Annotated in this window: 41 protein-coding genes, 1 tRNA gene and 1 other annotated feature (1 of these 43 only partly in view); of the genes, 6 read left to right on the top strand and 36 right to left on the bottom strand. The window is 34.7% G+C overall.

Features of this window, described 5'->3' with window-relative positions; all coding sequences use genetic code 11:
* The 6 genes from ACWG0P_RS07425 to ACWG0P_RS07450 all read right to left on the bottom strand — a co-directional run.
* A protein-coding gene (locus ACWG0P_RS07425; RefSeq protein WP_455801183.1) for a nicotinate phosphoribosyltransferase crosses the window boundary here: on the bottom strand, positions 1 to 998 show its 5' portion. Its footprint begins 481 nt before the window's first position; the window shows 998 of its 1479 coding nt (coding positions 1-998); the start codon lies at positions 996 to 998; its stop codon lies beyond the left edge, outside the window.
* Complete coding sequence (locus ACWG0P_RS07430; RefSeq protein ID WP_455801184.1) at positions 998 to 1627, bottom strand: cysteine hydrolase family protein; 630 nt, start codon at positions 1625 to 1627, stop codon at positions 998 to 1000. The genes ACWG0P_RS07425 and ACWG0P_RS07430 overlap by 1 nt, the downstream gene beginning before the upstream one ends.
* A 90-nt stretch (positions 1628 to 1717) precedes the next feature.
* Positions 1718 to 2284, bottom strand: coding sequence for a DUF3267 domain-containing protein (locus ACWG0P_RS07435; RefSeq protein WP_455801185.1), 567 nt, complete (start codon positions 2282 to 2284; stop codon positions 1718 to 1720).
* A gap of 52 nt (positions 2285 to 2336) precedes the next feature.
* On the bottom strand, positions 2337 to 2810 hold the full coding sequence (locus ACWG0P_RS07440; protein ID WP_455801186.1) for an LURP-one-related/scramblase family protein: 474 nt from the start codon (positions 2808 to 2810) through the stop codon (positions 2337 to 2339).
* Positions 2811 to 2851: 41 nt separating this feature from the next.
* A complete protein-coding gene (feoB, locus tag ACWG0P_RS07445) occupies positions 2852 to 4948 on the bottom strand; it encodes a ferrous iron transport protein B (RefSeq protein WP_455801187.1) in 2097 nt (698 codons plus the stop codon).
* Positions 4945 to 5169 (bottom strand): FeoA family protein, encoded by a 225-nt coding sequence (locus ACWG0P_RS07450; protein WP_455801188.1) that lies wholly within the window; start codon positions 5167 to 5169, stop codon positions 4945 to 4947. The genes feoB and ACWG0P_RS07450 overlap by 4 nt, the downstream gene beginning before the upstream one ends.
* A gap of 231 nt (positions 5170 to 5400) precedes the next feature.
* Here ACWG0P_RS07450 and gdhA point away from each other — a divergent pair, with 231 nt between their 5' ends.
* Positions 5401 to 6732, top strand: a complete 1332-nt coding sequence (gdhA, locus tag ACWG0P_RS07455; protein ID WP_455801189.1) for an NADP-specific glutamate dehydrogenase — start codon at positions 5401 to 5403, stop codon at positions 6730 to 6732.
* Positions 6733 to 6875: 143 nt separating this feature from the next.
* Here the strand turns inward: gdhA and gmk are convergent, their stop codons facing one another.
* A complete protein-coding gene (gene gmk, locus ACWG0P_RS07460) occupies positions 6876 to 7454 on the bottom strand; it encodes a guanylate kinase (protein ID WP_455791994.1) in 579 nt (192 codons plus the stop codon).
* Between the two features lie 116 nt (positions 7455 to 7570).
* Between gmk and ACWG0P_RS07465 the strand changes: the two genes are divergently transcribed.
* A complete protein-coding gene (locus tag ACWG0P_RS07465; RefSeq protein WP_455801190.1) occupies positions 7571 to 9223 on the top strand; it encodes an Rqc2 family fibronectin-binding protein in 1653 nt (550 codons plus the stop codon).
* Between the two features lie 18 nt (positions 9224 to 9241).
* Here ACWG0P_RS07465 and yiaK read toward each other — a convergent pair whose 3' ends face one another.
* From yiaK to ACWG0P_RS07515, 10 genes are all read right to left on the bottom strand, one after another.
* Positions 9242 to 10243 (bottom strand): 3-dehydro-L-gulonate 2-dehydrogenase, encoded by a 1002-nt coding sequence (gene yiaK / locus ACWG0P_RS07470; RefSeq protein ID WP_455801191.1) that lies wholly within the window; start codon positions 10241 to 10243, stop codon positions 9242 to 9244.
* A 126-nt stretch (positions 10244 to 10369) separates the two neighbouring features.
* A complete protein-coding gene (gene asnA, locus ACWG0P_RS07475) occupies positions 10370 to 11386 on the bottom strand; it encodes an aspartate--ammonia ligase (protein WP_455791988.1) in 1017 nt (338 codons plus the stop codon).
* A 126-nt stretch (positions 11387 to 11512) separates the two neighbouring features.
* Positions 11513 to 11974 carry a GNAT family N-acetyltransferase gene (locus ACWG0P_RS07480; protein WP_455801192.1) on the bottom strand — a complete coding sequence of 154 codons (462 nt, stop codon included), beginning with the start codon at positions 11972 to 11974 and terminating at the stop codon, positions 11513 to 11515.
* Positions 11975 to 12049: 75 nt separating this feature from the next.
* The gene (locus ACWG0P_RS07485) at positions 12050 to 12358 is read right to left on the bottom strand and encodes a (Fe-S)-binding protein (RefSeq protein ID WP_455801216.1); all 309 of its coding nucleotides are present in this window, start codon (positions 12356 to 12358) and stop codon (positions 12050 to 12052) included.
* Between the two features lie 23 nt (positions 12359 to 12381).
* Positions 12382 to 12552 carry a hypothetical protein gene (locus ACWG0P_RS07490; protein WP_455793306.1) on the bottom strand — a complete coding sequence of 57 codons (171 nt, stop codon included), beginning with the start codon at positions 12550 to 12552 and terminating at the stop codon, positions 12382 to 12384.
* 1 nt (position 12553) lies between these two features.
* Complete coding sequence (locus ACWG0P_RS07495; RefSeq protein ID WP_455793307.1) at positions 12554 to 13135, bottom strand: electron transport complex protein RnfA; 582 nt, start codon at positions 13133 to 13135, stop codon at positions 12554 to 12556.
* A 3-nt stretch (positions 13136 to 13138) separates the two neighbouring features.
* Positions 13139 to 13798 carry an electron transport complex subunit RsxE gene (gene rsxE, locus ACWG0P_RS07500; RefSeq protein ID WP_455801193.1) on the bottom strand — a complete coding sequence of 220 codons (660 nt, stop codon included), beginning with the start codon at positions 13796 to 13798 and terminating at the stop codon, positions 13139 to 13141.
* Positions 13799 to 13812: 14 nt separating this feature from the next.
* Positions 13813 to 14322, bottom strand: coding sequence for an FMN-binding protein (locus ACWG0P_RS07505; RefSeq protein WP_455801194.1), 510 nt, complete (start codon positions 14320 to 14322; stop codon positions 13813 to 13815).
* An 11-nt stretch (positions 14323 to 14333) separates the two neighbouring features.
* A complete protein-coding gene (locus ACWG0P_RS07510) occupies positions 14334 to 15842 on the bottom strand; it encodes an RnfABCDGE type electron transport complex subunit D (RefSeq protein WP_455801195.1) in 1509 nt (502 codons plus the stop codon).
* A 12-nt stretch (positions 15843 to 15854) separates the two neighbouring features.
* Positions 15855 to 17147 (bottom strand): RnfABCDGE type electron transport complex subunit C, encoded by a 1293-nt coding sequence (locus ACWG0P_RS07515; protein WP_455801196.1) that lies wholly within the window; start codon positions 17145 to 17147, stop codon positions 15855 to 15857.
* A 258-nt stretch (positions 17148 to 17405) separates the two neighbouring features.
* On the opposite strand from ACWG0P_RS07515, the gene ACWG0P_RS07520 reads away from it, so the two are divergent.
* Positions 17406 to 18518 (top strand): FAD:protein FMN transferase, encoded by a 1113-nt coding sequence (locus tag ACWG0P_RS07520; protein ID WP_455801197.1) that lies wholly within the window; start codon positions 17406 to 17408, stop codon positions 18516 to 18518.
* Between the two features lie 208 nt (positions 18519 to 18726).
* Here ACWG0P_RS07520 and ACWG0P_RS07525 read toward each other — a convergent pair whose 3' ends face one another.
* From ACWG0P_RS07525 to ACWG0P_RS07560, 8 genes are all read right to left on the bottom strand, one after another.
* On the bottom strand, positions 18727 to 18921 hold the full coding sequence (locus tag ACWG0P_RS07525) for a hypothetical protein (protein ID WP_455801198.1): 195 nt from the start codon (positions 18919 to 18921) through the stop codon (positions 18727 to 18729).
* 313 nt (positions 18922 to 19234) lie between these two features.
* Positions 19235 to 21409: an EAL domain-containing protein gene (locus ACWG0P_RS07530; RefSeq protein WP_455801199.1), complete on the bottom strand. Its 2175-nt coding sequence runs from the start codon at positions 21407 to 21409 to the stop codon at positions 19235 to 19237.
* Between the two features lie 150 nt (positions 21410 to 21559).
* Positions 21560 to 22006 (bottom strand): GNAT family N-acetyltransferase, encoded by a 447-nt coding sequence (locus tag ACWG0P_RS07535; protein ID WP_455801200.1) that lies wholly within the window; start codon positions 22004 to 22006, stop codon positions 21560 to 21562.
* 12 nt (positions 22007 to 22018) lie between these two features.
* On the bottom strand, positions 22019 to 23005 hold the full coding sequence (locus ACWG0P_RS07540; protein ID WP_455801201.1) for a DUF952 domain-containing protein: 987 nt from the start codon (positions 23003 to 23005) through the stop codon (positions 22019 to 22021).
* A 51-nt stretch (positions 23006 to 23056) separates the two neighbouring features.
* Positions 23057 to 24121, bottom strand: coding sequence for a branched-chain amino acid aminotransferase (locus ACWG0P_RS07545; RefSeq protein ID WP_455801202.1), 1065 nt, complete (start codon positions 24119 to 24121; stop codon positions 23057 to 23059).
* 141 nt (positions 24122 to 24262) lie between these two features.
* Positions 24263 to 26887, bottom strand: coding sequence for a valine--tRNA ligase (locus tag ACWG0P_RS07550; RefSeq protein ID WP_455801203.1), 2625 nt, complete (start codon positions 26885 to 26887; stop codon positions 24263 to 24265).
* Between the two features lie 2 nt (positions 26888 to 26889).
* Positions 26890 to 27441, bottom strand: a complete 552-nt coding sequence (locus tag ACWG0P_RS07555) for a GNAT family N-acetyltransferase (protein ID WP_455801204.1) — start codon at positions 27439 to 27441, stop codon at positions 26890 to 26892.
* Positions 27442 to 27472: 31 nt separating this feature from the next.
* Positions 27473 to 27680 (bottom strand) — a binding site (T-box leader).
* Between the two features lie 44 nt (positions 27681 to 27724).
* Positions 27725 to 28357: a LysM peptidoglycan-binding domain-containing protein gene (locus ACWG0P_RS07560; RefSeq protein ID WP_455801205.1), complete on the bottom strand. Its 633-nt coding sequence runs from the start codon at positions 28355 to 28357 to the stop codon at positions 27725 to 27727.
* A 124-nt stretch (positions 28358 to 28481) separates the two neighbouring features.
* Here ACWG0P_RS07560 and ACWG0P_RS07565 point away from each other — a divergent pair, with 124 nt between their 5' ends.
* The gene (locus ACWG0P_RS07565) at positions 28482 to 29108 is read left to right on the top strand and encodes a hypothetical protein (RefSeq protein ID WP_455792760.1); all 627 of its coding nucleotides are present in this window, start codon (positions 28482 to 28484) and stop codon (positions 29106 to 29108) included.
* Positions 29109 to 29167: 59 nt separating this feature from the next.
* On the opposite strand, the gene ACWG0P_RS07570 is transcribed toward ACWG0P_RS07565, so the two are convergent.
* The 9 genes from ACWG0P_RS07570 to hpf form a co-directional block, all read right to left on the bottom strand.
* Complete coding sequence (locus ACWG0P_RS07570) at positions 29168 to 29569, bottom strand: hypothetical protein (RefSeq protein WP_455801206.1); 402 nt, start codon at positions 29567 to 29569, stop codon at positions 29168 to 29170.
* 152 nt (positions 29570 to 29721) lie between these two features.
* On the bottom strand, positions 29722 to 30312 hold the full coding sequence (yihA, locus tag ACWG0P_RS07575) for a ribosome biogenesis GTP-binding protein YihA/YsxC (RefSeq protein ID WP_455801207.1): 591 nt from the start codon (positions 30310 to 30312) through the stop codon (positions 29722 to 29724).
* Positions 30313 to 32631 carry an endopeptidase La gene (gene lon, locus ACWG0P_RS07580; protein ID WP_455801208.1) on the bottom strand — a complete coding sequence of 773 codons (2319 nt, stop codon included), beginning with the start codon at positions 32629 to 32631 and terminating at the stop codon, positions 30313 to 30315.
* A gap of 290 nt (positions 32632 to 32921) precedes the next feature.
* Positions 32922 to 34199 (bottom strand): trigger factor, encoded by a 1278-nt coding sequence (gene tig, locus ACWG0P_RS07585; RefSeq protein WP_455801209.1) that lies wholly within the window; start codon positions 34197 to 34199, stop codon positions 32922 to 32924.
* A gap of 43 nt (positions 34200 to 34242) precedes the next feature.
* Complete coding sequence (locus ACWG0P_RS07590) at positions 34243 to 35031, bottom strand: DUF3196 family protein (RefSeq protein WP_455801217.1); 789 nt, start codon at positions 35029 to 35031, stop codon at positions 34243 to 34245.
* A gap of 383 nt (positions 35032 to 35414) precedes the next feature.
* Positions 35415 to 35834, bottom strand: a complete 420-nt coding sequence (locus ACWG0P_RS07595) for a hypothetical protein (RefSeq protein ID WP_455801210.1) — start codon at positions 35832 to 35834, stop codon at positions 35415 to 35417.
* A 203-nt stretch (positions 35835 to 36037) separates the two neighbouring features.
* Positions 36038 to 36114, bottom strand: a tRNA-Arg gene (locus ACWG0P_RS07600).
* A 121-nt stretch (positions 36115 to 36235) separates the two neighbouring features.
* Entirely contained in the window at positions 36236 to 36721 is a 486-nt protein-coding gene (locus tag ACWG0P_RS07605; protein ID WP_455801211.1) for a hypothetical protein, read from the bottom strand.
* 77 nt (positions 36722 to 36798) lie between these two features.
* Positions 36799 to 37332, bottom strand: coding sequence for a ribosome hibernation-promoting factor, HPF/YfiA family (hpf, locus tag ACWG0P_RS07610; protein WP_455801212.1), 534 nt, complete (start codon positions 37330 to 37332; stop codon positions 36799 to 36801).
* Positions 37333 to 37501: 169 nt separating this feature from the next.
* Between hpf and ACWG0P_RS07615 the strand changes: the two genes are divergently transcribed.
* Positions 37502 to 37912 (top strand): DUF1893 domain-containing protein, encoded by a 411-nt coding sequence (locus tag ACWG0P_RS07615; protein WP_455792781.1) that lies wholly within the window; start codon positions 37502 to 37504, stop codon positions 37910 to 37912.
* 169 nt (positions 37913 to 38081) lie between these two features.
* Here the strand turns inward: ACWG0P_RS07615 and ACWG0P_RS07620 are convergent, their stop codons facing one another.
* Together ACWG0P_RS07620 and ACWG0P_RS07625 are read right to left on the bottom strand one after the other, a co-directional pair.
* Positions 38082 to 39791, bottom strand: coding sequence for a histidine kinase dimerization/phospho-acceptor domain-containing protein (locus ACWG0P_RS07620; RefSeq protein WP_455801213.1), 1710 nt, complete (start codon positions 39789 to 39791; stop codon positions 38082 to 38084).
* 145 nt (positions 39792 to 39936) lie between these two features.
* Complete coding sequence (locus ACWG0P_RS07625; protein WP_455801214.1) at positions 39937 to 40629, bottom strand: response regulator transcription factor; 693 nt, start codon at positions 40627 to 40629, stop codon at positions 39937 to 39939.
* Between the two features lie 222 nt (positions 40630 to 40851).
* Here ACWG0P_RS07625 and ACWG0P_RS07630 point away from each other — a divergent pair.
* On the top strand, positions 40852 to 41910 hold a 1059-nt coding region (locus ACWG0P_RS07630; protein ID WP_455801215.1), incomplete at its 3' end, for an IS91 family transposase.

The following is a 41910-nucleotide window of genomic DNA, read 5'->3' on the forward strand; positions in this document are numbered from 1 at the left end:
GATTTACTACATACTAGATTTTCTCCTACGCCCATACTATTGATTTGAGCACCTTGTGAAATCAAAGATTGAATCAAATATTCATCTAAACTATTTGATACAACGATATTACAATCTTGCATTCCTGCTTGATCTAATGCTTTACGAATTTTCTTTGACAAGTATGCCATATCTCCACTATCGATTCGTACTCCTTGTAAACGATGTCCATTTGGTTCTAAGTATTCTTTCGCTACACGTATTGCATTTACAAGACCACTCTTCAACGTATTATACGTATCTAGCAACACTGTGCAACTATCTGGGTATGTTTTTGCATAAGCTAAGAAAGCATCATATTCATTATCGAATGATTGTACAAAAGAATGTGCCATGGTACCTAATACTGGCATATCAAATTTTTCACCTGCATAGGTTGTTGCGGTTCCTGCTACGCCACCAATATAGGCTGCTCTAGCACCATAATTTGCCGCATCAAAATTATGTGCACGACGTGCTCCAAACTCCATAATGGCTCTACCGTCTGCAGCCTTCACGATTCTACGTGCTTTTGTCGCAATCAATGTTTGATGATTGATACACAACAACATCGCGGTTTCTAATAACTGCGCATCAATAATTTTCGCTTTTACACGAATCAATGGTTCATATGGAAATACAGGTGTTCCCTCTTTCACCGCATATACATCACCCGTAAAAATAAAATGACGCAGGTACTCTAAAAATTCCTCAGAAAATTTATTTAGCGAACGAAGATACGCAATATCTTCATCATTAAAATGCAATTTTTGAATATATCCAATCACTTCTTCTAAACCAGCAAATACCGCAAATCCACCTTCATCTGGATTTTTACGATAAAACAAATCAAACGTCACTATTTTATCAATATTTCCGGAATTGAAATAACATTGACTCATAGTGAGTTCATAGAAATCCATAACTAAACTTAAATTACGCTCATCACGAAAGTCGAACTTTTCATCATAATTCTTCATTATGCATCCCTTCTTTCTATATGAGAAACAACTTTAATTCCATTACTTGCCATATTCGCAATACTAAATTCATTATTCATAATCGCATCATGAACCCCATCGATATGGTAGGTATCCACACAATCAATCGGAATGATAATACGTTTTTCTTCTTCGTTATGCTCATTCAACCAAGAATTTAAACATAGAGAAAATTGTAAAATACAAATATCACTACAGCATCCTGTAATTACGATATCTTGATAATCAAAAATTCTTGTTTCTAAGAATTCTTGAAAATCTGGACACGTAAAAGTATTCGTACTATTTTTACTCATCCCTTCATAAACATAAGGTTGTAGTTCTTCAATCACTTCACTTTCTGAAGTACCACTGATGCAATGCGTTGGATAAGAAATAAATTCTCTTGTCTTTTCAGGATGTGAATCTTTGATAAAGATTACACGGTGTTCATTTTCACGAATGATATCAATAATAGGTTCACATATATCACCTATTTTTTCATCATGAAGTGCTCCCTCTTTTACAAACCCATTGACCATATCCACAACAAAAATAATGGGTTTATGAAGTTCTTCCATCATCATTACCGGATAAGATTCTATAAAATTCTTATGTACTCTAGCCATTTGAATTCTCCTTTTGTTTATTTATACTTATCTATTATAGCTTTTTTTTCATCCTTTTTAAACAAAAAGTAACGATTTTCTCGTTACTCTTTACTTATAAAATTGCATATAGCCACATTCTTCAGGTAAATCCATCAAAATACCTTCAAGGTTACATATGATTTTGTAAACCACCATCAAATCCCCTCCAGCACCAATGACATTCAAGATAGCAAAGAACAACAACACTACACTTGCTTCCATAATAGCAACCACGAAAAAGCCAATACCCAAAACTAGAAATGGCATAAGTCCACCTAACAAATAAACCTTCCAGTGCAGTGGTTCTAGACAAGAACAATACGGTGTTAGATATTTCCACATAACTCCAAATTGAATAGATTTCCATTTCCTCTTACAAAAGAAGCCCCATGTTAATCCATGAAGTGCTTCATGTACAACCAACAATATCAAATCTGCACAAATGAAATACAAAAACGGAGTTAATGGATCATCGATATTGAAATGAAATTCAATACCATCCTGCACTGCCATATACATCCCAACCATCAAGATTGTAGCTACGATTCCTATAAAGATTGCTACGACATTTGCTTTTATGATTCCGATGCATACTTTTCTACTTTGATATCCTTCTTCTTCCATTTTTTGTTGCATACGCTCAAAATTTGCTTTGCGCTCAATAAGTGCTTTTTTCCCCATTTTCATATTACGTATTTTGTGAACATTTTGCTGCATCAATTGACAATACAATCATTAAACAACGCAAAATGTCTTCCTCCTCTTTGATATCTAACACATACGTATCTGCAAAGTGAAAGATTTCTTGCGTTACAAACATAATGTGTCCACGTGTTGGACTACTTACTTCATAATCCCACTCCCACATATTCCCATTCACTTCCCAATCGTTGCATGTGAGATGAAACTTAGGACGTAGAAACGTCAGCTCTTTTTGAATCATACCAACTTCTACTCCATGTTCAATTAAATGAAACTTCGGAAGCCATGTCATCACATGTTCACTAACTTCTCCCACCTCTTCACCATCTGGTGTATAAATAAGCAGTTTATGTCCCCATGCTAATTTACCTTTTACTATGAACATAACCTCATCATGTTCATTATAAATATCATAACTGTCCAGCCAACTAAACACTCTTTGTTTAAATAATAATTTCATATCCCGATTGTTCCTCCCATTTCTAATATGCTAGCATTATATCATACTAGTACTAAAGAAAATAGTTGGAAGATAACAAATGAGGTAATGTATGGTAGAAGAATCATTGTGATGATCGATAGACACATCAGCTTCCATCCATACTCATGATAAAGCGCTTGTAACGTCATTACACAAGGAATACTTAATAAGACATACACCATAAAACTAAAGGCTCTAAGCTTTGCTAAGGGATCACTCCACAGTGATTGATATATCTTTGGTTGTGTTTCTTTTTTCTCTTCTTCCACAAGGAAAGGCAAGGTGCTTTCTTTAAGTGCATCTACACTATGATGAACGATATCTTGTAGATCTTGTATAGGCTCAATCTTTGTGGATTTTTCATCTGTATGATTTAGCACTTGTTCAAAATAGCCTACAATCGTTTCTTTTGCGATAATTCCCCCTGGTAAAGAAGCAACACTTTCCCATCGAGTTCCAAATCCGAGTGGTTCAAAAATAGGTTGTACAAATTTACTCGCTTGCGCAATATAACTATCATTGATATTCCCTGTTGGAAAATACGTAAGTCCCCATAGTACAATCATTGCCCATAATACAATGCCTGTTGCCTTATGTATATAGGCTTTTACTTCTTCTCTTACTTTATGAAATACTACTTTCAAGGAAGGCATACGATACGGAGGTAATTCTTGTACATACATTGCATCATCTTTCATAAAGGTCGTTTTTGAAAATAACAACGCAAACAACAATGCCATAAAGATACCAATCCCATATACGCTCAATATCATAAGCCCTGCTTGATTTGCGAAGAATGCAGAGGCAAATAATACATAGACAGGCAAACGTGCTCCACAAGACATAAAAGGGATTAAGATGGCGGTTAATCTTTTTTGTTTTTGATTATCTAAGGTTCTTGTCGCATAAATAGCAGGTACATTACATCCAAAGCCCAACAATAATGCCACAAAACTTTTACCACTCAAATGAAAGGTTCGCATCAATCGATCTAACAAAAAAGAAATACGTGCCATATATCCACTTTCTTCTAACTCTGACATCATAAAATATAAAAGAGCCATCACAGGCACAAATACAAGAACACCCCCAACTCCCGCCAATACCCCATCCACCATAAGATGCTGAAACACTTCAGGAGCCCACTTCAAAGCAAAACTTACATAACGAAATCCTACATCATTTATTACGTAGTCTATCATATCATTAAACGGTGCACTCATTTTAAACACAACGTATAAGACAACAGAAAAGATAAGAAAGAAAAAAGGAAGACCAAAGAAACGATGCAATAATATCTGGTCTAGTCTACGGGTCATTTCATAACGAGCATCAGGATTCATATCCACATAAGCCATTAGGGAATCAATGGTATGATACCGATGTAGTGCAATACGCTCAGATGTAAGATCAGATTTAAGTTTCGACAAGTGTTCCATATTCATATGCCAGCTGCTAAGTTGTCTTGTATAAGTTTTATTATCTTGTAAATAGTTCCACGTCAAATGATGGAGTTGAGATGTATCTACTTGGGTATATAAGGGGATGTGTTGTTCTATATAATTGTATACTTGTACATAGATTGTTTCATCTTCTTCTGCCAGTAAAGGGTGATAAAACACTTCCTTTTGCACATTGCGAATAATGGCATTTTTCACAATGGTATACGCAGCTTTATCAAAAGCACTATAGGGAAGTATTTCAATTTGTAAACGACGTGATAGTTTTTGAATATCTAATGCAATATGGAACTTTTCTACTTCATCCATAAAATTAAAGATCATAAGCATAGGGATTTGCAATTCCCTTAAAAACAGCGATAGCAAAAGATTGCTAGAAAGACTTGTCGCATCTAAAATGTTCACAATCAAATCTACTTTTTCATTACGTAAGAAAGATGATGTAATATCTTCCTCATTCGCACTTTCTTCTAGACTATGCGTACCAGGTAAATCTATGAGGTGATATTCATTCCCTTCCCAAGTAACTAGTGCTTCTTTTTTTTCCACGGTTACGCCTGGCCAATTCCCTACTTTAAAATCTGCATTGGATAATGCATTGATCCAAGCGCTCTTCCCTACATTTGGATTACCAACAAATGCAACTGTATACTTCATACGATTTCCTCCACTTGTATCTTATGAGTGTCCTCATTACGCAAGACAATGTAGATATGATTCACACGATAGATAACTGGATCATGAAAAGGAGCACTTTGTAGCTTTTCTATTACACAACCTGGATATATTCCTAAATAGTACATTCGCTTTCTTTTGTCTTCTTCCAAATGTACATAGCAAACACGAACTTTCTGTTGTGACTTTATTTCATTTAACATCATACGATCACCTATCCACATTTTACAGATACACAAAGAAAAACATCGTCGTAATAATACGATAAGAAATCGTTCTTTTTCTCTAGAAGAGGCATATATATGAACATGAAAATGATTGTTCTTACATTTATTTTCATAACATTTTCATAAAATATGAAAAAAATTGATTTTTTTGTTTTCATTTTGAATAATTGCGTTTATAATATATATGGCTAATAGGAGGAAAATTATATGGCTAAATTAGATTATGTTAAAGAAGCTGTCGTAAAACGCAACCCGAATGACAAAGAGTTCATCCAGGCCGTTGATGAAGTTATGCTTTCTCTAGAGAAAGTGGCAGAAAGGCATCCAGAATATATCGAAAAAGGTGTGTTTGAAAGAATTGTTGAACCAGAACGCCAAATTATCTTCCGTGTACCCTGGGTAGATGACAATGGAAAATTGCAGGTGAATCGCGGATATCGTGTGGAATTCAACTCAGCGATTGGACCATATAAAGGTGGTCTTCGTTTTCATCCAAGTGTCACTATCAGTATTATTAAATTCTTAGGTTTTGAACAAATATTTAAAAATTCATTAACTGGTCTTGCCATGGGAGGCGGAAAAGGTGGTAGTGATTTCGACCCTAAAGGTAAAAGTGATGCTGAAGTAATGAGATTCTGTCAAAGTTTCATGACAGAGTTATGCAAATATATTGGACCTAATACCGATGTACCAGCAGGTGATATTGGTGTAGGTGGACGTGAAATTGGATATATGTTTGGTCAATACAAACGTATCCGTAATGAATTTACTGGTGTATTAACTGGTAAAGGATTAAACTGGGGTGGTTCTTTAGCTAGAACACAAGCTACTGGTTATGGACTATGCTATTTCACAAATGCTATGTTGAAGAGCAAACAAACTTCTTTCGAAGGAAAGAAAGTTGTTATTAGTGGTAGTGGAAACGTTGCAATCTACGCTGCAGAAAAAACTATGCAATTGGGTGGTAAAGTAATTGCAATGAGTGATTCTAGTGGATATATCGTAGATGAAAACGGTATTAACCTTGATGTAATGAAAGAAATCAAGGAAGTAAAACGTGGACGTATCAATGAATACTGTGAACAAGTTCCAGGTTCCCAATTCCATCCAGCAGAAAGCATTTGGAATACTCCTTGTAATATTGCCCTTCCTTGTGCTACACAAAATGAATTGAGTGGAGAAGATGCAAAAACACTTGTGAAGAATGGTGTAATCGCTGTTTGTGAAGGTGCAAACATGCCAACAACTCCAGAAGCAATAGAAGTGTTACAAGCAAATAACATCTTATATGCTCCAGGTAAAGCTAGCAATGCAGGTGGTGTTGCGACTTCTGGACTTGAAATGTCTCAAAACTCTTTACGTTTAGCTTGGACATTTGAAGAAGTAGATGCGAAATTAAAAGATATCATGGAAAATATCTTTAAGACCGTAGATGAAACTGCGAAGGAATATGGTATGCCAGATAATTATATGGCTGGTGCTAATATTGCAGGATTCATTAAAGTTGCGGATTCTATGATCGATCAAGGGATTGTATAAACCCTTTATCAAACATAATGAAAACGAGGATGACTTATCTTATGATAAGCATCCTTTTTTTCTTACTAAAAGAAAAAATCACTTCTTCATAAACAACGAATTCGTTATGTACGCAAAGTGATTATATACTTCCTATTCTTTTTTTATACAGCTTCATCCGTTTCCATATGACGCTTAATAATAGAACTGATCAAATCTGCCGCAAGTTGCGGATCATCGTTACAAACGATATATTTATAATTGTTCATCATTTTCATTTCTTTGTCCGCTTTTGCTAAACGTTGTTGAACAACTTCTTCAGGTTCACTTCTTCTTCCACGAATTCTACTTTCAAGTTCTTCCATGCTTGGTGGAATGATAAAGATACTCACTGCTTCAGGACATTTTTCACGTACCTGAGTAGCTCCTTGTACTTCAATCTCTAACAAGACATTCTTTCCTTCATTGCGTAATTTTTCTACCTGAGACATTGGCGTACCATAATAGTTCCCGACAAACTCAGCCCATTCCAATAATTCACCTTTCGTGATTGCATCTTCAAACTTCTCTTTTGTAGTAAAGATGTAATCTACCCCATCTCTTTCTCCTGCGCGAGGTGATCTTGTGGTCATGGAAATAGAATATGCCAATTTTAATGATTCATCTTTGATAAAATACTCTCTTACAGTTCCCTTGCCAACTCCACTAGGACCACTGATAATGATCAATAAACCTTTTTTCATAAGAACACCTCTCTTTTCTATTATATTTATTTTACTAGTGAAAATATGGGTTGTCAAACAACTTTTTCATGTTTCTAAAAACAAGTGTGTTATAATAGGAACATTGAGGTGAGAAAATGGCATTAGATGGTTTACTCTTATACCAATTAAACAAAGAAATTAACACTTCCATTCCAGCAAAATTATTAAAGATTCAACAGATTTCAGATACTGAATTGTTGTTTCAACTACGTACTGCAAATGGAAACAAGAAACTGATGATTTCTTTACATAGTGTATATAATCGTATCAACTTGACAAATGAATCTTATACCACTCTGGAAACTCCAGGGAATTTTGTAATGTTACTTAGAAAGCAAATAGATGGTGGTATTATTCGTTCTATGCAACAAATCGGATATGATCGTATTTTGCATATGATCATAGAAGCACGTAATGAAATGGGGGATATTCATGAGAAGCATTTGTATATTGAACTTATGGGAAAATATGCCAACGTGATACTTGTGGATGAAGATGGAAGAATTGTAGATGCACTAAAACGAATTCCTCCATTTGAAAACAACAAACGTACGATTCACCCTGGAGCTGTATTTCAATTGCCACAGCCACATAGTGGAAAACAAGACCCTTTCCATTATACAAGCATTGATTTAAATGAATCTTTCACAAAACAATTCCATGGATTCTCTCCTTTATTATCAAAAGAGATGCAATATCGTATACAACATGGAGAAATCTTTGATGATGTGATGAAACATATCGATGAATCAACACAACTTTACATAAGTGATGTTGAGGATACTATGTATTTTCACAGCATTCCCTTAACACATTTAGAAAAAGAAACAAGAGCCTACCCTCTTATGAAAGGAATGGATATCTTGTTTTATCACAAAGAAGAAAAAGTACGAATCAAACAACAAAGTGGTGATTTATTTAAAGCGGTTCGTAAAGAACTTCATAAAAATAAGTCGAAGTTACCAAAGTTGAATCAATCCTTAGAAGAAGCAATGGATTGTGATAAATATCGAGAATATGGGGATTTATTATTTGCCTATATGCATACGATTGAAAAGGCTTCTAGTATTGTACTTCCTTCTTTTGAAACAGGAGAAGATATTAAAATTCCAATTGATGTTCGTTATGATATCAAATACAATGCGAATCGTTATTATCAAAAGTATCATAAATCCAAACGTGCACAAAGTATCCTAGAGGAACAAATTGAATTATGTCTACAGGAAATTGAATACTTTGAATCTATGGAGCTTCAGTTAGAACAAGCCAGTGTACAAGATGCAATGGAAATACGTGAAGAACTTGCGAAGCAACGCTATATTAAAGCAATTACTAGTAAGATACGTAAAAAGAGGAAACAAGAACTCCCTCATTATGAAACATTCCAATTTGAGGATATGAAAGTATATGTTGGTAAAAATAACTTACAAAATGATTATGTTACTTGGAAAATCGGTCGTAAAAATGATACCTGGTTACATGTGAAGGATTTACATGGCAGTCATGTGATTATCACTTGTGAAGACCCTGATGAAGCATTGTTGCGTAATGCGGCAACGTTAGCCGTGTGGTATTCCCAAGGCAGACAATCCTCAAGTGTTCCTGTTAATTATTGCCTTGTAAAGCAATTAAAAAAGATACCTGGCAACAAAGGTAGCTTAGTATCTCTTTCAAATTATAAAACGATTTATATTGATCCAGACGCGTCAACGATTCAAAAGCTCATTGATGAACATCTCGTACAGTAAGACTCTTTGAGTCTTTTTTTATAGCTTTTGTAGCTTTTTCCAAACTTCATCTAGGATTGGTATTCCCTGTTCTTCATTATCTCTTCGTGTACATAATTCCAATTCCCCGGGATAGTAAATGCGATCAAAGCCTTCCGCAACTTCTTTGTTTGCGATATCTTCAAGAATTTTATCCGCAATTGCATCTATTTCTTGTGCACTGCTTGCTTTCATTGGATCTATCGCAATCATAATTTGTGATAGACCAACTTCTTTTCCAAAACCACCGATATCCGATACGCTATTGGCGGCAGTTAGCATCGTTCCAATGACATCCAACAACACAGAAATTCCACTCCCCTTCCAATATCCCATTGGAAGTACACGTTTACTTTCATATACCGCACCTGCATCTTGTGTTATATTTCCTTGTTTATCATATCCACCAGGTACTGGTAATGGTGTATTCTTCATTCGATATTCTTCTAATTTTCCATAGGAAAATTGGGAAACCGCACAATCTACAACCACATGTGCTCCATTGCTTCTAGGAGCCGCAAAGACAAAGGGATTATTTCCTATACAAGCATCTTTTCCTCCCCAAATAGGCATATTTGGTTTGGTATTAGACCAACAAATACCAATACATCCAGCATCCGCTGCTTGCCAACCATACGTTCCTCCACGCATCCAGTGATTATTATTCCCTAAGGCAACTAAGCCTATACCATGTTCCTTTGCAAGTTCACATGCTCTACTCATTGCCAGACGAGCATTTAATAAACCAAGTCCTCGATGTCCATCCCAACGCTCCCATGCCCCTAATTGCATTTCACACGTCGCAAGTGCCGTTGGATCAATCTCTTTTGAATCAAGAAGTCCCATGACCTTTGGGAAACGATTACACCCATGGCTATAAATTCCATCTAGACTATTTTGTGTAAATACTTCCGCAGCCTCTCCAGCATAGAACTCATCAAATCCTCGTTTCATTAAATTCTTCTTGAAAATCTCCTTTAACTCCTCTCGTTGTATTCTCATATACATCCTCCTCTTTTCTATACTTTCATTATAGTCCTCCCCTTTTTTAACACAATGGCTTCCAACACAAAAGTTCTTCTTCTCGCTTGTTCCAAAGGACATAAAAAAAGAAGCGCATATACGCTTCTATAATAAGATGATATGATGTTTCTCACATTCCTCAACCATATCGTCTCCCCATTGGGAAACTTGTACTTCTCCGATATGTGCTTTATTCAATAGAATCAAACAAATACGAGATTGCCCGATTCCACCTCCCATAGTAAGAGGCAATTCATTATTTAACAACATCTTATGGAACGCATAATGTCTACGTTCTTCACACCCTGCTTTTTTCAATTGTTCCTCTAAGGCTTTCGCATCTACACGAATCCCCATAGAACTGATTTCAACAACTGTATCCAATACAGGATAATACAATAAAATATCTCCATTTAAAGACCAATCATCATAATCAGGTGCACGACCATCGTGCTTGATACCACTTTTTAAGGTATCCCCGATCTGCATTAAGAATACTGTTTTATGTTCTTTTACAATTTCGTATTCTCTTTGTTTTGGTGTAAGATCTGGATATTTATCTTCCAATTCTTGTGCCGTGATAAAGAATACATCTTCATGAATAAATGGTTCTAAGTTCTCATAAATAATATCGAGTTCTTTTTCTGTTTCTTTTAAAGCTTTCATAATATTACGAACCGTCATTTTTAAGAAATCAACCGTTCGATTCTTCTCATCAATAATCTTTTCCCAGTCCCACTGGTCAACATAACAAGAATGTAAATTGTCTAAATCTTCATCGCGACGAATCGCATTCATATCCGTATATATACCTTTTCCAACATTTAAGTTGTAACGTTTTAAAGCCATTCGTTTCCATTTTGCGAGTGAATGGACGATTTGATAATCGCCATTACCGATCTCTTTAATATCAAATGAAACTGGACGTTCAATACCATTTAAATCATCATTGAGTCCACTTTCCTTACTTACATACAGAGGTGCAGATATACGCATTAGATTCAAATGATGCGCCAATCTTCTTTCAAATAAATCTTTCACATATTTAATGGCAACTTCTGTTGATATAATATCCAGTTTATTCTCATAATACTTTGGAATCATCAAGTCTTTTACAGCCATAGGAACCCCTCCTTTGTCATAATGGTTATATTATACATGATTTACCATATAAAATATATCCCTTTTTTCAAAATTTTTCAATTTTCTTTCAATTACTATCATTTTATGATGTAACACCCTCAATTATTATTTATATTTACGAAAAATATAATAATCTTCTATACTTTCTCTTTGAAATCCATTGTGTATAAGTACCTGATAAGAAGGCCCGTTCTTCTTCTCAACACGTGCAAATATACATAGAATAGACAGGCATTTAAAAGCCTCTATACAAAGTTGTCGTACCCCTTCTTGCATAATGCCTTGATTCCAATAATTCACATCCAACCAGTACGATAATTCTCCACATTCACTACTCTTTTTTTCACACTCCAAAAATCCACATACCACACCATCACACTCCAACGCACGAAATAGAAAACGTGTAGGATCTGCACATTGATAAAACTGAATTGTCGACATTGCGTGCAAAAAAGTATCTGGATATAAATAACGCCAAATTCTCTTTCTTAAATAATATGGATGCATCGACATTTGATACAATGCGAGTGCATCTTCCTCTTGCCAAGTTCTAACTTTAATTTGCATATCATCACCTACTTTACATAGTATGATGTATCCCTTCATCGGTTATACAAAAGAAAAGACTGTGATTTCCACAGTCTAAGCTTTTACTTCTACGCATACCCCATCAGGTCCTGGTGTTGAATTCAAATACTCTGCGATTGCAGCTTTTTGTTCAGGTTTACATGGTTTACATGTACCCACAACTTTTACTTCACCGTTCACTAATGCTTCCGCAAGTCCAGAACAACCTGCATATCCACAACCACCACAGTTGTAGTTTGGTAACATACTGCTTACTTTTTCAACACGCTCATCTACTTCTACACTTAAGAATCGATCCGCAATTCCAAGTCCTAGACCTAAAATTGCCCCTAAGACAAGCATCATTAAGATTGCCACAACAATTGTCATATGATGATACCCCTTTCCTATTGTTCATGAGCAGGGTTATTACAACAGGATGTATCGTGACATCCTTTACACTCTGCTTTTAAATTCTCGCACCCTTTAGGTAATGGCGTTTTATGATTCAAGTGATATACGAATGCATAAGCTGCCCCAAGAATCCCTAAATAGATGACTGGCATGATATAGTCCATGTTATACTAGACCCATCAATCCGCTGAAAGCCAATGCCATAATAGCCGCAACAATCAGCGCAATTGGATTACCTTTCCATGAAAGTGGTGTATCACAGGCATCTAATCTCTCACGTATTGTAGAGAAAATATAAAGTACTAATGTAAATCCAACAGGAATTGCGATAGAATACGTAATCATTTCCACAAAGTTATACCCTGCTGTAATGTTATTTAACGTTACGTTTAATACAACACAGTTTGTAGTAATTAATGGTAAGTACACACCCAACGCTTTATATAGTGAAGGACTTGTTTTCTTGATAATCATTTCTACCAACTGTACCAAAGCCGCAATGACTAGAATAAAGGTAATCAAATCCATGTATTCTAATTTCAATGGTTTTAATACCCCATAGTATAAACCATAGGTCGCAATGGATGCCGCAACAATAACGAAGGTTACTGCAGCTCCCATTCCAATGGCAGAACTACTCTTTTTGGATACTCCCATAAATGGACACATCCCAAGGAATTGATTTAAGACAACGTTATTGATGAAGACAAAGGTAATCAACATAACAAATAAATTTGACCAATTCATAGATTAATTCGCCTCCTTTTCTTGTTTCTTAGCTTTGTTTGACTGGTAGCTTTTAAAAGCCGCAAGCCCAGCTGCTAAGCAGGCAAATGTACAGAATGCCCCAAACGGTTGTGAAAACATAGAGATTGTGAAATCTTCAGGAATCACACGGAAGGAGAACAATGTCTGTGCCGCATCAAATGGATTTTCAAAAGAGATAATCCCTGTAGCTAATACTTGACGAATCAAAGACATAATGATGATGGAAACCGTATACCCAAGCCCCATTCCTAATCCATCAAGTGCGGAATCAAAGATTCCATTTTTACTAGCAAATGCTTCTGCACGGCCTAAGATAATACAGTTTACAACAATCAATGGGATAAACACACCCAATGCACTATCTAAACTAGGCGCATATGCTTTAATCAACATCTGAATTACTTTTACTAACGTTGCGATAATGACAATGTACACTGGAATACGAATTTCACTAGGTGTAATATTTCGTACCAATGAAATTAACACATTGGATAAAATCAAAACAATAATAACCGCAACTCCCATACCAATGGCATTGTTTAATGTCGTAGTAATGGCTAGGGTTGAACATAAACCTAAATACAGTGAGAACACAGGATTTTCACGGAGGAAACCTGCAGTAAAATTTTCTTTACGATTCATTTTTCCATCCCCTCCTATTTCAAATTCTCTGCCTGATATTTGGCAGCTTCTACAATACCTTCAAGAACTGGTTTACTAGAAACCGTTGCCCCTGTAATAACATCGTTTAGTATATCTCCATTCATAGCGTTCTTATCTTTCAAAGAAGTTCGAAAAGGCTCTTCAGTGACTTTTGTACCTAAGCCTTTTGTATCTCCATTGCTAATGGCTACATAATCATCTACGCTTCCATCACTCTTTAACGCAACTAGAAAGCTAGTACCATCTTTATATCCAGATACTTTCATCTTGAAAATATAACCTTTGCCTTCAACTTTGAATATTTTTTCAATTGTTTTACTAACATCTTTTTCTACTAGTTCAAAAGTTCCATCTGGATAAATTACTTTTAATGTATCTTTCTCAGCTGCCAATTCATTTGCCGCAATAACAGGTGCTGTCATATTATTCGCAAATCCAAGAGCAGCTCCCGCAAGGGCCGCAATCAGAGCTAAGAAAACAGTCAAATGTATAATCTTTTTCATGTTCTTACCTCCTAATATCCAAGTGCTTTACGAACTTCTTCTACTGCACGTACACATGACTTAGAAGAAATCGTAGCTTCACTTACTGCATCGTTCTTTTCAACTTTTATATCTTTTTTAAGATTCATTCCTTTGAATTGTCCTAAGAATGATTCATTATCAATCTTATCTCCCTTATATGGAGTATCGTTAATTTCTGTTGGTGTTAGCGATTCTACCGTTGCTGTTTCTACATTTACAATGATCTCGAATTTGTTGTAGATGGTAGGATCTTCAAAAGAGGCGTATCCTTGAGATGAAATTTTAAAGGTTGTTGTTCCATCTCCATTATCCACTTTTTCATCAACCTTAGCTTCAAACTTATTCACATCTTCATCACTTGTAGAAATGAACACTTTTGGATCTGGTTGTTTTGCTTCAATTGCACTTGCTGCTAATAATACACTACCTAATCCTACTACAAAAACAGTAGTAAAGATAATTGTTGCTTTCTTACGCAATGCAAGTTGTTTTCCATCCAATGCTTTTTCAATCATCGGAGATAACATGTTCATCATAAGGATAGAATATAGACATCCTTCTGGTAAATTTGCTTTTACACGAATCAATACTGTGATGATTGCAGCTCCTAATGCAAAGATACAACGCCCTTGTGCACTCGTAGGTGAAGTTACTGGATCAGTCAACATAAATACAGCTCCAAACACAACACCGCCGCTTAATACATGAAGAAGTGGATACCATAGGACACCCGGTAAGCTACCATAATCTCCCACACCTCTAAACAATGCAATTCCTGCGGTTAATACAAAGATGCTTCCTAAATAAATAACAGGTACTCTCCAATCAATGACTTTACGAATGGATAAGTAAACTCCAACGATAAGAATGATGAGTGCGCTGGTTTCACCAACAGCTCCTGGGTACCAACCCATAAACAATTTACCAAAACCACCAACCTCTTCCATCATCTTCGTAATCATAGTAGGATCGGTTACTAACCAATTGAATTCATTCGCAATCAATGTTGTTGGAGTTACAGATGTAATGACATCGGTAGTCGCTCCCATGAATGTCGCAAATATAATAGCTCTACCAACCGCTGCTGGGTTAAAGATATTATTTCCAAAACCACCAAACAACAGCTTCGCAAAAAAGATAGAGAAGAACGTTGCTACAATTAAGGCAAATGGGCGGATGCTGATTGGTGTCATCAATGTTAAAATGATTGCAGTAATCCAACCAAAACTTCCATTTAAAAATCCTTTGATATATGCGAAATCAAACTTTGCATCCTTCTTCATAAAGAATGCCCATCCAATTTCAGTAACCAATGCTGTCGCAATGGAAACCACCATCAACTTAACTGCTTGTAGTGCATATTCCATAGAATATGCTTGATAATAATACACTAATGAAAATGCAAATACGACTAATAATCCAAACATCAACTCACGCATAATATGTTGCGTACTTAACTTCGCTCGTAGGTTTGGAGAAACATTAAATATATATTTCATATTCTTCCCTCCCTACTTCTTCGCCGCCATCAATTGACGTTTTGCTTTTCTTACATTTTCGGTTACATCTAAACGTGAAGGACATACATACGTACATAACCCACATTCGATACAATCCATTGCGCATAAGCGTTCCATAGAACTCTTATCCCCAATCTTAACTGCTTGTGCAATACGAACAGGTTGTAAACCTGCTGGACAATGATCAGAACACATTCCACAACGAAGACAAGCAATGCTTTGAAATGGTTTGTTTTCCAATATCGTAAGAGCATTCATATTACGATCAATTACAAACTGATCATTTACGATTGTTTTTCCCATCATAGGTCCACCTGCAATGATTTTTACTTCCTCAGCAGTATATCCACCACATGCAGCTACAACATCACATGCACGAACACCTACTGGAACACAAACATTGCTAGGCTCTTTGATTCCATTACCAGAAACTGTAATCGTACGTGATACAATCGCATCTCCATACAACAATGCCTCACCAAAAGCAATTGCAGTCTCTGCATTATTTACAACAGCTCCCACTTCTCCTGGTAGCTTATCGTATTCTTTATGTAACAATTCACGAACAAGAACTCGTTCCCATCCCATAGGGTATACATCAGGAACACCCTTAGCCTCAACTCCATCACTATCCTCAAACACAGAGTTTACAAATGAAATCAGATCTGGATGTGTTTTCTTGATACCAATGACTACACGCTTTGCCATAGCCATCTTCTTCATAGCTAAAATACCCGTTTTTAATTCTTTAGAGCGTTGTTGTATAGTTGTATAATCTGCCGTAATAAATGGTTCACATTCTACCGCATTAATAACTAACATATCCACATCTTTCGCAAACTTATATTTGATATAAGATGGGAATCCAGCTCCTCCTAATCCAATGATACCTGCATTCATCATGAAATCAATCAATGTTTCACGATCTGCTTGTTCATAATCCAACGGAGAAAAAGCTTGTACTTTCTCATACTTTTCATCATTCTCAATCACGAGATGATCCACTGGTTTTAACGAAGCATGCATAATTTTCTGAACCCCTTTTACAGTTCCAGAAACACTCGCGTAAATAGGTACTATATTACGTTCATTACATTGTGCAACCTTTGTGCCAATACAAACACGGTCACCTTCCTTAACAAGCATGTCAAGATTTGTAACAGCTCCACAGATCAAAGGAATATAAACTTCTTTTCCAGCTTTTACTTCCTTTACTTCTCCATGAGCAGTCAGATCTTTATAGCCATGTATATGCTGGCGCATAGGACCTTTAAACAATGACATTTCGCTCACCTTACCTTTCCTAAATAATCCCATATGTGACAGACAGTTTTCGAGATCACATACTGATTTCATTATAGCATTTTCACCATACGATAAAAAGAATTATTTCGTATTTTCTTTGGTTTTTATTCTTATATCATTTACCTGTAACCCATGTATTATACAAATATCCAATTGTTACCACCGCTTTTTCATCACATGGTGCAAACATGTTTAAAAAATATGAAATAATGGTATAATAACAACGGTGATAAATACATGAAGAAAATATGGATGCTACTTTGTATAGGATTATTACTTCCTATAAGTGGCTGTAGTACTGCACTTAAAAAATATTCAATGACCGCAACAGATTTAGGTTTTGATACTGTCGTTTCTTTTATTGCATATACGGAAAACGAAGCAACCTTCAACACCTATAAAGATATTGTGCAACAAGAGTTTAAACGTTATGATCATCTCTTTGATAAATATAACGATTATGAGAATATAAACAACATAAAAACGATCAATGATCAAGCAGGTATAAGTCCTGTAAAGGTAGACAAAGAAATCATCGATTTCCTTGCCTTAAATAAAACGTACGCTTCTTTAACCAATCAACAATTTGATATAACGATGGGTTCAGTATTGAATATCTGGCACGATGCTCGTGAAGAAGGTTTACTCGCAAACAAAAACAATACACCAAGTACCATACCTGATATCAACGTCCTTCAAGACGCAAAGAAACATACTGGTTGGGATCATATCAAAGTAGATACAAAAAATAGTACTGTCTATATTGATGACAAAGATGTTTCCTTAGATGTTGGTGGTTCTGCCAAAGGATATGCAGTAGAAAAAATCGCACAAGAACTTGAAAAAAAGGGATGTAAAAATGCTATCTTGAATGGTGGAGGTAATATTCGTTTAATTGGAAATAAACCTGAAAGTGATGGTTGGTCAGTAGGTGTACAAATACCAAATTTAAAAGAATACTCTAGTGATTCTTTGGTATCTGTTCTTATAGATGAATCCATGTCCTTTGTAACAAGTGGAGATTATCAGCGTTATTATATGTATGGTGATCAAATCATGCATCATATTATAGACCCAAGCACGCTTATGCCCGCAAGACATTGCCGTTCCGTGACTGTAATTACAGAAGATAGTGGTATCGCGGATATCTTGTCTACAACGTTATATACCCTTTCTCATAAAGATGGATTACAGTTGATTAAAAACCTAAAAGAAAAAGAAGGCATCGAAGTAAATGCCATCTGGGTTTATGATGAAAAACAACCAAAAGAGGATGGGACTACTTCTATAGAAAACAATGGATATGAAATCGTAGTTACTGATGGTATAAAAAATCAAATCAAAAAATAAGGATTCAGCCACACAAACAAAAAGAGTCGAGCGACCGATGTCATTTAGCTAAGAAACGAAAAATCACAGATATTAGTAAACGAATACTAAACACTGTGATTTTTTATTATAAAGACTATTGTATAAAATAAACTGTTTCGTTTTGGACATGATAAAAACTCCTATTAAAGGATGATATTTTTGAAAATAAGAGGTATAATATACATGTTTAAGAGAAACGATAATTAAAGGAAATAAAGCGCTGAGTTTTAACTTTTCTAGGGTTTTTACGCTCAGTTCTTATTGGTAATACTTCTTTAGATATCATTTCCTCAAGATTAGGTGGAACCTCACCTTTTCTTTTTGCCATTTCACGTATAAAATGAATTGCTCTTGCCCAAACTTCTTTTGAATAGTTGGACATAAACAAATCCTCCTATTTCTTTATTCCATACTTTTGATTTACAGAAAAATAAAATTGTCGTTGCCATGTGAATACAACCTCCTTTTACTTTCCTAACGAAGCGCTGAGCGCAGCGAGGCGCTAGATTTTCAATGTTTTGTCAATACATATATTGAAAATAAAAAAAGAGGGTCAAATTTTAATTGACTCCTCTAGTTTATAATTAAATGACATTGGTCGAGCGACTCTTTTTTAGTTCATTTAAAATGAATGACAATTATATTCTTTATTTACATTATGCTTATAGAACACAACTAGCTTTTAAAATGCGATTTTAATTATGTGAATTTTCATGCATGTTTAACTTTCTTTCCAATTCCACTTCCTTTGTAACATTTTGAACTAAACCAACTGCCTTTATTGGTATTCCATTCTTGTCACGAATAGAAATTAACGTGATACGATTCCATAACGTTCGATTGTTTGACATGTTTGCCTTTATCACACAACTTGCTCTCTCTTCACCACGATAAATTGCATTGTACATTTCGCGGAAATCATCTTCATAACCTGGGCAAACAGTGTTTTGTTCTATGAATCCTTCAGGAGCATTAGCAACTTCCGCATTCAATCCAAAATCATCTTTTGTTTGTAAACTATAGCATGCTATCCTTGTTTTTACATCAAGTACAAATATGGTATCATTGGTTGCTTCCATGGCAATACGAAACAATTCTTCAGAAAGTTGCAATTCCTGTAATGTTTGCATTTCACTTGTAACATCCGTAATAGATGCATAATACACTTCACTATTGTTAATATCGGAAAAGAAAAACAAATGAATTTTTATCCAAATCGAACCTTTTTCTTCATGTTCTCTTCGTACCGTTGTTGTATAACCATCTACTGCATTTTCTTTTGATTTGATGAACAAATTCAAGAAGGCTTCACGATCCTCTGGATGTATAACAGACAAAATATCACTGTGATGGTTTTTAATAGTTCCCATCATTTGATGATACTTCTCATTTGCTTTCATAAATTGTACACACCCATCTTCATAGGTATACAAAACTACTGCTCCAAGTATGTTTGCGAGCAACAATTCTGAAATACTATCCTCGTGCAATAAATCTTTAAACGTTAAGATCTCTTCGTTTTTATTTACCATATCAATATCATGATAGTCTGCGATTCCTTCTTTTTGTATCAAGGATTCAAAGTCATTTAATGGCATCGGCTTATAATAATAAAATCCTTGTGCATACGTACACCCAATTCCTAATAAAAAATCAACTTGTTGTCGGGTCTCAACACCTTCTGCAATAACCTTCAAATTCAACCATCTCGCCATATGAACAACCGACTCCAAGATATCTTTACTCTTCTTATCTTGATTATCGAGGAACCTCATATCCAATTTTAATACATCAACACTGATATCCTTTAACATATTAAGGGAAGAATAACCACTACCAAAATCATCCATTAATACGGTAAAACCATGCCGCATCAATCGATCTACAACAAAAATGATTTCCTCACTCCGTGCACTATAAGCGCTTTCCGTAATCTCTAACTCGATCCAAGATGGCTCTATTCCAAATTCATTCACAAGTTCTTGGAAAAAGCCTACCACATCCATCCCAATGATATCGATGCGCGATATATTTACAGATATAGGTAATAATTCATGCCCTTCCTGCATCCGTTTGGCGATCCATCGCACAGTTTCTCTCCAAACAAATTGGTCTAATTTCTTAATAAATCCATTTCTTTCAAATAGATTTATGAATACATTTGGCGCAATAAGACCCTTCACTGGATGATTCCATCGCACCAATGCTTCAGCACCTGTAATTTTACCAGTATACATATTACACTTTGGTTGAAAATAAATCTCAAATTCATGATGGTCTAATGATGATTCGACACCATTTAAAAGTTCTTGTTCTTCAACGAGATCATTGCGCATATTATCGTTGTAATATGCAACATGGTTACTATAATTCCCTTTGATGGATTTTGCTGCCATATCCGCACGATCACACATTCGATTCATCGCTATATCTTCATGTACTTCATAAATTCCAATAGCTGGTATAATATCCATATCAATTGGAGCTTCCTTACAAATACGTTGTATTTTATCTACTGCAATTTCGCCACCTTCTGATATCGGAAGCAAAAGCATAAAATTATCTGCCGTAATTCGTGAAATACAACAACACTCAAAAGGAAACATCGCAAGAAGTCTTTTCGCAACATAGGATAATAATGCATCCCCACTCTGCGTTCCAAAATAGTCATTAACCAATTTAAAATGTTCAATATCAAATGCTATTACTTGAAAAACTTCCTTTGGATTTTGCTCAATAAGCTCCTTTGCTCTAAGGAAAAAAGTATTTTTATTGTAAAGTCCAGTTAACAAATCAAAACTGCGATAATAATCTATTTTTTTCAATAGTTCTTGGTTTTCAATTTTTAATTGTTCCAATGTTTTTTCCATAGATTTCTCCATTCCATACATCGATATAAGCTCATATGTTATTCTATTCCTATATTATCACACACTTAACTTCTATCATCAACTTTTTTAGAAATTATCTTACCATCATATACCTTAATACAAGAATACAGCGTTAGCTCTTGTCCATTCTCAAGCATTTGTATCTATACGAACAAGCTCTATAAGTTGTTTGTTTCGATAAGTAATATCACGACGAGCTTCGAATTCAAGACTTTCCCAAAACCGATTCCCTTCCTCATTCTTCGAGAATACCAACATGGCCACTTTATGGATACCTTCTTGTTTTAAAGCAATCATAGCCGCATCTACAAGAGCCCTCCCAATCCCTTGTTTACGTTTCTTCACATCCACTGCAGTATGATGAATAAACCCTCTTCTACCATCATGCCCACTTAAAATCACACCAAGCAAACGTCCCTCTTCTCGTGCCACAAAACATGTGCTTGGGTTTCGTGTTAAATATTTGTTGATTCCCTCTTTGGAATCATCTTTATCATTTAAACCCATACCAGGCGTATTCCGCCATAACTCATATACTTCTTCATAGTCTTCCAATCTCATCACTTGTATTTTCATGTACATTTCCCTTTACTTATCAAATAGCTTTACACGACCGAATGTTTCAATGGTATCTTCTTTCACAACAACACCACCATCATCATATATCGCATATATTTTACACTGTTTCTCTTGTATCACTTTTTTCATATATTCATGTTGTACGTCTGTTTCTTCATAATGCACTTCAATGTCAAAGCCATCTACCATAAGTAAACCTTCTTCATAAGAAAAACTTGGATAATCAACATCTGGTGTTATATGGTACTCACGTAGTTGTATCATCGCTCCTGCACTATATCCTATCATTACGCCTTGATAACGAGCTAATGTTTCCTGTAAATCAAATTCATGGATACGCTTCATCATCAAATCTGGTGCACCACCTGTAAAAAATACAACACTACTATTTACAATCTTATTCTTCGCACTTTCATGACTATCTTCAAAATAATTCACCCACACGACCTGTTCCTCAGCTATCCCATAACGTTTCCAAACATCCGTATTCGCCTTATACCATACACCATTATCTTTAGCATATTGCGTATTCCAATCATCTATCGTAGTTGTATCATCCCAAAAACTAAAGGCAACGACGCATACCCTATCATTTCCATGAATATGTTTGTTAAGTGCACCAAAACACCAATCTTCATCCACACAGCTGGTATTCATCAATATATGTACACATGCTTTTCTATCCCATATGCCATCTTTGTATAGAAACGGCTGTACTTCTATAATACTGTCCATATTTAAGGGTCCATATATATGAGGATACAAAATACCTTCGCCATTATCTTCCCATTTTATAGGAGCTTGTACCAACTCCGTATCAATGCATAATAAAACCTTCTCTGTTTCATCTTTCATAAAGAAGGGTGCTACTTCATAAAAACTATTCCATGTTGAGCAATGAAGAAACCCTTCTTTTTTTATACATTGTTCCCCATAATAAGTTTTATCTTTTACTTCTTCATATTCACTTTTCAACATACAATGTAATATTTCCATATGCTTTCCTCCTTTTAAGAAAAGAGCCAGCATAGCTGACTCTTTCACATATTATTTAACTTCGCGTGTCCAACCAAAAGTATCTTCTACATCACCCCATTGTATACCAGTTAATGTATCATATAATTTTTGTGTTAACGTACCTGTTTTAAAATCATTGATAATGGTGATTTCTCCTTTGTAGTTCAATTCCCCAACTGGAGAGATTACAGCTGCAGTTCCTGTACCAAACGCTTCTTCTAAGGTACCATTTCTTCCTGCTTCCATCAAATCATCAATTGCTAAGTGACGCTCTTCAACTTCATAACCCCAAGAAGAGAGAATTTGTAGAATAGAATCACGTGTTACCCCTGGCAATACAGTTCCATCACATGGTGCAGTAATGATTTTACCATCGATTTTAAACATAACATTCATTGTACCAACTTCTTCTACATATTTACGTTCAACACCATCTAACCAAAGTACCTGTGTATAACCAAGCTTTTCTGCTTTCACTTGTGCGGCAATACTTGCGGCATAATTTCCACCACATTTCGTAAAACCTGTACCACCTTTTGTTGCACGAACGTATTCATCTTCAACATAAATTTTAATTGGATTAACACCTTCTGGATAATACGCTCCTACTGGTGATAATAAAATGATAAATTTATATGAATTGCTAGGATGCACCCCAACTGCAGCCTCACTCGCAAACATAAATGGTCGAATATACAAAGAAGTACCTTCAGCAGTAGGAATCCAATCTTGTTCATAAGCAACAATTTTTTCAACTGCTTCTACAAACATATCTTCTGGTAATTCTGCCATACATAAACGACGATTAGAATTGATCATACGACGTCCATTCATTTCAGGACGGAATAATAAGATACGTCCATCTTTTGTTCTATAAGCTTTCAATCCCTCAAAGGTTTCTTGTGCATAATGCAATACTAACGTTGCCGGGTCCATACAAATTGGCGCATATGGTTCAATCTTCGCATTGTGCCATCCCTTTTCTGTCGTCCAATCGATTGTGAACATATGATCTGTAAAGTATTTACCAAATCCTAAATTATTCTGATCTGGCTTTTCTTTCAATGTTTTAGCCTTGATGTATTCTATTTCCATAATAATCTCCCTTCTATATATTGTTTTAAGCCTACACCCAAATGCGTTATAAGTCAAGGTGTTTTCATAATTTTACATAGTTTCTTTCATAAAATGATACATATTTCATAAATATATATACAACCTACTATAGTGTCGTATTTAAGCTTTCTTCTTCATGTCTTCCAATTGTTTTTCAACAATCGTATACTGTGATTTATAGCCTTCTAATTTTTCCTTTTCTGCATTTACTTTAGCTTCTGGAGCCTTATTGGTAAAGTTAGGGTTCGCAAGCATTCCCTCTCCACGTTTAATTTCCCCTTGAAGTTTCAAAAGTTCTTTTGTAAGTTTTTCAATTTCTTCTTCAACGTTGATAATCGAAGCCAAAGGAACAGATAGTGTGCCATTTAAGATAGAACGAACCATCATTTCTTCTTCTCGATCTTCGCTTACCCAACTAGCATGACACATCTTTTGTAAGATGGCATTGATTTTTGTGTCGCTTGGCAATATATCTCCATGTTCATTTTTAATGATAACATCAATATCAAAGCTTGGTTTTAAGTTATAATCCGCTTTGATACTACGAACAGCTTCAATCATCGTAATCAACTGTTTGATAGAAGTCATTTCTTCATCACTCAAATCCACAGGAATGCTAGTTGGCCAGCAATCCAAATTAATGCTTTCCATCTCATGTGGAATTGCTTGATAAATCTCTTCACTTACAAATGGCATGAAAGGATGTAACATACGCAAGATTCCGCTTAACACACTAACCAATGTTGACTTACTTGCCATCTGTGTAACAACATCATCACTCATAAGACCAGCTTTACTTAATTCGATATACCAGCTACAGAAATCATCCCATACAAAACTGTATAATTCATTTCCAACAAGAGCATATTCATATTTATCCATGTTCGCACTAACACTTGCTAATACTTCATTGAAACGACGTAAGATCCATTTATCAATCATGGATACATTTGATAAATCAATATCTTTTACATCCATATCATTTCCACACTGCATAAGAACAAAACGAGATGCATTCCAAATTTTATTGATAAAGTTTGCACTTGATTCTACTTTCTCTTCAGAGAAACGTAAATCTTGTCCTGGTGTTGAGTTTGTTGTTAGGAAGAAACGTAATGCATCAACTCCATAATGTTCAATAACATCCATTGGATCTACACCATTCCCCAATGACTTACTCATTTTTCTACCTTGTGGATCACGAACAAGCCCATGTATTAAAACATCCTTGAATGGACGGTTCTTCATACAATAACGTGTCTGAAATGCCATACGTGCTACCCAGAAGAAAATGATATCATACCCAGTCACTAATACATCATTAGGAAAATAACGTTCTAAGTCAGGTGTTTTTTCTGGCCAACCTAAAGTAGAAAAAGGCCATAATGCACTAGAGAACCAAGTATCTAATACATCTTCATCTTGGATCCATTGATCCTTATCTTTTGGATCATCCAACCCTACATAGATTTCACCGCTCTCTTTATGATACCAAGCAGGAATACGATGCCCCCACCATAATTGACGTGAAATACACCAATCTTCAATATTCTCTAACCATTGTTGGAATGTCTTTTCAAAACGCTTAGGATAAAAATTGATACGTTGTTCTTCATCTTCTTGATGTTCTAATACATCTTGTGCCAATGGTTTCATCTTAACAAACCATTGTTTTGATAAATATGGTTCTACAATAACACCCGTTCTTTCAGAGTGCCCTACTTGATGCATATGTGTATCAATATGATCTACTACACCATCTTTTTCAAAGTCAGCGACCAATGCTTTACGACATGCGAAACGATCCATTCCTTCATATTTATGTGCCATTTCATTCATCGTACCATCTGGATGCATACAAATTGGCATTGGTAAATTATATTTCTTCGCTAAGGCAAAGTCATTTGGATCATGTGCTGGTGTACATTTCATGACAGCAGTACCAAAACTCATATCGATATAATCATCTGCCATGATAGGAAGTTCTTCTTGATTTGCTGGATTGATAACATGCATGCCAATGATATCTGTGTAACGTTCATCATCTGGATGTACAAAGATTGCCTGATCGGCAAACATCGTTTCAGGACGTGTTGTCGCAATTACCAATTCTTTTCCATTTTCTACAATTTTATATTTGAAGTAATACATCGCACCTTCGATTTCCTTGTGCAATACTTCGATATTGGATAACGCTGTCTTTGCCTGGGGATCCCAGTTAATAATACGTTCTCCTTGATAGATCAATCCATCGTTATATAAGTCCACAAACACTTTACGTACAGCGTTAGATAACCCATCATCCAACGTAAAACGCTCTCTAGTGTAATCTAAAGAAAGTCCCATCTTTGCCCACTGTGTACGAATGGTAGAAGCATATTCTTCTTTCCACTCCCAAGCACGTTCTAAGAATTTTTCACGTCCTATATCATAACGTGAAATACCTTCTCCCTTTAAACGCTCATCTACTTTTGCTTGTGTCGCAATACCTGCATGATCCATACCAGGAAGCCATAATGTATCACACCCTTGTAAACGTTTATAACGAGCTACAATATCTTGTAACGTTGTATCCCATGCATGTCCCAAATGAAGCTTTCCAGTTACATTTGGTGGAGGTATTACAATACAGAATGGATCTTTTGATGTATCCCCTGCTGTAAAATAGCCTTTCTCTAACCATGTCTTATAATGTTCTTGTTCTACTTGATTGTGATCATATTTTTGATTTAATTCTTTTCTCATCGTTATTCTCCTTTCAAATCATCTTTTAATATAGCCGCTAAGACCATATCATGATACTGTTTATCACTTAATTTCGCATACTGTCGAAGGATTCCTTCTTTTTGAAACCCACACGCCTTTAAGACATGTTCACTTCCCATATTGTCGACTTCATATTTCGCTTCTAATCGACGTACCCCTATATGCTCAAAGGCAACGTTTACTAGTTCCTTTAAGGCTTCTTTCATAATCCCCTTGTGCCAATACGCAGGATGCAGTGCATATCCAATTTCACCAATATCATCTTCTATCGTATGGACTCGTAAAGTCCCGATGACCTTTTCCTGTTCCTTCCATACCATAACCCATGCTTGTGGTATACACATCCTTTGATAAGGAAGATATCTTGTTTTGATTAGTTGTAATGTAACATCTACATCTTCGTGACATGGAAAGCTTAGATATTTTGTGACTTCTGGCGATTTATAAACTTCATACAAATCACAAGCATCCCCTTCTTCCACAGGACGAAGTAGAAGACGACTCGTTTCTACTACTGGCATATCTAAACGCATACGATCCCTCCTCAAACAAAAAAAGCATCCTACAAAGGACGCTTTACGTGGTACCACCTTATTTTACATATTATGTTATATGCCTCATTACCGTTAACGCCGGATCTGCGTATATTCCTACTTATGTTCAGAATATCAACTCCAAGACTACCTTCTACATATGTGCCTACTTTCTTTCACCAAACGAAAGCTCTCTTTGAAAACTACATATGTGTACTCCTTCTTTTCATAGTTTTTACTTTATCATTATAAACAAAAGAAGCACAAGTTTCAACAGGAACTTTTAAAAAGGCAATACAACCAAAGATTTTCCTACGACATCTTTGTTTCGATTAGCACTTCGCAAGTCCTCTTCACTTACATCATAACGCTTCGCGATACTTGCATAACTATCCTCGGGTTTTGCGACTACCATACGATAGGATGTATATGTTGTATCACTCTCTTCAAAGAGATCTTCAAATTCATCCACAACCATTCCGACTTCTTCTGGTTGCGTTACCATTTCTTCATCTTGTTCCTCTATAACAGGTTCTATAACTGGCAAAGGTACACTCTTACTTACTTCTTTATAATCTTCACTCGCCTCTTCTTTTAATCCTAAAATATTCATATTCACTGCTAGTGTTATACCATCTTCCACAACATCCGCATAATAATCTTTCACATGTAGAGCAAACGGTTCACTTGATAGTTTATAAGCAGGTGCTAACACATCCATATCCAATACTTCTTGAAATGTTTGTACATCCCCATCATCCAAACGCATGCTTCCACGAACAAACAATGGACCAGTTGCACGAACACTTCCATCTTCTTCTTTTTGATACATTAAGGCTGATTTCACTTCTAATTGATTCACTTCTTGTATTTTCTCTGCGAATAATAATTTCTTTTCAATCTTCATCGTTTTCATATGCAGGACCCTCCTATCAGTATGTATGTTGATATGGAAGAAATTATGCCATGGAATCGTACGCATATATCTACAGTTTCCAATAAAAATATGATAGAATAGATACAAGAAAAGAGGTAATCCTATGATTTTAATTGAAAGAACTAGTGTAATGAATTTTGAAAACGCAATCCGTGGCGCTCGTAACCCAATGAATAGCTGGCATCGCATGGATTCAACGTATGATGATAAAGGGAATTTCGTAATGGGACCAAATGACTTAGATTTGGCACAACGTTTAGCAAAAGCAGGAAGTGACCACCGTAAGTTTATTCGTCAAATTTTTGTATCGGTAGATTTCACTGCCCCTTTATATTGGTGGAAAGAATATGATACATACAAAGTGGCTACAGTCGCAAACTCAACATCAACGATGCATAAAATTGCCAGTAAGCCATTTGATATCAATGATTTCTCTCATGACCATATGAATGAAAAAGCATTAGATTCCCTAAAGGCAACCATTCAAGTACTAGAAGAATTACGTTTGGAATACTTAGAAACCAAAGATAAAACAATTTGGTATTCTATGATTCAATTATTGCCAAACAATTATCATCAACTTCGTACATGTTCTTTAAACTATGAAACATTAATGAACATTTACTATGCAAGAAGAGCTCATAAGTTAGATGAATGGCATGATGTATGTGCATGGATTGAATCTTTACCATATGCAAAAGAATTGATTCTTGCAGTGGAACATAAATAACAATATACAAAAAACGTCCTCTCCTAAGATTGGACGTTTTCTTATCCGCAAATATTCTTCTATAAAGATTGTTTATTTTTTGCGGCCCCATAATAATAATATACAGGAATAATATATGCACATATTTCTTTGATAACATTCTGAAGGTTGAAATCAGAATAAAAACTATTTGAGATAGCTACAAAAATAAGTACAAGACCAAAGAACATACATACTTTATAAGCTTTAGGTTTATTTGCTAATACAATTCCTGTAATACCCGCAACAATACAAAGACCAGCTTGTAACCAAGCAAGTGCCAATTGTACAAATGTAAATCCATCTGGATTTGAACCAAAGATTTGTATAGATGACCCCTTATTTAAACTTGTAATATAAACTAATAAAGCTACCAAAATGATTCCTAATACAAGTTCAAGTACCCCAGTGATTTTTAAATAATTCTTTCCTTTTGCTTCCATTTTCATTTCTCCTTTTTCTTAGCATATCATAATTTTTGTAATCTTTGCTTTTTTTGAAAAAATATTTTAAAAAGATAAACTATCGTTTTCTTATAGATATTCAAATGAAACAAACGATTAGCTGAACAAAAAAAACGTATCTTTCGATACGCTTAGGATTCAAAGATAGGAATTAAATAATCCCATACAGCTTCCATTCCTTCTTTTTTCTCTGCTGAGAAAGGAAAGAGTGGTTCATCGTAAGATAGTTTTAAAGTATCTTTGATGATTGCTAATTGATGTTTTAGTTTTGTTGATGGTACTTTATCTGTCTTTGTCGCAACTACAGCAATTGGGATTTCATAATAACGAGCAAATTCTAACATTGTCTTATCATCATCTGTTGGTTTATGTCTAGCATCGACTAACATGACCAATCCTTTTTTTTGTGTTCGACCAGAGAAATAATCCTCCATCATTTGACCAAATTTAATCAGTTGATTTTTTGATATGTTGGCATACCCATACCCTGGGACATCCACAAACATATATTTATCATCTAAATTAAAGAAGTTTAATAAACGTGTTTTACCTGGAGTGTTTCCTACATAGGCAAGCTTCTTACGTGTGCACATAGCATTGATAAAGCTACTTTTCCCTACATTGGAACGTCCTGCTAGAACGATTTCAGGTAAATCAGTTTCTGGCCAGAACTTCTTTTCTGGCGCAGAAACCACTAATTCAGCTTTCTGAAAGGTTATCATTTATTTTACCAAAGCCGCATCCAGCACTTGAGAAATACGGTCGACTGGAATGAACTTAACACTTTCTTTTACTGCAGCTGGGATATCATCTAAATCTTTCACATTTGCTTTTGGAATAACGATGGTCGAAATACCACAACGATGTGCTGCCATAGATTTTTCTCTTAAACCACCAATTGGAAGTACGTGTCCTCGTAATGTTACTTCACCTGTCATTGCTAAATCCGCTTTTACAGGAACATTACTTAAAGAGGAAATCAAGGCAGTCGTAAGAGTTACACCCGCACTTGGTCCATCTTTTGGAACCGCACCTTCTGGTACGTGAATATGAACATCACTCTTTTCAAAAATATCAGAGCTAATTTTATATTTATTCGCATTTGCTCGAACATAATCATACGCAATAGATGCGGATTCTTTCATCACATCACCCAATTGACCAGTGATCACCAATTTCCCCTTACCTTCAAAATGATTAACCTCAATCTGTAGAATATCTCCACCAAAAGAAGTATAGGCAAGTCCAGTAACTGTTCCAACTTGATCTTTTGTTTCACGTTTTCCATAATCCACTTTTTCATTACCAAGCCATTCTTTGATTAATTTCTTAGTTACTTTGATGGAACGTTTTTTATCTTTCAAGATTGCTAGAACACTCTTACGACAAATTGTCGCAATTACACGTTCTAACTGACGTACACCACTCTCTCTTGTATAATAACGTACAAGATAAGTAATCATATCATCTTCCAATTTCATTTGTGATGGTTTTAAACCATTCTCAATCAATTGTTTACTTACAAGATGACGTTTCGCTATTTCAATCTTTTCTAGTTCTGTATAAGAAGATAACTCAATAATTTCTAAACGATCACGCAATGCATTTGGAATGTTTTCCAAGTAATTTGCTGTCGCAATAAAAAGTACTTTACTTAAATCGTAGTTTTCTTCAATATAGTGATCAGAGAAGAAAGAGTTTTGTTCAGGGTCTAACACTTCTAGCATAGCACTTGCTGGATCCCCTTTATAATCACTTGCCATCTTATCGATTTCATCGATTAAGAAGACAGGATTGATAGTACCAGCTTTTTTCATTGCTTGAATGAATCGTCCTGGCATACTTCCTAGATAAGTTCTACGATGTCCTCGTATTTCAGATTCATCTTTTACTCCACCTAAAGATATTTTCACAAATTCACGTTGCAATGCTCTTGCCACAGATTTTGCAAGAGATGTCTTACCAACTCCTGGAGGACCAACAAGACAAATAATTGGCGCTTTTAAAGAATTCGTCATTTGCTTTACAGCTAAATACTCTAAAATACGTTCTTTTACTTTTTCTAATCCATAATGATCTGCGTCAAGTGTATCACTTGCCTTTGTTAAATCATCATTGTCTTTGGATTCTTGCCACCAAGGCAAATCCATTAACCAATCGATATACGTTTTGATAACACCAGTTTCACCACTTGCTGCTGGTAACATTTCATAACGTGATAATTCATCACGAACTTTTTCTTTGATATTTTCTGGATAAGGATTTTCTTCAAGACGTTTGCGAATTGCTTCTACGTCTTGATCACCATCTGGTACATCTCCTAATTCTTCTTTAATCGCTCGCATTTTCTCACGTAAGTAATACTCTTTTTGACTTTCTTCAATACGCGTTTTTACTTTATCGTTAATCTTATTTTCGATTTCAGATAATTCTTTTTCACTTTCAATTTCTTGAAGGATTAAGAATAAACGATCATTAACACCTAATGTTTCAAGTAATTCTTGGCGTTTTTCTAATGTAAAAGGAAACAACTGAGATATCTGATCTGCAAGTTGTGGCGCAGATACCCCTTTTGCTAATTCATTGATCATTTCTTTTGGAATTGCTTGAGAAACAGCTTCAATTTCTTCAAATTGCTTAGCAATTTTACGAACTAATGCAATTTCCTCCATACCATCCTGTGCAATATTTTTACGAACTACAAAGGATGTACTCATCATCGTATCATCATTGGTAACCGTTTGAATTTCAACTCTTTGAATTCCTCTAAACTTTACACGTAAATAACCTTCCATACGACGTACATGCTTAATTTGGCATAAAGTACCAAATGCATATAAATCATTTATATTCGGTTCTTCTAGTGCAAGATCTTTTTGCGCAACCAAAACAACTTGGCTTTGCTCATTCTCTTGTGCTTCTTCGATAGCACGAATCGATTTATCTCTTCCTACATCAATAATGACTTCCTGATCTGGAAATACAATAACACCACGTGTACATACCAATGGAAGTGTAGGGATCAACTCTTGTTCACTCATCTTCATTACTCCTTTCTAAGTTACAGTGTCTATCATAGCTTACACTGCATATCACAAACTCATAACTTATTATATTACTTTCAAATAGATTGTCACATAGAACATATGGAGAATCCACTCATATGCTTAGAAAATAGATGCGCACTAGCACTCTTCCTCTATGTCTGCTAATAGTATATGATATTCTATTAGCACTGTCAACTATTTAGTGCTAATTTCACATGTTTCCACACTTTTAAAACAGCATCAGAAACAGGAAAGAAAAAAGACGCGTAAGGCGTCTTTCAAGATTACTTACCAGCTGATTCTTTGATCAAATCTAATGCTTTACGAATACGTAAATCATAAGAAATAGCATCACCAGAAATAAGTTCTTTTACTTTTTCTAATGGCATGTTGTAAGTGTTCGCAACAGTTTCTAATTCTTTTTCAATATCAACTTCACTTACTTCAATTTTTTCTTCAGCAGCGATTGCCTCTAATACAAGACGTACTTTTACTTTTCCAAAAGCGTCTTTCTTCATTTCTTCACGGATACCTTCTACAGTGTTTCCAGTGATTTGTAAGAATTGTTCCATTCCAAATCCTTGTGATTGTAAACGTTGTTCGAAATCACGAACTAAGTTATCTGTTTCATCCTCGATCATAACATCAGGAATTTCAACTTCACTAGCTTCTGTAACAGCAGTTAAAATATCATTTTCAAACTTCTGCGTAGCTTCACGTTCTTTTGATTCTTCTAAGTTTTTCTTAGCATATTCTTTATATGCATCGACTGTTTCAACACCTTCAATTTTCGCCTGTTTGATCAATTCATCATTGATTTCAGGTAATACTTTAGATTTGATTTCTTTTACAGTTACTTTGAACACAACTGGTTGACCAGCAAGTTCTGCAGCTTGGTATTCTTCTGGGAAAGTTACGTTAAGATCTTTTGTATCTCCACTCTTCATACCAAGTACTTGTTCTTCAAAACCAGGAATGAAGGAACCACTTCCGATTACCAATGGATAGTCTTCACCTTTTCCGCCTTCGAAAGGTACTTCATCTTTGAATCCTTCAAAATCGATAACAGCAGTATCTCCGTTTTCAACTTTACCTTCTTCTTTTACTACTAAATCCGCAAAGCGTTCAGCTAAACGTTCAACATCTGCAGTTACATCCGCATCATCAACTTTAACTTCGTCTTTCTTAATATCTAAACCTTTGAATTTTCCAAGTTTAACTTCTGGTTTTACCGCAACGATAAATTTGAAAGTAACTTTGTCTTCATCGATACTTTCTACATCCAAAGAAGGACGAGAAACTACCCATAAGTCATGTTCTTTAATAGCTGCAGATAATGCTTCTCCCGCTACTTCATCGATTGCTTCCATTAATACACTCTGTGTACTAATTTGTTTTTTTACTAATGCAGCTGGTGCTTGACCTGGACGGAATCCTGGCAAGTTCACTTTTTTCGCCATTTTGTTGTAAGTTTTCTTTTGTGCTGCTTTCCAAGCTTCACCTTCGACACTTGTTGTTAATTCTCCTGTTGATTTTTCTTTTAATTCCCATGTTGAACTCATTGTCCATACCTCCTACTATATTTACGACAACTCATTTACTTCTTTATAAGATATCATACGTACTTAATAATAATTCATAACCCTCATATTGTGCAAGTTCTTTTTCTTCACTGAATGCTTTCCATGCATCAAATTCTTCATGAGCAAAGAATACGTAACGAGCAATCGCACAGGCTAGAGCCTCTTTTTCATCTTCATCAATATTGAAAGGTAAACGCATATAAGCTTCCTTTACAAGCGTTTCTACACACATAATGGTGAAGGTTGGATTGTCGTTTTCAAACCATTCGCGTAAGATATTGATCGCAGCACTAACTCCTTCTGCCTCCATTGGCATTTCAATGGCACAAGGAGAGAATGTTACATCCATACCTTCTACTTTACTCGTGAATTCATCCGTAATGTTTTGTTCCATCATTGCTTCAATCAGCATTGCTCGAACCAACACATTCACATCTCCAGACAAATAGTTTTGAATTGCTTCAAAATGATTACGAATATTACTTTTCTTTAACTGCTCAATCGCTAGAAACTGTTCTTCAAGTGATCCAGCGAGCATCGCATCGACATCTTCTTCCTCATAAACCTTACTTTGATTGAGTTTTAATTCACTACGACATGCATTGTAAGCTTCGATGAGTTTTGCCTCCATATTTCTTGGAATATAGGGCATAGAAAGTTCTTCTTCCAAAATCTTATAAGCACTTTGAAAGTCTTCTTCTTTCATATGATCTTCTACTTTTTTTAGTATATCTTCATAATAGGTGTCCATGTATTCTCCTTTAGCGACTAAACAATAGATAATATACCATAAATCCCATATTTTATCAATGAAATTATATTTCGATAGTGTAAATCTTATTCGGAAATGATAATGTCTCAATGTATCAATATTGAAAATGTCCAGTTTCCATCTTTCCTCCTAAAAAAAACCCATCATACGAAGGGATTTCTAACATTTGAACTCGCTCTTATTTAAGTTGCTCTTCGAATGGCAACAAGTATTTGAGATACATCTATCTCCACTTACATTCTACTATTAGATGTGTGTTGTGACAATTATGACCACTTCAAAAGGACAATATATTTTGTAAGTATAATTATATGAACGATTAGCTACACTTATACATAAAATGAAGAATGCAAATATATTTCATCTAAACAAAATTATTGATATATTAAACAAATATAAATTTTATAAAACTGCACTATGATTTACTCTTTAAATTCAATTTTTTTATCGAATACATAAGTTGATTTATGTCCATTTTTAATACTTTCCTCTGTATGACCATCATCGTATCCTATTTCTTCTAAAACTAAAATTTTATATTCTCCAACGTTACTTACATTAAAATTATATATAGTATCTCCACTATGGATTTTATTGAATGTTATATTACATTCTCCAATTCCATCCTTGCCATCACTTGTAAATGTTTTCATTGTTCTTTCTGAAATTTCAATATAATCTTTAGGGTTTAGTTGTTTTACAATATTAGTATCTGTACTTATATTATTTCCGTTATATAAATACCATTTACCGTATATTTTTTTTGGTATTATAAAACTTATAACAATAAATATTACACAGCAAATTAATATTATAAGACCTCTTTTTTTTAATTTACTCATATAAGTCCCTCCTTAAATATAAAAAAATTCATTACTTACATCATTATTATACATAATATATTCCATAAATATAAGGGATTTACAACAAATAATACAACTATATAAACTTAATTCCTCTTTTTTTGCATTCTTTTATTTGTGTTCCACAAATTCCTGCTGTACACAAAGAAAAAGACCGATAATAATCGGTCATTCTTATAAGATGGCGTCCACAGCAGGATTCGAACCTGCGACCGCACGCTTAGAAGGCGTGTGCTCTATCCAGCTGAGCTATGTAGACAGAAGTTTCTTTTAGTGCCTAACTATAATACCAAATTTCTCCGTATATTTCAACCGTTAATTTTGAATTCTGCTTGTTCCTTATAAAAGAAGAGATAGTTAGAGATAGAAAAGCGATAGGATTATACAATCTCTACCGCAAATTTATGACACAATTCTACATATTGAGCTACTAGAAATGGGTTCTTTATATCTTGTTCATCTAAACCTTGATAAACAAATAGCTCATCATATAGAACATCACTTCCCTCTATATGAAGGTATCCACTATTCGTCTCTACGCCAACAAAAATCTCACTTTCTTTAAACACCTCCGCTCGTTGTTCAAATATATGATGCGAACTAGCATTATCTTCAAGTTGATAAAGTTGTACACACATTGGTGTATTCGGTTGTACTTTCTCTAGATTGTGTTCATTCATTAAAACTTCTTTTTGAATAGCTTGTTGCCACTCCTCGTTCTCAAACGAAATACATCCATACTTTTCTTGTAGATAGGCAATCATTTCTCGAGCGGATTTTCGTGATGGTGTAATCAAGCGATGATATTGTTCAAATATTTCTTTCCATGATTGGACATCTTCCTTAGTAGCTGGTCTCATAAACATAAGAGCACCTCCCCTTTTCTTGTATTGTATCATCCCTTATCCCATAAGAAAAGAGCCTCTTAGAGACTCTTATAAACTTATTCTGTTTCGATCAAACCATAACCGCCATCGTTACGTTTATAAACAACTGCGATTTCATGAGTTTCATCATCACGATAAATAAAGAAATTATGATTTAACATTTCCATACGCATAATTGCTTCATCTAATTCCATTGTATCTGGAATAATAGATTTTGTACGTACGACTTCATCTTCTCCATTGTAGCTTTCTTCAAATTCCATTTCTTCTAAGAATGCATGAGCTAATTTCTCTTTATTCTTTCTAGTAAGTCTTGTTTTTTGACGACGAATCTGATCTTCTAACTTGTCAATTGCTAAATCAATTGCCGCATATAAATCATCATGTACGACTTCGGTACGAAGTACCGCAAATTTCGTAGGAATGGTCACCTCAATTTTTTGTTTGTTTGGATAAACTCGAACAACTACATTAGCGACAACGTTTTCTTCGATCATGAAGTACTTTTCAAGATGATCTAGCTTCTTCTCGATCTTCTCAGCGATTGCCGGTGTAACTGTAATGTTCTTGCCGTAGATTTGGACTTTCATATAAAATCCCTCCTTGTTTCTATAAACATATTATACGTTAAAAAAATGGTTTTAATAGTCTTACATTTTGTGAAATTTTGTGGTAAACTATAGTTGTATCGGGCGACTCCTGTTGATCGCTTTTTTTATACAATTTTTGTAAAGTTATAGAATGGAAATGAGGAAGCCTATGGAAAATTTAATGCACATACTCACAAGTAATGAATATTCTTGCGTCCTATCACAAAATGGGAATATCTATACTGAGGTAAAACATGGCATATTGCCTATCTTACAATTCCTTGAGGAAGGAAAATTAAAAGATAGTTATGTTGCGGACAAAGTCATTGGAAAAGCTGCTGCAATGATGATGGTCCTTGGTGGTGTTAAAGAAGTAGAAACTTTGGTAATCAGTGAACATGCCTATCAATTTTTTATTACCCATCAAATTCCAATTCAATATTCAGAAAAAGTCCCATATATCATAAATCGTAAAAAAGATGGTATGTGCCCTATGGAAGAAACGGTATTACATATCGATGATTTACAAGAAGCTCGTGATGCTTTACAAGTTAAACTAGCATCCTTACGTATCAAGTAAAAGGTCGCCACATAGAATAAGTTTCATTTATAACATTCTGTGTGGTGACCTTTTACATTTTCTTAGCTATTGCTGCACTAAATTCAAAACATAAACCTTTCGATTTGTATTTAGCTTCAAGCATAAGGAACTATCTTTTGTTTAGTTTGGTTTGATGTGTAGTATGCGTCTATCTCTCTATCTTGAAGTACAGTTTGATCTCAAAACACTCTTCATCGAATAACTCCACCTCCCCTTGCATCAAATGCATCATTTTTTCAATGCTTTTTAAGCCTAAATGACTGCTTTTATAATCGTCTCTTTTTTTATTCTTTTGATTTTTAAATGCAAGCATAATATATTTATTATATAGTTCGAAGCTACATATGATTGACTTAGAAGGTTCTGCATATTTGATGATATTAGATACGATATTATTAAATATACGTTTCATAAGATTTACATTTCCATAAATATCCAAACTTATATCTATACTCTTTATTATATCTAAGCAAAATCCTTTTATTTCTAAATATTCTTTGTTCTCATTCAATAAAGCGAATACATCCCCCAATGAAACATACTTCATATCGACTTTATTCTTACTGTCAGGCACAGAAGAACACATAAACATTTCATCTGAAAGTTTCTTAATCTCATCTATTTTTCCAATACAATTTTGTAGATATTCTGCATACCTTTCAGGATTTCCTTTTTGTAATTGCATAATTTCAATATATGATTTTAAAGCTGTCAAAGGAGTTCGTAAATCATGAGATAAAGTTTCTATTAATTTCTTATTTGCTTCTTTCCTTTTTTCTTCATTGTTTTGAGTTTCTACATGTGATAGTCGCATTTGTTCTATATGATAGCCTAGCGAGGCAAGTTCATCATCCCCTTTAGTGATAATTTCATACTCCCAAATCCCAGCAGCTAGCATTTGAATATCATTTTGTAACTTCATAATTTCTCTAACTTTTTTGTATACAAAATGAAACAATACAATTAGAAAAAAGCTTAAAGATATCATCGAAATCATAATCAAATAGATGTTCATATAGGAAACTACAGGATAGTCATAAATAAGTAATTGAAATGTTTGATTTTTAGTACAGATTGGTAGATTATAAAAATATGGTGTTGTTATAATTTTTACATCATAATTGGTGTCCTTTAAAAACCATTTATATCCTTGGATATCTGGATTATTTGCATAATAATCATTTCCATATTCATCATACAAATAGCTCTCATAGTTTTCTAAATTCAAGCTTGTTAACAACTTTGTAACTTCCTTATCACTAAATGTTTCTAAAGAAACATTCACTAACGTTTCTTTCATGCGTTGAATATACACAGACGGTTCATGTTTTGGAGAATGAAATTCTGCCATATATTCAAAAAATATATATCGATTTTCAAACATAAACAAGAATAAGCCGAGTGCAATCAAAACAGAAAAAAGATTCAATAATACTAGTTTGCTATATAGGCTCGTTAAAAAGCGTAATCTTGTAGAATTCACATGCCTTTCAAATATTCTTGCATCTTTGATTTTCTTACGTATATGTCTGTATAAACAGCCACAAAGAAAAGTGATTAGAAATGAAATCACAAATGCTAAACATCGATAGTATATCAAATACTTTGTGAATTTTGGATAAAGGTCAATACTAATAACATCATTACTAAAAGGAATTCGAATGCTTTGCGCATATTTAGTAGAATGCTTCGTTGGGGCATATCCATCTGAATAAAGCCGAAAAGGATTTTCATCATTTCCTATCACATAGAGAATATATGTATAATCAGGAAGATATTTTTCCATAACTTCTTTTATGATATCTATGTTATCATTTTCTGCTTTTATTCCTATAAACTCTTTCGAAAGGTGATCCATATCTTCACGAGAGATTGAAAATGAGATGTTGTTATTTTTTTTAAGCATGTCCAAGAGATCGTAACGATAAGAGTACGTAATAAAAAAGCTTAGAAGTAGTATACAAAGAAATCCGTAAATCCGAATACATTTCTTCCCTATTTGTTCAATCACAGCGATACCCCTTTCCCCAAATTGTTCTAATAATTTTGGGATTTTGTGGATCTACCTCTATTTTTTTTCTAAGATTTGCAATATGTACCATAATTGTATTATTTGCGCCGAAGTAATAATTATCTCCCCAAACAGTTTCATATAACGCTTTCACTGTAATAATCTCTCCACGTCTTTTGATAAATGATGCAAGAATATCAAATTCCAATGTCGTTAAGTTGAGGTCTTTTTGATCCCTATATACTTTTTCTGTTGTCTTGTCTATTTTGATTCCGTGAACAAATTGAATAGAATTTTGTTCTACTCTTTCCCTATTATATTCGTGATATCTTCTAATAAGAGCTTTTACTTTGCTTAATAATTCAACATAAGAAAAAGGTTTCACTAAATAATCATCACCACCACAGTCGATACCTAATATCTTATCGTCTTCTTGTGATTTCGCACTCAGAAATAAAATAGGTGCTTTGCTGAATTCACGAATCTTAGTACATGTTTGATATCCGTCCATAAAAGGCATCATCACATCTAAAATTATGACATCATACATATCACTCTTTACCATCTCTATCGTTTCTTCTCCATTTTGAGCTTCATAGACCGCATACCCTTCACCTGATAACAAGATAGATACGAGTTCCCTTATTTCTTTATGATCATCAACAACCAGTATTTTCGACAACATAATTTCACTCCTTTTTCTTTATTATATCTTACCATTTGATATAGACTACGGTTACTTAAGATTTCTTTAGAATCTATATTATAAAAGAGATATTCACTCTTTGACCTTGCGTTCATTGAACCAAAAGACATATTTCAGTTTACTAAAAAAGATGTCCTGAAGGACATTCCGAAAGATTAAATTTCGCCTGTAGATATAGTATACTATCTATAGGTGATTTTTTTGATTAAAGACTCTTCTGTTTTCGCAAAAAAAGAGATTGCTTCTAAACATAATCATTGTGATTCTTATCGTCCTGGTGAGAGTCATATTTCCATTGCTCATATCTTTTTTGAAAACCTACATAAGCTTACTTACCACTTCCATCTTTTCCCTGACTTAATTCGCTCTTCTGTTATGAAGGCTATCAACTCTGTTATCCTTTGTCATCAACACGAGCTTGGTCATTCTCTTTATGATTGTCCTTCTTGTGATAACTTCACCTTTCTTTGGCATACTTGTAAATCTCGTTTCTGTAATTCTTGTGGTATGAAATATGCCAAAATTCGTTCTCACAATATTCTTCAAAAAGTTTTTGATTGTTCTCATCGTCATTGCGTCTTTACCATTCCCGAAGATTTACGTGATTATTTTCGTGAAGACCGTTCTTTACTCGATATCCTTTTTCAATCCGTCAACGATACTCTTTCTTTTGTAATTCGTAATGCTGGTAATACATCCGATTCTTTAATTCCTTGTGCCGTTCTTGTTCTTCATACTTTTGGTAGACCTCTAAATTGGAATCCTCATATCCATGTTCTTCTCGCTGAAGGTGGACTTCGTAAATGTGGTTCATTCAAAAAACTTTCCTATATCAACTACGCTTCTTTACGTCGTTCTTTTATGAAACAGCTTCTTGATAATCTTTCTTCACACATCGATACAATTGAATTCAAACAGTTAAAACGTTCTCTTTATAAATTATACCCTGATGGCTTTTATGTTCATTGCCCTCCTTCGAAGTATAAGGATGTAAAAGACTGTGTCGACTATGTTATTCGCTATGTTGGTCGTCCTGTTATGGCTCAAAGTCGCATCTTAGATTATAATTATGATATGGATCATGTGCTTTGGTATTATGAAGACCATACATCTGGTGAACGCGTTGATGTCTATGATACTTGCGTTTCTTTTATGAAAAAACTTATGCTTCATATTCCAGATGAAAATTATCGTATGATTCGTTACATTGGTGGCTATGCCACAAAGAAAAAGAAACTCGCAAATCTCATTCGTAAAATG

Source organism: Amedibacillus sp. YH-ame6 (genome assembly GCF_053848845.1).

What these genes read in the sequence shown, in the direction of transcription:
- ACWG0P_RS07430 (WP_455801184.1), bottom strand. Translation starts at nt 1,627, where the DNA reads ATGGCTAGAGTACATAAGAATTTTATAGAATCTTATCCGGTAATGATG.
- ACWG0P_RS07435 (WP_455801185.1), bottom strand. Translation starts at nt 2,284, where the DNA reads ATGCAACAAAAAATGGAAGAAGAAGGATATCAAAGTAGAAAAGTATGC.
- ACWG0P_RS07440 (WP_455801186.1), bottom strand. Translation starts at nt 2,810, where the DNA reads ATGAAATTATTATTTAAACAAAGAGTGTTTAGTTGGCTGGACAGTTAT.
- feoB (WP_455801187.1), bottom strand. Translation starts at nt 4,948, where the DNA reads ATGAAGTATACAGTTGCATTTGTTGGTAATCCAAATGTAGGGAAGAGC.
- ACWG0P_RS07450 (WP_455801188.1), bottom strand. Translation starts at nt 5,169, where the DNA reads ATGTTAAATGAAATAAAGTCACAACAGAAAGTTCGTGTTTGCTATGTA.
- gdhA (WP_455801189.1), top strand. Translation starts at nt 5,401, where the DNA reads ATGGCTAAATTAGATTATGTTAAAGAAGCTGTCGTAAAACGCAACCCG.
- gmk (WP_455791994.1), bottom strand. Translation starts at nt 7,454, where the DNA reads ATGAAAAAAGGTTTATTGATCATTATCAGTGGTCCTAGTGGAGTTGGC.
- ACWG0P_RS07465 (WP_455801190.1), top strand. Translation starts at nt 7,571, where the DNA reads ATGGCATTAGATGGTTTACTCTTATACCAATTAAACAAAGAAATTAAC.
- yiaK (WP_455801191.1), bottom strand. Translation starts at nt 10,243, where the DNA reads ATGAGAATACAACGAGAGGAGTTAAAGGAGATTTTCAAGAAGAATTTA.
- asnA (WP_455791988.1), bottom strand. Translation starts at nt 11,386, where the DNA reads ATGGCTGTAAAAGACTTGATGATTCCAAAGTATTATGAGAATAAACTG.
- ACWG0P_RS07480 (WP_455801192.1), bottom strand. Translation starts at nt 11,974, where the DNA reads ATGCAAATTAAAGTTAGAACTTGGCAAGAGGAAGATGCACTCGCATTG.
- ACWG0P_RS07490 (WP_455793306.1), bottom strand. Translation starts at nt 12,552, where the DNA reads ATGGACTATATCATGCCAGTCATCTATTTAGGGATTCTTGGGGCAGCT.
- ACWG0P_RS07495 (WP_455793307.1), bottom strand. Translation starts at nt 13,135, where the DNA reads ATGAATTGGTCAAATTTATTTGTTATGTTGATTACCTTTGTCTTCATC.
- rsxE (WP_455801193.1), bottom strand. Translation starts at nt 13,798, where the DNA reads ATGAATCGTAAAGAAAATTTTACTGCAGGTTTCCTCCGTGAAAATCCT.
- ACWG0P_RS07505 (WP_455801194.1), bottom strand. Translation starts at nt 14,322, where the DNA reads ATGAAAAAGATTATACATTTGACTGTTTTCTTAGCTCTGATTGCGGCC.
- ACWG0P_RS07510 (WP_455801195.1), bottom strand. Translation starts at nt 15,842, where the DNA reads ATGAAATATATATTTAATGTTTCTCCAAACCTACGAGCGAAGTTAAGT.
- ACWG0P_RS07515 (WP_455801196.1), bottom strand. Translation starts at nt 17,147, where the DNA reads ATGTCATTGTTTAAAGGTCCTATGCGCCAGCATATACATGGCTATAAA.
- ACWG0P_RS07520 (WP_455801197.1), top strand. Translation starts at nt 17,406, where the DNA reads ATGAAGAAAATATGGATGCTACTTTGTATAGGATTATTACTTCCTATA.
- ACWG0P_RS07525 (WP_455801198.1), bottom strand. Translation starts at nt 18,921, where the DNA reads ATGTCCAACTATTCAAAAGAAGTTTGGGCAAGAGCAATTCATTTTATA.
- ACWG0P_RS07530 (WP_455801199.1), bottom strand. Translation starts at nt 21,409, where the DNA reads ATGGAAAAAACATTGGAACAATTAAAAATTGAAAACCAAGAACTATTG.
- ACWG0P_RS07535 (WP_455801200.1), bottom strand. Translation starts at nt 22,006, where the DNA reads ATGAAAATACAAGTGATGAGATTGGAAGACTATGAAGAAGTATATGAG.
- ACWG0P_RS07540 (WP_455801201.1), bottom strand. Translation starts at nt 23,005, where the DNA reads ATGGAAATATTACATTGTATGTTGAAAAGTGAATATGAAGAAGTAAAA.
- ACWG0P_RS07545 (WP_455801202.1), bottom strand. Translation starts at nt 24,121, where the DNA reads ATGGAAATAGAATACATCAAGGCTAAAACATTGAAAGAAAAGCCAGAT.
- ACWG0P_RS07550 (WP_455801203.1), bottom strand. Translation starts at nt 26,887, where the DNA reads ATGAGAAAAGAATTAAATCAAAAATATGATCACAATCAAGTAGAACAA.
- ACWG0P_RS07555 (WP_455801204.1), bottom strand. Translation starts at nt 27,441, where the DNA reads ATGCGTTTAGATATGCCAGTAGTAGAAACGAGTCGTCTTCTACTTCGT.
- ACWG0P_RS07560 (WP_455801205.1), bottom strand. Translation starts at nt 28,357, where the DNA reads ATGAAAACGATGAAGATTGAAAAGAAATTATTATTCGCAGAGAAAATA.
- ACWG0P_RS07565 (WP_455792760.1), top strand. Translation starts at nt 28,482, where the DNA reads ATGATTTTAATTGAAAGAACTAGTGTAATGAATTTTGAAAACGCAATC.
- ACWG0P_RS07570 (WP_455801206.1), bottom strand. Translation starts at nt 29,569, where the DNA reads ATGGAAGCAAAAGGAAAGAATTATTTAAAAATCACTGGGGTACTTGAA.
- yihA (WP_455801207.1), bottom strand. Translation starts at nt 30,312, where the DNA reads ATGATAACCTTTCAGAAAGCTGAATTAGTGGTTTCTGCGCCAGAAAAG.
- lon (WP_455801208.1), bottom strand. Translation starts at nt 32,631, where the DNA reads ATGAGTGAACAAGAGTTGATCCCTACACTTCCATTGGTATGTACACGT.
- tig (WP_455801209.1), bottom strand. Translation starts at nt 34,199, where the DNA reads ATGAGTTCAACATGGGAATTAAAAGAAAAATCAACAGGAGAATTAACA.
- ACWG0P_RS07595 (WP_455801210.1), bottom strand. Translation starts at nt 35,834, where the DNA reads ATGAGTAAATTAAAAAAAAGAGGTCTTATAATATTAATTTGCTGTGTA.
- ACWG0P_RS07605 (WP_455801211.1), bottom strand. Translation starts at nt 36,721, where the DNA reads ATGTTTATGAGACCAGCTACTAAGGAAGATGTCCAATCATGGAAAGAA.
- hpf (WP_455801212.1), bottom strand. Translation starts at nt 37,332, where the DNA reads ATGAAAGTCCAAATCTACGGCAAGAACATTACAGTTACACCGGCAATC.
- ACWG0P_RS07615 (WP_455792781.1), top strand. Translation starts at nt 37,502, where the DNA reads ATGGAAAATTTAATGCACATACTCACAAGTAATGAATATTCTTGCGTC.
- ACWG0P_RS07620 (WP_455801213.1), bottom strand. Translation starts at nt 39,791, where the DNA reads ATGGATCACCTTTCGAAAGAGTTTATAGGAATAAAAGCAGAAAATGAT.
- ACWG0P_RS07625 (WP_455801214.1), bottom strand. Translation starts at nt 40,629, where the DNA reads ATGTTGTCGAAAATACTGGTTGTTGATGATCATAAAGAAATAAGGGAA.